The sequence below is a fragment of the Mesorhizobium sp. Ca11 genome (genome assembly GCF_020165275.1).
Classification (GTDB): Bacteria; Pseudomonadota; Alphaproteobacteria; order Rhizobiales; family Rhizobiaceae; genus Mesorhizobium.
In genome coordinates, this window is sequence record NZ_JAIUHU010000026.1 from 1 (window position 1) to 41,986 (window position 41,986).

The window sequence follows — 41,986 nt, forward strand, 5'->3', positions numbered from 1 at the left end:
GCGGGGTGGAGCAGCCCGGTAGCTCGTCAGGCTCATAACCTGAAGGTCACAGGTTCAAATCCTGTCCCCGCAACCAATTCTATCATAAATCTATAACCGTCCCGGTCTAACCGGGGCGGTTTTTTGTTCAAATGGCGCGTAAGTGCTACGGCGCAAAGGGCGTATCACTGCGCCGAGAAGTCGCGCGAAACGTAAAAGTGAGCAAGTTAGCGCGACTTGGCCCCGTGTAACGCGCAAGCCGTTGTCTCATTGTGGACGGTAACGGGTTGCTCATATTGGGCTAGGCAGGGCGGGCTAGGTAGTGCATGGGCCGACCTCGAAAATGGCAGCCTTGCGCGCCAATCTTGGTCGTTCAGCGCCCGGCGACCCACTCCCAAAAGCGGGCATGCGCAAGTAGCTAGAATAGCGCGCTTACAAAAGCCGACATTGGCCTGGCACCTTGGCCAATAGTCAGGCGCTCGCATGGTCCTAAGGTCTACCCTCAGCAAACATTCTGCGTCTCGTGGAGATCAAACATGGGACATCTTTTGCCTCTCGCCAAGCATCAGGCAATCAAGCAGTGGCGATTCTCGAACCGGCCGGAATTTCATTCAGCCTTGGCTTCGCAAGCGCGTTAATTACCGGCCGCTCCCCCGCAGCGGCGGCCGCTTGCCCGGGGTCATACCCGGAAGTCGTCATCAGGCCGAAGATGATCGGGCCACACTTCGACAGGCCGATGCTAGAATGCGCCCTGAACTACATCGATGCGATGTCGAGGTGCGTTCCAGTCCCGGGCGTTGCGCTTGCAGGACAGGACGCGCATGTGTTGGACGACCTGTCGGGAAACCAGCGGTTCTTCTTGGGTTTTGCCCAGAACTGGAGCGGGAACTATTGCGCCCGGTCCTTCAGCATGCCCTGCTGACGGATCCGCTTGCACCAGCGGTGCAGCGGACGTGGATCGTGCGCAACTTCGATGCATGGTACGAAACATTCGACGTCCAGCCACCGACGATCTATCCTCCAGAGGAGGACCGCGTGAAAGGCTGGTAGCGGAACGCGGGACATCCTTAACGCAGGGCGGCCCACGTCCGCCCTGCCATCTTACCCCGCGAGCAGCATCAACCCAGACGCTGTTCCTCTGCCTGGATGTGTGTGCTCCGGGCTTGTAGTTGGGGTAGACCGAAAAACTGCATTGACCATCAAGAACAGCCCCTTGTTTCCTGTGAGTATCCGGTCAAAGTTCGAAAGACTTGTGGCTCAGGCGAATAATGACGCGGTAGCCTGACAGAAGGAGGAGAAGTCGTTGCTACTTGCAGAGTGCCTATTCGGATCGACCTTGGGGTCGTCGCGTTGATCGAGGACTCCGAACCTGTAGTCACTGCGGTCTTGTTGGCGCGTGGGCTCTGCGAGATCTACGACCGTATCGCCCAGGAAGGCGAGATCGTTCACCAAGGGGCTTCGATGCCACCGATCGCTCGAAGGGCGCTGGCCCGTCTGTCGCGGCATTGCCTAACCGAAGGAGTCGATGACTTGGGGTCGAGCATCCACCTGGTGATGGGGGCCGCGTCGCGGGCGATGGGGTTTTGGGGCATCCCCAGCTTCGCCAGAGACTTCAAGTACAGCGACGTGGAGTTGGTGGACGACGCCTCGGGCGTTCCGACCGCCGACTGCAGGGAACTGGCGCGGCTGGGCGGAAGCGAGATCGATGCCATCGAGGACATCCATCATGAGCAGTTGAGGGTCGCGGTCCAGAGCTACCCGGCTGCTCAGCGGAATCGGGCTTACACCTCCATCAGGGAATTCGTGGTGCGGCAGCCGGTTTGCAGTCTGGACGCCCTGCACAGGTTTATCACGAACGGTCACCTGCATGGCGCGCGCGCGATCGCTTCCCTTTACCGGCCAATTCCTCAGACTGCGATGGCAAATGGCTCCGCCCGGCTGTGCGGACGTTGCGGGTCTCTGCTCTGGCCGACCAGCGATCCCGCGTTCCCCAATGGACGATGCAGAGTGCGTCGGTGCGCCATCCGTGGGGAAACGATCGTGGGCTACGGCATCGCTGATCCTTCGTTGTTTCGACTCGCCACGGGTGCCGTTCTGGCCTTCTGGGTGGGACCCGGGCTCGACGAGGTGGCGTTGCATGACCACCTCGCTGGCCAAGGCCGATCCGTTTCCCTCTACCCCATGTCCGATGCTGCGGATGTCGGGCTCGACGGGCTGGAGGTTGGTCTGGACGTGAAAAACTATGCGAGCCCGCTCGTCCTCGGCGCTCGATTGTCAAGAGGCGTTGGGCGTCTCACTATCTTTGGTCGGAAGATCATCGTCGTCCCAGACTACAAGGTGCGGCTGAACCCCCGCTACATCGACGATCTCCGAGCATCATACGTAGGTGCAGAAAACTTGGAGTTCATGACGGTTGCCTCCGTCATCGAGGAATTCTCGGCATGAGAGCGCAGCCGAAGGACTTTGTGGGAGCCCTGGGGGCGCAATGGTTGTGCGCGGCCATGGACACCATCCTTGGGGCGAAGCATCTTCGCGATGCCCCAGCATTGATGTCGGGCTTCGGCTCGGTGCTGGACAGCGCAACGCTTAAGGGCTTCGCGGAGGCGGCCACGGCCCTTCGTCTGCTCGGCGTCGTGGCTGCATCGGAGATCCAGCTGCGTCAGCTGGTCTACTCGGCGCTTAGCTGGGAGGAGGACCACCGCCACCTGCCCGATTACAGGGAGCCGCCGTACAGGATCGATGCATCAGATCCTCGGTTCCCATTTCGCAGGCGAGTCCCGGACGACGACCCAGAACTGGTCGCGATGATGGCTGCGATCAAGAACCCTTTGGCGTTTAGATCATGGTCGCTCGCTTCGGCCGATCCGACACGATCTATGATAGTCGAGGTGGGTCCCTCAGGATCGAGCGAGAGGATCTCCGTTGATCTCGAAAGCTTCCTTCCAGATGCTCCGCCGCGTTTCGATTTCACCAGGGAGCCGCGTGGTGCCATCGAAGTACCGGTATCTGAACTGATCCTCGTGGCCGAGGAACTCGACGAGATGGATCGGCGGCGGCCGGGGCGACCGCCCGGCAACTGGGCGGCCCGGATGCGCGAGGCGAATGGCGCTCTGAAGGTGGAGATGCTCTCACCCGATAGGGCCACTGGTCGCCTGGTCGCGAAGGACACCATTCGGCTAGACGGGCTGCGGCACCTGATCGGTCTCCCTGGCACCGGCAAAACCACGTTGATCGTGCTGTTGCTCATGTGGCTGAGCGCACGGGACTACCGCGTCGTCGTCCTGCTGCCATCCATTGAGACATCGTTGAACCTGCTTGGCGACCTGCGCAACTACGGCGCTGATGTCGGTTTGCTGATGGGCCAATCGCCGCAGACCCGCATAGACCACGCTCGAAAACTTGCCGATCGCATTGGCGCAACCGAGACCAAAGGGTTCGGCGCAACGGCGGAGGGCGCGGAATTGTTGGCACTGAACTGCGCTTTGGGCGGCTTCGAACAGGATGCTCAACCAGAACGCGAGTTTCCTCACCTGTCGCCCCCGTGCACGTCCGTGCTTCAGCGCTCGACCAAGGCGGATGGCTCGCTGCGACCAACTGAAACGGCCCATCTCTGTCCACTGTCGGCGCACTGCGGCCGCCTGAGAGCGCCGAGGGAACTTACCGATCACAACATCTGGTTGGGCCATGTACTGTCGATGGACACCCGGATCAGCCCGCACTTCAGCGATGATCGGATTCGACATTTCGAAGCGGTGGCCATGAATTCCGATCTGGTCATGGTTGATGAGGCGGACGGAGCGCAAGCCGTTCTCGACCGCAAGGCCGTGGCGTCGCTCGATCTGACCGGCAGCGAGTCCAGTTACGAGCACGCGCTCAATCGAGATCTCTTCGTTCCGTTGTCGACCGGGCGAACCGATGTAGCGGCAGGCAGCATCCAGCAGTACGGTCGAGCAGCGTCCGACTTCCGCAGCTTGAATCACAGCCTGGTCGGGCACCTTCAGAACCTGAGGCTCCGAAGCGGAGTGGAGACGCCGCTATCGCGGTTCGAGGATACCTTCGTCACCGGCAACAACATCCTCACGGCCATCTTCAGCCCAGAGGACATCTCCATCCTGTCGGGCCCCCAACGCGAGAGCGAAGAAAGGCGCTTCAACGCCATCCGGGCGTTCTGGGACGGCTGCATCCGCGCGGCCCTGATGCGCCGCACGGACGAGGACCAGGACGTCGACGGATACGGCTTCGATCCCGAGCGCATCGCCATCGACCTCGGCAGGAGCAAGGGCGAGGTGTCGGCGACCGCAACGGCCATAGCGGGGCTGACGCGCGACTGGATCTCGGAGCCGCTGGCTGCGCAGCGCGATCAGTACTTGGAGCAGGTGCGCAGCGAATTCTTCAAGCTCGTCGAACCTGGCGCTCATCTGGGGCGTGACGAGGTCGTCGAGCTCTTCCGTTTTCTCGTCGGCGTGACCACCGTCGTCATGCAGTTTCTTGCGCTAATCCCTGCTCAGCAGGCCATGGTGGCCGAGGGCGTTCACAAGGAGCCGCTGTTCCAGCAAGGTATTTCGGAGGACCTCGGGCGGCTGGTTCCGGAGGCGCTGATCGGTCGGCTCTCCGGAGTCCGGTTCCGCTATGAGGACGAAGGCCTCCGGTCCAAGGTTCGCCTGCAATACGTGTCGTTCCGCGGCGCTCCCAGGGTGCTGCTGTATCGTCTTGGCAGGTTGTTGAGGCATCAAGGCCGTGCAAGGGGCCCCAATGTCCTGCTTGCGAGTGCAACATCGTACTTGGCGGAGAGTCCAACTTTCCATATCCCCGTCGGGCCTGACATCGTCCTGCGTCGCACCGGGCGGGACGTGGGGTCGCGGCAGTCGAAGTACGTGTTCGCGCCGATACCAGACACATCGAACCCAAGCCGGATGCTGCGGTTCAGCGGCTCGTCGACCACCGAGCAAGACAGAGTGCTCAAGAAGATGGTCGAGCACTACTTCCTCGGCGAACACCCATTGGCGATGCAAATGGTGACCGACTTCGATCCTGGCCGCAAGGTCGGTATGGTGGTGAACAGCTATGAGCAGGTGATGAAGGTCAAGGCCCATATCAAGAGGATAAGGCCAGACCTGGCGGGCCGCGTGATCGGCGTGGCGAACAGGCCGCCCGATCAGAACGATGGGGATTGGATCAGTGCCGCACAGGTCGAGCGCCTGAGCGCTCGGGACAATTGGGACGTCCTCCTCTTCCCGATGAAGGCGCTGGCAAGAGGGGTGAACATCGTCTTCGAATCGGGGCCTAGGGTCCGCGATGCCTTGCTCGGGACCCTCGTGTTCCTAATTCGTCCGCATCCGGCATCGGAGAGCCTGGACCTCGTCGCGGGCATTGCCGGTCAGCAGTCATTGGCATTCGACATGCGGCATTTCCGCGACGAGGAAGGATACGAGGACTTGGCGACCGCTTGGCGCCACGCGCGTCGCGAGCTTTCATCAGTCACACGACGCCTGTTGCGGTTCCCACTGCAGGCCAGCCGACTAGGCGAGCTCGCGATACCCTTCACGGCGGACATAATGGTCGACGTGCTCCAGACCATCGGCAGAGCGATGCGCAATGGAGCAGCCGCACGGGCGATCTTCGTGGACGCTGCATGGGCACCTCGCTCCGCGGCAGGTGCTCAGGACAACTTCCGGAGCAGCATGTTGGTGGCGATGCGGGACATCCTGCGCAATCGTATTCACGACGATGACGCCGTCGATGCCGAAATCTACGGGGCTCTCTACTCGCCCTTCTACGATCCGCTGTGTCGCTGCGCGGGCGTAGCATTCTCGGATGGACCACTAGATGAGTGACCGACTGCCAGACATCCTGTACCGCGGCGTGAAAGGCAGTCGGTCTGGAGGAAGGGAAACCGTCGTCTCTGCGCTGCAGTTCGACGGCGAGGCCGGCGATCCCGTGGAGGCTGAACGCGTCACGTGGACAACGCGCGCTGCGGCATTGATGAGGGAGCTCGGTCAGGCGGGTGATGCTTCCGAGAAGGAAGGGGGGCACGCGTTGCCATACGCTTCCCTGCGGGCGTCGATCGCGTCGCAGGTGCCAGAAGCATTGGTCCTGGAGCGCGATCTCGGTGCGCCTTGGTCAGACCAGCCGAGAGCATTGATGGATGTGCCGAGCAGCGGCGATCTCAAGGAGAGACTGGGAAGGGCGCTCACACTCTGGGTAGGGTCGGCATTGCGCCCATGGGCTACAAGAGTCGGTGCGCCCGAGCAGCTCGTGGACGCGATCGATGTCTTGGCCTCGAACGCCTTTTCCTGGCAACGCCGCTCGGTCGTTCTTGGAGGAGCTTTGACGTCCGACAGTTTCGTGGAGGCGCGGGATGCCATCATCCACACCTTCGCGCGTGGACTCGAAGGCAAAGTGCTCTTCGAGGGCATGGGGCCGGTTCGGCGGATTGTTCGGGGCCGCAGTTCGTCCAATCAGATCGACTTCGTCACCTGGCCGAGGCGGCACGACGAAGCACTCTATTCGATGGTGGCCACGATCACGGTCGAGACCGTTCCGTTCTCCGAAAAGCCGATCGCCACAGTGCGCGCGTCCCGTCGGCGCTGGATGCAGGAGGTTCCAACCGGTCGAGTCCTCATCGGTCAGAGCAACGTGAGCCTTACGCTCATGGCCCAGAACGGTGCGAAAGTGTGCTTGGAAGTACCAGCGCCGGTGCGATCGCAGCAGGTTCAAGACCCGATCACGCCTGAATTCCTCGGGCACCTGCTCGGCATGGGCGCCGACATCGGCAGCAGCATGGCCGAGCAGGTGGAGAGGGGTGCCAGTTCTTCCCACTTCTTCGGCATCCCTTACCAGCCGCGTTTCGGTTCCCATCCCATCGGCGCGGGCGTTTCCACGAGAGATCAGACCGATCTCTTCGATGTCGTGCGGCAGATTATGGACGGCCTCGGATTCGTTGCGATACCGTTCGAGGAAACAACCACGACCAAGCAGGTGCCGAAGCGGGCCGAGGAACTCCACAAGGCATTGGAGACCGAGGCGCTGCTGTCCGACATCGCCATTGCAGTAGGGCGAAACGATCTTGCGGACGATGCATCCATCCGAGCCGCGTGGGACTCCCTGGATCTTGGCGAGAATGGTCCGATCATAAGCGCCACGGCCGCGTCCAAGGCCCGCGAGAAGCTACTGGAGGTCAGAACCGCCAACGCCCAACGGGTGTCCAGAGCTTTCGGTGAGAGGAAGCCATCGGTGGTGGCGATTGCTCGTAGCGAGAACGAGCGCCGCCTGCTCGAATCTGTCCTGCGAACCCTATTCGGGACAAGTATCGAGGTGAGCACTCGTCCGCTGCCCAGCGATGTGCACGGATCACGCGCGACCCTTCCGCTGTCCGAAGCGAAGAATGGTCAACGCTTCGAGGCTCGTGTCGCCGCATGGCGACCTCTTGCCGAGTTGCTTAACCAGATCGATGGCGGCTGTCACGCGCTGGTGCAGGCGACCGACTGGTATGATGGACGACCAGACGATCCAGTCAACAAGCCGGCCGGTCGGTACGCACTCGCCGCGGAGGCCAACGCGAACGTGCAATATCTGCGACCTAGGGCGTCGGGTCATAGAGGATTCGCGAACTACCTCCACCGGATACAAGCGGCGACGTACGATCTGATATTCGGTCATGCAGGACTGGTCTCCGATGTCGCGAACGTGGTCGCCGATGCGTTCCGGGACAGCACGGACGAGCCAACATCGTTGATCGGGATATCCGTCCTCACTCAGGCGCGCACCCGACTGGCAGGCAAGGGCGGCAAGCTCTGCATCGCGACCCGGGTCGATTGCCAGAACGGTCGGACCACGGCACGGGTGGGCTGGTACGACGGCGAGATGAAGTGGTCCGCGAGATGGGAGCCGCTGTTCAAAGCCTTGAAGCGGATCGCAAGCCCTTCGATCAAGGCGTCATTGGGGAGCGGCCTTGCGACCGAACGCGCCAGTTTCCAGGCGTTCGTGCGCGAGATCTTGGACGATTGCGTTGAAGTTGGCGACCGCCCCCTCGTCATGATCGACAGCACTGGGGCAGCCTCCCTGTGGCCCTGGCTTAAGGACGGTCAAATCTCCGGCGAGATCACTCTTGGTTCGGAACGCCTGGACGCCTCTCGTCGATGGCCCGGCGCCAGATTGGTTCGCGTGCGCTTGGGCAATGCGGCTCGGATCGCGGAGCGCAAGACCGCTGACTATGTCGCAGTTGCCACCGACACGGGAGCCGAGACCGGTGAGATGCTCCGCCGGTACTGCCCCACCATAGTCGCGAGGACGGTCAAGCTCTCGTCGTCGCGCACTGGCGCTCATTACTGGGCGACAGCGGGATATTTCCAGATGTCGCTGCCAAGAGGACTGAGCGTCTATCGGCGTCTGGTCTCACTGGTTCACGTGGCCAAGGCGTTCAAGGACGCTCCTCAACCCATGGAGAAGCTCTTTGCGCCGGTCGAGATACCGATCTTTGACGTGAGCTACCGGCTCCCGAACCCGATCGAGATCACCGTCGCCAGCACACGGGAGGGGGACGATCCCGATCGCATTGCCCACCTCGTCGCCAGCCTCAGGTACGGCTATGGGCATACCGCGTCCGCCACGTCCTTGCCCGCCCCACTATCGTTCGAGTCCAAGGCGCGAGATTACATGACGCGCTTCGCCCTTGATCTGACTCCGGAGGAGGACGACGAGGCCGCCGAAGTCGGGCAAGGACCAGCGGTCGACGACGGCACGTATGCCGACGACGGCGCGCCGGATGATGCCGGTGCTGGCGGTGGGGCATCCGACAAGCAGGCCTGGGACGGCATACTTGCTACCAAACCGGGGGTGACGGTCCTCAATGCTCCGCTATGGCCTAGGGACGCCGGCGCGCCCATCTTCAAGCACAGCGATGGGTCTGAGACCGCTGTGCACATGTTCCATCAAGCGCCGAAGGTGGATAGGGAGCGGCGAAACGACGGCGGCGATGAAGAAGCGCCTACTTGGTCGGAACTTGCGGGAGTCATCCGTCTCCCGGACTTCGTGACCGAGGAATGGCTCTCCGAGTTTGTGCAGATTCCGAATGCACAGCTCAGGGCCATTCATCAGTCTCGATCTGAACTGGCGACATTGACCGGCTTCGATGGCTGGCCGGACCTCCGGCCCGACCAGAACGATTTCGTGCCGATCCTGATAAATGGCCTGAGGTATCCACGATTCGCCGCCGCGATCTGTCAGATCGCCAAACGAAGCATGGCTTCGAACAAGGCTAAGCAGTGGAGCCCCTTCAACCCTCTCTGGCGCCAAGCGATCACGGCGGCGAAATCCACGGTCCGGTCCGATGCGTCCCTCTCCAGACCCGACACCTTCTGGAATTTCCTCGATATTCTGTTGAAGGGCAACGCGGTCCGACTCGCCAAGGCTCAAGTCGTGCTTGGCGCCTATGAGCACCCGTTCGACGCAGCGATCATCGGCACGATCAAGAACGATGGGCGGCTCGGGGACGTTCGCGAGTTCGCGACCGACGCCGCCGAGCACCTTTTTCGTTCCGACTACGAATGGTCCGGCGACATTCGGCGCTTCCCACCCAAGCCGACTGGCGAGGGTGAGGTGCAACCCGCTCAAGCCGAGTTCGCCGAACCCGAAGGGCCATCCATCAACACGGCCCGTCAAACCCAAACGGAGCATGTCCCCATGATTGGCACCAATGCAGTTGGCCATTCAGCACCTGCCCTGGACATGGGAACGGAAATTGACATGGCGTCCGACGCACCCGATGAGACGACGTCGATCGACGGTGAAGTCGCTTGGCGCAGCGCCATGGGCAGCATCCTACGATTTGCGGACCTCGACGCGGGGCCTGACGAAGGCGTCCTAACCAAGATCGAGGAGCAGCTCGAAGCCGCGCGGCAGGCGCTTGTTCGATACGATGCGTCCAAAAAGAAGGCTGTGTCCGCTCAAGCCTTGTTGGAACGGTCCCAAGCGATACTCGAACACGCCAAGGCAGTTCTAGTCGATGCCGGGGTCGAGAACGAGGATTTCGGTAGCGTTCCGACCGGATCCTTCAGCGCGACGATCGATCTCGAAGCAGCGGCCTCGATCGAAGAGACGCTTGCGTCGGCGGAGGAAATTGGGAGCTTTGCGCGGGAGAAGATCGACAAGGCGCAACGCATCCTCCGGCAGATGCTGATGACTCGACTGGACGAAGCCTCCGCTCTGAGGATACAAGCGATCGAAGCAGGTCGCAGCGTGATCGCCTCCGCGATCGAGGTGCTGCAGCGATTGGCGCCGGTCCCGCCGCCCCCCGGGGACAGGCAGTTCGAGGCTTCGGGTGATGCAGCCGAACCGCCCGCGTTGGACGAGCCGCCTTCTCTCTCAGCGGACGCGACGGAAGCCGACGAGACCTTCTCGACACCGCTGGACGATGTCGGCGAAATCTCTTCGAAGCGCGATTGGGATTCCTCCTATGAGCTGGATGAATTCCCGCCCGTCGAGGATGCCGATCTCGTCCTCGATCGGTTCGCAACCGAGCCGGACGAGGTCGAAGATGCATTGGCATCCGGTCCGGATCCGATGGTGGCGAAGCTCGAAGAGCGATTCGAGGAATTCGTCGTCACACGGAGGTTCGGGCTTGCATTCCACTTGTCCGAGGCGGCGCGTCGAGCTGGCCTGCACCAGGATTTCGCCGTTTCCCTGCCGGAATTGAAGCTTGCTGCCTTCGCGGGCCGCTTCAACCACGCTGCCCACCAGGGCAGCTCCGTGGTCCACGACCTGATGACCGAGGCCGCGCTGGTGTTCGAGAGCCTCGATGACGAGCAATCAACAACCACGGCAAGGCGGATCATGGGACTGGCTTCGCTCGCACCATTCGCGATCTTCCATGGCGAGTCCGACGCCAAGGCCGCCCTTGAATCCCTGCGTCAGGTGGGGCCGGGCCTTGGGAAAGCAGTCCATGGGCTGAGGGAGGCCTTGGCAGCTCCGCTCAGATCCGGGATCTCGCTCAGTCCTTCCCTGCTTCGGCTGGCGCGCGAGGATGCACAGGACGACGAGTACACGCGCATCCTTGCTGACAAGATCAAGCATGCCTTGGAGGAATTCGGGGCCAAGCGCTACAAGTTCCAGTTGGGGAACAAGCTTCGTGGTGCCCTTACCAATCGTGATGGCGCCTTAGGCAACCTTGGGGAGCGGGTCGAACGAGGCGGGCAGTCGGCATTGGACGCCGCCCGAAAGTTCGCTGCCCAGTACAACGACCGTAGCTCTGTCATCCACCTCCTCGAGGAGACGGAGAAGCGGGTCGCAACATACAAGCTCACAGGCATCGATGGCATCGCCAGAGAGAAGCTCGTCGGTCTCATCCAGTCGCTGGCGCAGCTCTGCGCGGAATACGTCGATTCCGCCGACGCTGCGCCAGTGATGAAAGGCATGAGGGCCAATATTCAGAAGGCGAGGTCCGGCATCACCGACGCGGTCGATACCCTGGATGGCGCGCTCGCGCAGTTTCCAGCGGCCACTGCGCTGGAGGCATCCGCCGTCAAGTTCGCACGAGAGGCCTTCGACAGCTTCAAAAAAACGCTGAACGGCGGGGAATCTACCCCTAGTCCAGTCGATCATCTGGTTGCTCTGCATGGGCAGCTCCTATGGGTATCGGCGCTCAACTTCGGCCGCGGTTGGTATCCGGCGCCGTACGCGCCAGAAACTGTCACGAGCGCGCTCGTCGGAGCGGGCTCGGACCAAATCCATGGCGCCGCCGATGGGGCTGCCTTCGATACCGCGATCCGGAAGCGACTGGCTGTCGGATCGCACATCGCAGCGTCGATGATGATCGAAATGGCGGTATCGTTCGGGGTTGCCGACTTCGATCCCGAAGGCCTGTCCGAACTTCGCCTTGCAGATGAGGAGACGAAGAGGGATTCGCTTGAGGCGGATCTTCGTGACGCAAGGTTGATGGTCGACCGCGTCCAACGAATGGGAGGTGTCGGTTCCATCGACGAAGCGCAGTCGCTTCTCTCCCTGCTGGATCGAATCGAACCCAGGGCATTGCCCGAGATCGTGCCCTTGGAGGCACGAACGGAAGCAACGGAGGAGGACGAGCAGATACTCGACTTCAGGGCGGCGTACGGGTTAGTCGCGGACGTCAGGAGCAAGGTCGACGTCCTTCTCACCCGTCCCCGCGAACAGCTGCTGGCTAGACTGGGGGTCTTGGAGTCCAGGAGGACGGCCGCTGCTGGTGATCTGGATACGGTGCGTGGATTGGTGCAACGCGACGATCTTTTGACGGCGACCGAATACGTAGAGTTCCTCGAGAACGGTCGCGGGCTGCCTGAGACCACCTCGCCCAACCCTCGATACAGAGCGTACTTCCCGAAGGTGCCCGATGCGTTGGCGGAGATGTCTCGCACCGAGCAGGATCGCATACTTTCAGTGATCGAAGAGGGCGGCGAGTTCGCCGGTCTGAACTTCGGACGGATCGCTGCGGATCGACGCGCTGATGTGGTGAACGTGCTGGAGGAGTGGAACGAGCTCAAGCGAGCGGTCGCCTCGTTGCGACAAGAAGCAGACGTCGCAGGCCGCCTCGTGCGGTTGCTCGAAGGCTTCGGACTGAATGTCGTGCTGCGGTCACCGAATCCGCGCGGCAATCGCAAGTTCTACACCATGGACATGCACGTGGACCTGTTGCCGGACAGCGCCTCGGTACTTCTTCCAGACTTCGGCAGTCTTACGGGGGGAGAGTATCGCTTCTGCATCGGCCCCAAGATGCCCACCGATAGCGAGGTTGCCGGCATCGAGGCCGATGCAGGAGCCCTCCGGCTAGTCTTCGTAGTGACCGATGTGGTTCCGTCCGAGCGCCGGCGGCAGCAGCACCTGTCCAGTCTCGAGAAATCAAGGCGGTTGCTCGCGATCGACGAGTCCATCGTCTATTTCACGCTCTCCGAACCCGAATCGCGCGGACTGACCTTGTTCGAATTGGCTCAGCCCTTCTCCTTCGCGGATCCTTACCGCGACTATGGCAATCAGGCCGTGCCGAGAGAGATGTTCTTCGGGCGCGCCGAGGAGCGCAGAAAGCTTCTTGAGCCCCATGGCAGTTGCATCGTCTACGGCGGGCGACGCCTGGGCAAGACCGCGCTCCTACGTCATCTGCAATCCCAGGGGGATGACCCCGGAGCCGGCACAGCGGTGGCGTACGTGAACATCAACGACATCGGGACCAATGCTGGCGAAGAGCAGATATGGGAATCGATGTCCCGCGAGCTGAAGCCGATCTTCTCGAAACCGGTCGAGCAGAGCGATCGGTTCAGCGAGACGATCCGGCGCTGGCTGGCGGGGGACAGCAAGCGGCGGGTGCTGGTGCTCCTGGACGAGTCCGATAGGTTTATCCAGGCCGATGCAACCAAGGATTTTGTCCAGTTCATTCGTCTGCAAAGGCTAATGGACGATACGAACCGACGGTTCAAGTTCGTGCTCGCGGGTCTGCACAACGTGACGCGGCTCGTGCACACCGAGAACCCGCCCCTCAAGCATATCGCATCCGATCCCCAGCGTATCGGGCCGCTCATGGACGACGAGCTCGGGGATGCCGAGGCATTGGTCAAGCGCCCACTGGCGGGCATGGGTTATGAGTTCGAGAACCGTGAGGACGTCTGGCGCATCCTCAGCTACTGCAACTACTACCCGGTCCTGGTGCAGAAATTCTGCGAGGGCCTGGTTCGGGAACTGGTCAAGGAAACGTTAAAGAAGCGACGGCCCATAACCGGGATCACGTCGGACCACGTTCGCCTGGCGCTGGAAAACGAGACGATAGCGAAGGAGATCGGCGAGACCTTCGATTTCACGATCAGCAAGATTGAGGACCGGTACTCCCTCATCGCGAACATCGTCGCCGAGCGAGCCCTGCGCGATGCCGCGGACGGCCGAGTGGGTGAAGGCATGACCGCAGTGGAGGTCCGCGACGCCGCCGCGTCCTGGTGGCCAGCGGCCTTCGGGGAGGCCAATCGCCTCTCGGTGGCAGAGGATCTGCTTGACGAGATGGAGGGATTGGGCGTGCTGCGTCGCGTGCAGCCTGATCGCTGGGCGCTTCGTTCGCCGACGATCCTCCGGCTCCTTGGCAACGACGACAAGATCGCGGCCAAGCTCGGCGAGTTCATGGATCGCAATGCCCCACCGGTCTTCGACCCGCGGTCGATGCGCCGAAAGCTTAAAGCAAATGCGGCCATGCGCATACAGGAGGGCGGGATCAGTCCGCTCACCTTGGGTCAGGAGCACGACATGCTGCGGGACAGGGCTCCTGCCACACTGATCTTCGGCAATGCGCTCTCCGACATCGGGATGGTCACAGGCGCCCTCTCCTCCGCCTCGAGCTCCCGGGAGGACAAGCGCGGTACCGGGCACGTCACGGCCCGGTCGTTCCAGTCGATGGATGCCATGCTCAAGGACCTCAAGGGGCCGTTGCCCGGAGAGCCCGCTGCGCTTCTCATCGTTCATGACGCCAGTCCATGGAACGCCGCGTGGGTCGAGGGGGCACTCCGCGCCAGATCGGTCCGCGAGGGGAAGGTTCGATTGATCTTCGTGGGGCAACCGGAACACGCCCTGGATTGGGTCCGCGACCCGAGCAGCAAAGCACTGTCCAAGGAGGTGAAGATCGTGCCCTTGCAGACCTGGTCCACAACTCTAGCGGACCATTTCCTGCATCAGGAGCATCTCGATCCGATGCACTTCAGGGCTTCGTTGCAGGCCGCAACCGGCGGATTCAACCGGCTGATGCAGCAATTGTTCACCACGGGAGGAACTGTGAACGCCAAATCCCTAGCGACGAGGCTCGAGAATACGGCAGTTCGACGTCGCCGCGATCCAGCGTTGCCGGGCGAACTGGGCCTCGCAGGGGCGATGTACGACATATTCAAGGCCGTAGCGGTATACACGGAGGGCGATATCACCGCCTATGAGATAGGTGAGGGACCGGTTGCGGAGCTTGGTGCCAACCTCGCGGGGCAGCAGGTCGTCGATTTCGGAGTGATGATGGGTCTGCTCGAGGCACAGGGAGCAGGGTCGGCTCGCGACGAGGACAGCCGGCCGTACCGTTTGAACGCGCTCGCCAGATCGTTGCTCGGGGCCGGAGGTTCGTAGTGACGATCGACTGGGGCAGCGTGGACTGGTGGGATCTACCAGGACCATCAGCGTTTCTAGGACGTGCCGTCGACCGGCTGGCTTCCGACGACGGCGGCTTGATCGGGCTCTCCTTCCCAACACGACGGCCAACCGGCCTGATCCTAGCCCTCGTATCCGCTTTGGAGCAGGGGCGAGGGCTTCGTGCAATCCTGGTAGACGCCCGGAACGCGAGCGGCGCCCGATCGCCTGCTCACGCCTTGGCCGCAGCTGCTGGGGCGCCACCCGGAAGCATCCGATCCACCAATGACTTCATCGAGTCGGCCGCCCTTGCTAACGCCGTATTCCTCATCGACGAGCTGGGTGTCGAGCAGTGGAACCAGTGGAGCCTCTTCTTCCGCACCTTCCGCAATGAGCGAACCCGGTCCGGAAGGATCTCGGCCCCCAGCCTGGGGGTGCTTACACCGCTGACTCTCCCTCTCGATGAGGTCGAAGCGGTTTTTGGTTCATCCGAGGTGAAATGGCGAGACGTGGTCTCCCGAGCGGATATGCACCTCTTCGTCGAGTCGCGGCTCGGACGGTCCGGTCGTCTCGCGGAGCGGGCAGCCGTAGCGACTGTCGCGGAAGTCGCATGCTGGGACCCTGGGATTGCGCTTCAACTCACTGAACGCCCTATAGGGGACCAGATCGACCCGCGTCAGCTCCTCAGCGCACTGGAACTCAAGCTTGGAACGCCCTCTTGGTCGAACGGGCTCGTCGACCTGATGGACGGAGCCCCGCACATGCACACTCTGGCGCTCCTGGGCTCCAGGGAGCTCTTGGCACGACGGGTATGGCGGGCACACGTCGCGACCATCTTCCCCGCGATTGAACAGATCCGCCAGGCGTTCGTGGAAAGGTACTTCGGCAAGCTCACCTCGATCCTGCCCGTCACCAAGACCTTCCAGAACAACACGGAGCGAACGTACCACCATCCCCTCCAGCTTGAGATCAATGACGTCTTCTATCATCTGAAGGATGAGATCCCGCCGCTCGAAGCGAACCTTCTCCGAGACCTCAAGACGCTGAGGACATCGATGGCACATATGGAGCCCGGCGACGCTTCGCTCATCGTCAGGGCATCCAGGAGCTGGCAGATGATGCTTGGGGATACCGAGGGCTTCGCCGGCGGCGTCGGTTGGGATTGGCCGCGCTGCGGTCAACGCCTCGTCCTGCTGGTCGGTCCGTCCGGGGCGGGCAAGAGCTCCTATGCCGCGGCCAACTACTCGACCGAGCTGGTGATATCCGCCGATGCGATCCGCGAAGAGCTCTATGGCAGCCACAATATGACCGGAGGCCAGGAGGCCGTGTTCAACACGGTGCGGCAACGTGCAAGACTTGCACTCGCCGCAGGGAACAGCGTGGTGATCGACGCCACCAACCTCAGACGCAACGACCGTCTACTCAACGCCACCTTGGTCCCGGCCGACATCGCCGTCGACTACGTGCTCATCGATCGTCCGATGGCGGAGAAGCTGCGCGATGGCGGTTGGCGTCTGGAAAAGAAAGGCCTCATCGAGGGCCACACCAACCTCCTGCTCGGAGAACTTGGTGACATCCTGGCGGGCGATGGCCTGCCGAATGTGACCGTTCTCGATCGACGAACCTAATTCTGTCCAGACGCGCTAAATCCGTCCAGACGCGGATGCCAGCAGTGGCGAAGAGCTCGCTGCCAATGGGCTGGATCGATAGCCAGGCTGGGTTGCTTGCCAGCCAAGAACGCCTTGCTGAGTGGCTCGAGGGCCAGCGACCCCCAGAGTTGGTATTTGCCGAGGTCGTCCGCCGCCTTCCTGGTCAAGAGTTGCAGCTCGATTGACGCACTTTCGACGGCCATGTCGCTCGAGAGTAGGGTCGATCAACGGCAGACCCAGTGGAGCATTCCAGGTTATGATCTGACGGGCAGGCGTACCCTGGAACCTTTGCGCTATTCGCAGGTCAGATGGGAACTCTCGCGAAACTTGAGGTGCTTCCGCGTACAGGAACACCAGCACAGGACGTGTGGGATCTAAAATTGCTTTTTGGTAGCTCGGTCCTTCGGGCCTCGTGGCGGAGGCCGAGTTGGGAGCATCTGAGAAACAAGTGATCCGAGCGTGATCCGGACCAACGTCGAGGGCCGCCCTGACTATGAGAGAGGGGCGCTGGTGATACCGGCATCGTAAAACTCCGCACGCTTTTGGGCCGCCATCACATAATCCTTGTTGAGCAAAACAATATGCTGGGCGCGTGGCTTCTCATTCTCCGGATCACGAAGCAAGCTAAGTCTTTTTAAGACGTAAAACAACATCGCTAAGCGAACCGACAGGCCGGCTTTGCCACCTTGCATGCCGTAGTCTTTCGCGACCACAGCCTTCTGGCTTTCGGTCAGCTGCGGATGCGGCGTGATCTCCACTGTAACGTGCTCTTGCCACAGAACGTCGTCTTGCCCACTCGCTCCGCTTGGTCCGGGGGACCGCACGTCAAGAATGCGCGGCAGCAGGAAGTCTTTGAATTTTTCATCGATATGGCAGTAGGCACGCGCGTGCCAACGAAACCCGTCATACCCGAAGGCATGGGGAGACATCCGCCGCCATACCGGATCGGTCCGGATGTCGCTCATGGATTGGTAAAGTACCTCTATCGATTTTCCCCCGCGCATGGCATCGAGCACAGCGCGCAACCCAATGGGCTCGACCTCCCGGTGCGGAGTGAGGGCTATGTCCGTATCTGGGCGGTAGCCGATCCATGATTCCGCTGGCTTCGCCAATCCCTCCGCAAGCGAGCGCAGGCGCGACAGATAACCATCCGAATCGGGTTGCAAAAACTTCGGCTTGAAATTGAGCGACGCGACATAGCGCTTGGCGCTCTTGTCGTAGTCCACATTTCCCGGCGCCCGTTCTTGATAGAGCGTCAAGTCCTTGGACGCCTGCGGCACCGACACGCCGAACATATCGATGATGTCCTTCCGGCGGACGCCGCCCTCCCAGAACAGGCGGAATTCTATGAATTCCAGCCTTTGTTCGACGCCCCACCGGATGCCGGTCACTTCATTATTCATTGCAAGCCTCGCCGATGGGGATAGAAACTATATTGACGGCCAAACACGATCCGTATAGTAACTTAACTCAAGCATACAGAATCGTCAATTAAGAGGAGTGCGTAGCATGAGTCGCGACCACGTAAGTCACGCGGACCTGGTTCGTTTTGCCGACGAACGGGTGAACCTTAAGCGCGATGATGCGGCGGATTTGCGCGCTCAGGCGAACCGGTTGCGGGACCGCCTGGAGACCTATCTGGCAGACCACCCCGACTTTGCACTGCGCAAGATGATGCTGTCCGGAAGCCTCGCCAAGGGCACGGCGCTGAAGTCGATCAGCGATATCGACGTGGGCTGCTACGTTTCTTCCGACTCGGCCCCGGACAAAATCTCAGACCTGATCGACTGGCTGGCAAAGAAGCTCGAAACGGCGTTCCCGAACTTCAGACCCGAGCAGATCAAGCGCAAGACCTATTCCGTCGGGGTCAATTTCATCACCACCGGCAACGAAGTCGACATCGTCCCCATTCTCTATGCAGGCGATCCGCAGTGGCGCGGCGACCTTGTTTCGCAGGACACGGGCGAAAAGCTGATGACGAGCGTGCCGATGCACCTCGAATTCATCCGCAAACGCAAATCCGCCAACGACAAGCATTTCGCGCAGGTCGTGCGGTTCGTGAAGTTTTGGAGCCAGCTTATCAAGCAGCAGGACGAAAATTTCCGGTTCAAGTCCTTCATGATCGAGCTGATCGTCGCCTATCTCGCCGACCGCGGCCTTGCGTTGAACGACTATCCGTCGGCGCTGGGGAAGGTCTTCGCCTTCATAGCCAACGACGACTTCGAAACGGCCATCGCCTTCTCCGATTACTACAACCCGGCAACTTGCGCGGCGACGGGCGCGCCCGTCCGAATCTGGGACCCTGTCAACAACAAGAACAACGTCAGCGCCCTCTACACCCAGCAGAACAAGGAGAAGATCGTCGAAGCCGCCCTTGATGCGGGTGACGCGATCGACTCGGCGCTGCGCGCGATCACCAAGGGCGAGACCGTGCGCTACTGGCAGAAGATTTTTGGCCCGACGTTCAATGTGTGAGGCAGTATGAGCTCCTATTCCATCACCGATACCGAAGTCTTCACGATCGCCCATGCCCGGCGGATCGCGTCGAAGGTTGCCACCGACCTGCTGCGGTTCCAGTCGCTGTATAACGGCGTGCCGTCGACGGCCTTGATCGACAACTACGAGAAGGAGATCGTCGAGTATCTCCGGCACGACGTCGTCGAGTCCGTGACATACGGCTTCAAGCGTGACGGCAAGTGGACCGAGGCCGCCGTGCGCTATCGCGCACTGGCTGGCGGCATCCTTGTCTCCGACGATGATCCGGGCAAGATCAGACCGCGCCTTGACGTCGCCGGCGCCACCTTCACGTCCTTCCTCGTCCACAACAGCAACTGGTCGAACAAGACCGCCGCCGAACGTCAGGCGATCGAGAACGCCTGCCCCTTTCAGCGGTCGTCGGGCACTGAGCCGCCCCTCGAATCGGGTTATTGGACCGACGATCTCAACTACATCGCCGGCGGCCGTGGCCTCGGCCGCAGCACAGTGAGGAAGATATGAGCGACGCCATTTCAATTGACGACCTGTTCGACCGCCGTCTCGATTTCCCCGACATGGGGGCCGCGCGGCGGCTTGCCCGGCTGGTCGGCATAGATGAAGCGAAGACACGCCTCGCCAAGGTTCTCGGCGTTCTCGTCAATCCTGCCGGGCCGCGCGAGTGGGCCGAAAAGCACCATAAGGGCGCGTCCGTCGCGCTCGACTATCTGGAGCGGCGCCCGCCGCTTGTCATTCTGGCCGGCGACGTGGGAACGGGAAAAACAGCGCTCTCTGAAACCGTCGGCGACGCGGTCGCACGACAGGAGAAGATCGGCGTCACGCTCTACCCCTTGTCCCTTGCAACGAGGGGCAGCGGCAAAGTGGGCGAAATGACGAAGCTGCTGTCGGCGGCTTTCGATGCCACGCTCCTTGCGGCGGAAAAACTCAAGCGTTCGTCCGGGAAGGCATCGGGCGGGATCATCTTTCTGGTCGATGAGGCCGATGCCGTTACGCAGAGCCGTGAAAGCGCCCAGATGCACCACGAGGATCGGGCGGGCGTTAACGCGTTTATCCGCGGCGTGGACCGGCTTGCCGAGAAGCAGTTGCCGGTGGCCGTCGTTCTTTGCACCAACCGTTTGTCGGCCATTGACCCGGCCGTGCAGCGGCGCGCTGCGGAGATTTTCGATTTCGACAGGCCCGGCGACAAGCAGCGCCGCGCCGTTATCGAAGACCCGTTGACAGAGCTGGGTTTCAACAAGGCGCAGATCGATCAGATCGTGAAGCTGACCGGCGGCGAAAAAGACACCGTTGGTTACACATTCTCCGACCTGACGCAGCGCCTGCTGCCCACACTCATACTCGATGCCTATCCCGACCGGCCTGTCCGGTTCGAGCGAGCCCTTGAGATCATGCAGGCCATGAAGGCCACGCCGCGCTTCCGCGACGGCAAGACGACGTGACCGCAGCTTTTACGGAGGACCAGCCTTGACTCAAGCTGTTATCGTCGCCCACGATGGAGCGGCCTATCAAGCCCGCCTTTTCTGGCAGAAGGCGGCGCTGCTTCTCGATCCCCACGGCCCCGTCGTAAAGGTCGGCTTCGAAAGCGGCGCGAACGGGTTTGATGACATGTGGGTCGAGTACGACCCGGCTCTTCTCGATCAGGAAGGGCACCCGCTGCGCCGGGAACATGTCCAATGCAAATGGCACGTCAGCCCCGACAGCTACGGCCATGCCAGCTTGGTTGATCCGGCATTTCTCGGTGCCGCGCGAATTTCCGTGGCCACTGCGAGAAAGAAAGCCTGATCGGCGAGCCCGGCGAGGGGCGTCCACGGGTTTACGGCGTCAAGTCATTCGAGCATGCAACCGACCGTCTGGAAGACCGCTGCTCCAAAGTGCTCAACCTTGTGCCGGGTTTTGCCGATCGCCAGATACGGCCGGACTCGGACTGGCAGGGGACGCTGTATCCGGCGCTGAAGACCTTTCTTCTTGAAGCTGCGCGCGAGAGCGAACGGATCAGGCTTGTCCTCGACGCCCATCTGACGCTTTCATTCGCGGCAGGTTCGGTCCTCAATATCAAATCGGGGCGCCTCATCGAGCTGGAGCAACGCACGACGGGCCGCGCGATCTGGGCTCCTGATGACCAGCCTCTCGATAACGCCTGGCCGGGATGGGCCTTCAGTGAGCACGACGGCAAGCCCGAGGGAGGCGGGATAATCGTCACCGTGAGTCTCACTCACGACGTAGCCGCCGCGGTGTCCAGATACGCGGCCGTGTCGCTGCCCGCAGCGCGCGCGACGCTTGACGCGCGGATCGCGACGACGCCTGGGGCCCGCGCCGTCAGCTGCGGCCGTCACGCATTCGAGCTGGCCGAGTCTCTGGTCGCCAAGATTAAGGCTCTCCGTGACACTGCGCCGGGGCAAAGCATTCATTTGTTCATGGCTGTACCGGGGGCCTTTTCATTCTTCCTGGGCCAGCGCGCGACCGCTATCGGACCGCTCACGCTTTATGAGTTTGATTTCGATGGCAACAGCGGGGGTAGCTACGAAGTGTCGCTGTCCTTGCCGGTCACGGTGACGTAGGAGACGAAGCGCCGCTCCCGCTCAAGATCGTCATCGCGCCTGCGGCAGCGCTCGCACTCCACCGGGGAGAAGCGCGGCGGTTATGGCGGATTTGATCCATTATTCTTTGTGCTGCGCGACATTGTGATCGCGTCTCTCGAGAGCCGACGACATCATGCCAGAACGAGACACCCTCAACCGATTCTCTGGCATGATCCCAGTCGTGAATATCAAACCGACCCTAAATAGACCGCAACGCCTAGCGGCCGTCCCGCCTGTCGCCGGCGACTTGGCGGCAAATCTGCTCCTGTGAAGCAACGCGGGAGGCGAACGATGGAGCTCTTTTGTGGACTGGACGTGGCGATGGATGAGAGAGCGCTATGCGTCGTCGACGATCATGGCGTGGTGCAACTGTGACGACGGCGGTGCCGGATCTCGATGCGCTGTTTGCGGTGCTGAAGCCGTTTCTGCCGAGCCTGCGCCGCGTTGGCCACGAGGCAGGATCACTGTCGCCGGTCTGCATCCGGAACTGAAGAAACTCGGCCTGCCGGCGATCTGCCTGGAGACTCAGCACGTGCGCGGTGCGATGTCGGCGCAGCGCAACAAGACTGACAGGGCTGATGGACTCGGCATCGCCCATCATGTGCACCGGCTAGTTCCGCCAAGCCTACATCGCTTTCGAGCAGACGGTTCGCCAAGCTGTGGCCGACGATCCGCTGTCGGCCAAACTGATGGACGCCATGCTGTCGGCGCGCGCGGCGATCCCGGCTGCACGATGTCGTTGTGAAATGGTGGCGCGCAGCGAGCTGTGTCGACGCTTCATGGCGATCCTCGGCGGCGGCCCGGTGACGGCATGATCACCGCCAGCTTGCGCGCCACCGCGACACAAGCCTTGCGGTGGCAGGAGCGTTTGGCGACCTCCTGGCCCCAACTCTTGACCTTGTCCCTACCCTTGAAGCGCGTCATCAAACCTGACGCCGCCTCGTAGAGCGCGCGCCGCACGTCCGCGTCATAGGCCTTGGAGATCCATCCCTGAATGTCGATCGTTGAGCTGGACTGCCAGCGCCGCGACGTCAGCCCGAAGTAGGCCGCGACGTCGCGCGAGCGGCGAAAGCGCGACGGATCGTCGATAGCCGTCATGAAGGAAAGTGCCGTGCGGTCTGAGCGACGGCACGTTCTATGTCGGCGATCCGGCTGCGGGCGAGGCCGACGCCGCGCAACGCGCCCACATCAAGGATCGGCGCCTGCTCGGAGCGCATCGATGAGCGGCGCGACGGCGGTTGAAACGCATGGCGCCCTCACGCTAACAGACGCCATCTGACACAACGAGATCCGCCCCGGCGGATGAGAACCGATGCAGACCAGGAGCGACGAAACGCACGTTATTTTCCCTGCGGCCGCGCCGACGAACAGTCGGCCGAACCGCGCCGGATTGCCTGTGACGCTGCTCCGTCACTCCGATGGAAAAGTGCGCCACGACGGTTCGAGCGCTGCAACCATGCAGCCGAACCACACCGTCGCAGAGCGCGGAAGATTGCACGGCGTATCGGAACTCGAGGGTCAAAAGCGGAATCGTAGCGCAGAGAATACATTCGCATATTATCGTAGATGTAAGGAGGGATGACGATGGTTACAAAGTATCGCAAAACACAACCGATTGAGATGGCAAGATAAAAGAGCGCACATTGCGCGCTCTGGCGGTCGTTTGTTTTCAACGCGTTATGCGGCAATTTAACAATGTTAGAATACTTGGTGCACATTGCGGCGATGAGGAATCCCGAGTGGTTTGGCGATCTAACGCAATGTGCCGTGCTTCAGGTAAGATCGGTCAAGGCCTGGAGCCGGGGAGGATTTTTGAAGCGCCGTCGCCTGACTCGACAAGCAAGCAGCTTGCCTGAAGCTGTTCGAAGGTGGGCTTCGGTCGCGAGATCAGAGAGATAGAACTCATTGTCGGAGCCGTTCAGCCCTGACTGCTCGAAGCTGGACATGCTGGGGCCATCACGCGGACGACGGAGTCTTCTTGCGACGGTGTCGTTTGAGGCTGACCGTCGGCGGTCAATTGGCCTCAAATGGTCGCCCGGCCGGTCGTCGCATTTCGAAGGCCATGGTGCGAACATCGTCCCGGTAGCCACCAGACCGACTCCGAGGGTCGGGCACAAGTCCACAGCGCGAGATAGTTTTAGGAACCTTGGCAAGCGACGATGTAAAGCCGAGGAAGTGCGGCTCGGCCATATCGTTGCCGGAGTCGGTCTCGGCAAAGCCTGAACCGCGCCAGAGCCGAGCTCAACGGTTCACGAGAACGTGGAGGGCTCCGAGGGCATTTAGCGGCCGAGCAGACATCGAAGCTGGCCGATTTCATATCGAGGCGTCAACGGCGATCCCGACACGTCATCCGATCGCATACTCGTCGTCAGGAACCGCCGCGGCGCGCTGCCATTGTCGAGCGCGTCATGCTGACCACTGGAAAAATCCCCGAGACATCGCCGAACGCGGTGCGGCCTACGACACGACGCCGGCAAAGCCCCGGCAGTGATTTTTCAGTGCGTGCGCTTTCCTCCCCCCGACCTTGATGGGCAGGTTACAAATGATGGCGCGTCTTGGCTGGACCGAGAACTGTCCTCACCAGATCGGACGCCGCACGCATCGTGAAGCTTCGGGCAGGAGATCGCCGCATACCTCGACTTGCGCGGGGCAAAGCCTCAATCGACACGGGCTAAGCCACCGGTTTAGGATCGCGGGGTCCGGGAGTTGCGAGACCTACTTCAGCCCTTTGAACAGACTGCGATCGCCCACGTCGGCCGTAGGGTGGCGGCCGAGCGTGGGCTCAGCATCATCCAGCGCCAGCCCTAGCGACTTTGTCACTGGCCGCCTTGCCGGTGCCGCCAACCTGGCCTCTGGCCGCCTTGCAACGATCGGCGGCGGACTGGCTTCTAGTTGGTAACCTTAGCAGCTACTATTCGCTAGGTGCATCGGATAGTACCTCAAAGGGCTCGCTCGTGGCCGACGCGCATCGACTGGAGCCTCGGCAGATGCCGCGGGTTGGAAGTTTGCGACCTTGTGCGACCGCCGTATCTGGTTGCCGAAAAATCTGCTCACTTCCTCAACCTGCGGCGGTAGTCCGCATCGGCTTAGAAATGGTGGCTGACGTGCGCTATGCTCGGTTGAACTCGCCACCTGACCGCATCACAACAATGTGAAGTGCCGATTCAAGCTCTCTCGGCTGGACGGGAAGTATGAAGGTATGTATCGATATTTCTACTGGGCGTTGTGACAAGTTCACAAAAATATGGGGAGGGTGATGCCGTCTCGGTTGCGTGAAAAGCGAGTCGAAAGACCCGGTTGATATAAGACGGCAAAGTTGATTTTGTTCCAAAGAGGCGCTTATCGAGGAACAGTTGAGACGTGTTCCTAGCCGCGCATAGGATACGGACTGCGGAGACGGACGTCACTGAGTCACGACAGCTTGGATTCACTCTGGCTAACTGACGACGAATCTTTTGATCTACCTGTTCATGAAGACTAAGCGCTGCGAGTGCATTCGCCGTCCCGGGATTGGCAGAAAGAGGATGCCACCAAAGATGAGTCCGTCGTCTACAAAGAGAGTTGCATGCTGACTTTGGATGAGATCCTTAAAAGGGACCCAAAGTCGGTTCCTCTCGAAGAATATGAGAGGGCTTTCAAGTTCCTTAAGGTATCCAGGCTCCCTGACGCTGCAGAGGACAGGAAGCACCGATATCTGACGATATACAGGTTTCGCGTATTCGTGAGATCCTCAATTATTCCTGTCGTGTCTACGGTCATTGCTGTTGCTATCTATTATTTCCTCTGCTATGTCGTGCAACTTAGCAATTTTATTGTTAACTCTAAGTATATTTCCATCTTTTGGCCGCCGGCGCTCTACAGTATCTCTGCATCCAAGGTCACGCCTTTGGTCTCATCCATGCCATTGGGATCAAGTCCAGACGATATCTTGTTTTACGCCAATTCGTGCGGTCTTGCTAGTATAGTGTGGTTATCTTGGCTGCTTTGGCGCATCTACCGAGATGTCACTGACATCGGAAATTACGCACCGAGTGATAATGAAAGTGGTGTTACTAATTTAACTGCAAAGGTTATGGGCCTGTCGACATTCTATCTGATTGTTGCACTGTGTCTATTTTATGTATCTTCGATGGGATTTGCGACTGAAAGGTCTCTTTATTTAGCTTCTATCTATGATGGGGTTTTGGCATATACAACAAAGAAGATTTTTTTGATATCTTCAGGCTACTGGTTGCTCGGTTTCTTCTCGATTCTATTGTCGATTACTGTTCGTGGATCACGCCGCAGGCCGGCAAACGGGGGGCTAGATGAGTGAAAATGAGGACGCCAGAAACGAAGTAGCTAGTCACCTGATGGCGGCGGCATTGGCATTTGACGATGCTGTGGCAGGGGCCTCGGCGGCGGTCGCGCCGAATTTGGAAACCGCGGCTGCTGCGTTCGAGACGGCCGCAAGATTCACTGGCCCCATTGGCATCGGCGTTTCGGCAATGCTTGGCGCGATTACGGAAGGGCCGAAAGGCGCACTGAAGGAATTCGCCGCTGCGTATGCAGGCGTTAAGGTGACTGAGGTTACCTACAGTTTGAGTCGGGTAGCTCTTGCTGCTTATTTTGGTGATGCGGTCGAAGTTGGGGTCGCCGCAGCCGCGGCAGCGTCGTTGGCCGGATTTCTGGCGGCCATCGCCGTCGGCAGTATAGCTGGTGTGGCAATAGCGGCTATAGCTAATACTGACCCAACCTACCGTGATGATCCCGCATCCCCGCTTTCGGGCTTTGAGCCAGACGGGATGGGTGGATTCGACCTAAATGATCCCGTCTATCATCTTCCGAATTATACCGGGGCTGGTACGGGCCTCGACTCTCCTAGCGAACACACTCCGGCCGGCCGCGGTGGTAGCGAATTCGGGGGCACGTCACAGCTTGGTGGCGGCGCGCCAAGCGGAGATTCTCGCGGCGAAAACCCTGATGATTCCGGTGTCAACGGCACCGCCGGGGAGCCTGGTCCATCGCGGGGTTCAAGGCGAGGCGGCACGCAATTGGATGGAGCGCAGGCGCCAGTACCCGGTGACGACACTGGCCTTTTCGATCCGAATCACAGTCAGGGCCATCCACCTGGCGGTTTAATCAACGATGGGACCTATTCGGTCCCGAGTCCCCTCGACCCTGTCTATGGTGTGCCTCCGGATCTTCAGGACAAACCAGTCCAGATTGACACGTACACCACGTCATCGATCCATGGGTTTTCGGACAATCGCGGCGGTGGCAGCGACGGTGCAGGCGGCGGCTACGCCCAGGGCGGAAATGGCGGCCTAATCTCAACGCCAGTGGGTGATCATGCAGGCCATCCCAACGGTGTTTCCGGGAACCGAGACAATGGTTGGAATGGGCACCCCGTCCTTCTCGACCTCTCTGGCAGCGGCCTGTCAATCGATCCATTATCGTCATCCACGCAGTTTCTCGATTTGAACGGCGATGGTTATGAACACCGCACGGCTTGGGCGGGCAAAGGCAACGGAGTTCTGGTTCTGGATCTCTATGGCGATGGCAAGATACATCAGAAGAACCAACTTGCCTTCACACAATGGGATCCCTCTGCGGCAAGCGATCTTCAGGCGCTCAAAGACGTTTTTGATACCAACCATGACGGAAAGCTGGATGCCGGTGATGCCGATTGGTCCATGTTCAAGGTCATGGTCAATGGCCAGATGGTGTCGCTGGCCTCGCTTGGCATCACCTCGATTGATCTCACGCCGACTGGGAGTGGCCGGACGTTCAATGATGGTTCGGCAATAACCGGCACGACAACTTATACCAAGTCGGACGGCACGACCGGTCAGGTCGGCGATGCGATCTTGGCGAGCGACAGCAATGGCTACCTGATCAATCAGGCCCAGACTACGAATGCCGACGGCTCGGTGACCAAGGACATTCTGGGCTATAACACCGACGGGTCGAAAGCCTTCGAGAACGTGGTTACGGTCAGCGCCAACGGCCAGAACAAGACCACCAGATACGACGACAACGGCGACGGCGTGTTCGATCGGAACCAGACCGACATTATAGTCCTCAATGCCGACGGCTCTTCGACGGAGACGATCACCGATCTTAACGCTGACGGCTCCAAAGCGGATGCAACTGCGACTACGACCAGCGCTGACACCAAGACGATTACGACTATCGTCGACCAGAACGGCGATAGTATTTGGGACCAGTCCGAGACATTCGTCACCAACGCAGACGGCTCGACCAGCACGACGACGAAGCAGCTTGCCGCGAATGGGACCACGATTAACCAGATTGCGGTCACCACAAGCGCCGACGGCCAGACCAAGACCACCAAGACCGATCACACCGGCTCAGGCAGCTTCGATTTCATCACGACAGATGCCACGGTTGTGAATGCCGATGGCAGCCGTGTTGAGACCGTGACGGATACCGGCAACAATGGGACTCTGCTCGACAAGACGGTGACGACCACCAGCGCCGACTCGCATAGCAAGACCGTCCACATCGACCATGCCGGCTCCGGCACATTCGACACTGACGAGACGACTTCAATTGTCATCAATTCCGACAACTCGGTGACGACTACCGTCTCGACCTACAACGGCGCCGGTACCACTCAGATCTCCAAGACCGTCACTACCACCAGTGCCGACGGCCTGACGAAGACGGTTTCTCGTTACCTTGACGGTGGCACCTCGCCGGTTGACCAGGTCACAGACATCGTGACCGTCGCAGCGGACGGCTCGCGGACAGAGGCGGTTTCGGATTATGCGCTGGGTGGCACACCACTGAGCAAGACCGTCACGGCAACCAGCGGCGACAAGAAAAGCATCACCACCACCATAGATTCCAACGGTGACGGCGCGACCGACCAGGCCAAGACCATTGTCATCAATGCCGACGGTTCGACCACCACGACGTTGTCGAACTTCGCCAGCAACGGCACGCTGATCAATCGCACGCTGACAACAGCTTCCGCCGGCGGTCTGTCGACGACGATCAAGACCGACATCAATGGCGAGGGCACCTACGATCTCGTCGAGACAGACGCCATCGTCGCCAATGCGGATGGCTCACGCACCGAGACGGTGACGGACACCAGCGCCAACGGCACGTCGATCGGCAAGACCATCACCGCCACCACCGCCAACGGCCTGACGCAGACCAAGCAGGAGGATCTCAATGGCGATGGCATCATCGACCGGACGGTAACGGACGCGATCGTGCTCAACGCCGACGGCAGCCGCACGCAGACGCTCTCGACGACCAGCAACACGGGCGTCCTGCTTTCCAAGACCGTGACGACCGACAGTGCCGACCGCAAGACCTCCACGGTGACAATCGACCGCAATGGCGACGGCCATGCCGACCAGACCCGCGTCAGCGTGCTCAATGTCGACGGCTCGACCACGCAGACGGTAACGGATACCAGCGCCAGCGGCGTGCAGATCGATCAGATGGTGACTGCGACCAGTGCCAATGGGCTATCAACCACGGTTTCGCGCAATATCGACGGAGCGATCGACGACACAGTTTCGAACGTAACGGTGCTGAATGCGGACGGCTCGAAGACGGAGACCATCAGCGACACTAGCCGTAATGGTACCTTGCTCAGCAAGCGCATCGTCACCGCGAGCGGCAACGGCTTGTCGGTGACGATGCTGAACGATGCCAATGGCGACGGTGTGCTGGACAGCGACATTGCCGACGTGACGGTGTTCAACGCCGATGGTTCGAAGACCGAAACGGTATCGACTTACAATGGCGCCGGCACCACCTTGATTAGCAAGACTGTCACCACCAGCAGTGGCGATGGCCTAACGAAGTCGGTGGCTCATTATCTCGATGGCAGCAGCACGCCCGTGGACACCGCCTCGGTCGTGGTGTCCTACGGCACGGCTGGCTCCGTGACCGAAACGGTCTCCGACTACAGCGGCAACAATACGCTGCTGAGCAAGACCGTCACAGTTTCCAGTGGCGATAAGAAGACGGTTACGGTCACTACCGATATCGACGGCAATGGCGTCAACGACGTTTCTACCACAGCCGTCACCAACGCCGATGGTTCGGTGACCACAGTCACTTCTGCCTATAGCGCGACTGGCATCCTGGTTTCGAAGTCAACCAAAACCGTCAGTGCCACCGGCATGTCAACAACGATTGCGACCGACCTCAACGGCGATGGCGTAGTCGATCAATCAAAGACTGATATCATTGTGCTCAACGCCGATGGCTCCCGGAGCGAGACGATCTCCGATCTCAATGCGAGCGGCGGGCTGAAAGACAAGACTGTCATCACGACAAGCGCCAACGGCTTGTCCATCACGACACAGATGGATGGAACGGGAGCGGGCACCTTCAGCCGCACCACGAACGACGTCGAAACTCTGAATGCCGACGGATCGATAACTGAGGTCTCATCAGATCTTAACCCCAACGGCAGCCTTCACGACAAGACCACGACCACTACGAGCGCCAGCCGGATGACGATCACGACCGCCCGTGATGTCAATGGCGACGGCACCGTCGATCAGACAGTACTTAAGCAGGTCAACACCGATGGTTCGGTCACAACTTACAACATGGACGGGACGGTAAACCAGAATGTTTACGGCCTAATTTGGGGGGGGACGAACGGGCGTTACGAGACGGATAGCGCGAATGGGTTGTCGAAGACCGTGCAATATGACGCCAATGGCGACACCCGTTTCGAAAACCAAACGACCGACGTCACGGTTCTGAATGCGGATGGATCCAAAGTTGACACGATCACAGACTCAGCCCTGACGGTGACTGGTCGAGTCTGGGAAAACAACGGCTGGTGGAACGCCTATAGTGCAACCACCAAGGACAAGGAAGTTATCTCCACCAGCAAGGATGGCCTGACCGTTACCAAGCAATTTGATTTGACGGGCTCAGGCACCTTCGGCAAGACCAGCACCGATCAAACCGTGCTGAATGCCGATGGCTCCAAGACGGAAACGATTGCCGAAGCCCAGGCCGGTGCTCAAATGGGCAAGTACGCTCAGACCACCAGCGCCGACGGCCTCAGCAGAACCAAGCAATGGTACTTTGGCGGTTCTTCCACCCCGAGCGAAACCTCGACGGACGTCAAAGTCATCAATGCAACTGGGTCGAGCACCGAGACGGTCACCAATACCGGGAGCAACGGAGCCCTGCTCTCGAAGTCGGTAAGCACGACCAGTGCCAATGGTCTCAATGTGTGGATTCAGCGCGACACGACCGGTTCAGGAAGCTTCAACCAGAGCGAAGCCGATGGCTCTTATACCTTGGCCGACGGCTCGATCGTCACGATGGTCGGCCATTATAATGGCAGTTGGGTTTTGAAGGACCAGACCGTCACAACGAGAAGTGCAGACGGGCGCATCACCAGCGTCAGTCGCGACGCCAACGGCGATGGAATTGTTGATCAGACGGAGGCGATCACGAAACTGGTCGACGGCAGCTCTCAAACCAGCATTTGGGACCTGCTGCCTACCGGAGCTGTGGCGGACTGGATGAGCTCGACTACGAGCTTCGACGGTCTGACAACCAATACAAGCTGGGACTTCAACAATGATGGTACGGTCGATCGTTCCCGTTCCGATACTCGCGTATACAATGCGAATGGCTCCTATAGCGAGACCGTTAAGGACTATCAGACGAGCACCAAAATCAGCACGGGCTGGGGATCTTCCAAAACGCCTGTCTTGCTGAAGACCACGTCGGTGACTGTAAGCGCTGACGGCAAAACCAAAATGACCAATGTCACGTTGAACAACGACAGCAGCGTCGATGAGACGTCGACGACGGTCACGGCTATCGATGGCTCGACGGTGACGACTGCGACCAACGACGCCGCCGCCAAGGCCGTCGCGCCGCTTCCGGGCAAGGTGCTCTGGAGTTCGGCGATCTCAACCAGCAACAAAACAGTAGCTTCAAAGGTAATTACGTCCGTCAGCGCCGACGGCCTCTCGAAGATCGTCCAGGCGGACTACGATGGCAACGGGACCTACGAACACACCGAGACGTGGCAGACTCAGATCGACGGCTCGCAGATCGGCACCATCCAGGATGTGAATTCCTCTGGCACTGTGGTTGCCAAAGGCACCGAGAACATCAGTGCAGACGGATTGACCACAACCCTGAACGAGGACACTGACAACAACGGCACCACGGATCACGTAGACGCGGCAACCACCCATATTGACGGCACCATCACCGAGACCGTCACCAACTTCAACACCAATGGCACCCTCAAGCAGACCATCGTCACCAATGTCAGTGCCGACGGACAATCGACGTCGGTAATCACGACAACCCCGCCAGCCTCTTCCGGCGCACTTGCCACATCGACCACTGCCGTGAATGGCGTAGGCATGACGACGACCGAGTCGAACTCCACTGACACGGCTACGGTCAATGGCAACAACAATATCCTGACCGTGACCTCGGGTCAGGAGACGGCGACGGTGACCGGAACGGGTAATATCGTAAACGTTAATGGCACCGCCGCCGCGAGCGTGACGGGCGGAACAGGGACGGTGGTCAATTTCAACAGTTCTGGCAGTTCGCTGACTGCTACATCTGAGACGATCAATCTGGCCGCAGGAAGCAATGTGACGATCGGCGGTACCAGCGACACGATTGTCATGAACCAGAACGAAACCGTAACACTGGCTTCTGTGAGCAGTCCTCCCTGGTCATATACAGGCCACTCGGATACGTTTGTCTTTCAACCAAATTTTGGGCATGAGACCATCTCGGGTTTCATCGGCTCGGGAAACGTCGGTACGTTCGGCTTCGGTGGGACGTCCCCTGATCAGATCGACATTAATCACGCCGTATTCGCGGATTGGGCGCATCTCTTGGCGGCATCGTCGCAGTCGGGGAGCGACGTCATCATAACCGCGGATGCCAACGACACGATCACCTTGAAGAACACCACATTGGCCCAGTTGCAAGGGGATCAAAGCCAGTTCCATTTCACCTGAAATCCGAAGACGGTCGATGATAGCGCCCTCGGATACGTCGGTCGCGATGCCCGCATAACACCTTGAGACGTGATGATGCCAAGGAACTTCATCTTTGCTCTGGTGGCGATGATCGATTGGCTGCTCTGTGCAAGCGCCATGGCTGATGACGCGGATTTCACCGAAACCCGCCAATTTCTTCATGTGGTGATTGGAGGGAAACTCTATCATCTCGACAGCCTCGTCGTGAAGGCAGTGGGAACGAAAGGGCCACTGCCGGTCGCATTGATCACAGGTGGAACCGGGCACTCGGGGGCTGAGATGAAAGGCGAACGCGCCGAAAACTATGCTCCGCAGGCCCGCGATCTTGCCCTTCGCGGCTGGCCCACCGTGGTTTTCAGTATGACGGAAGAGCCGGCATGGCCGCCGATCGCGGTGTGGAAATGTCCCGATGCGATAAGGCAGGAAACGCCGATTGCCGCCTCGTCATGGAAAACAATCGCTGGGTGGGGTCGCTGACACAATGAGAGGGCGCCGGCGTGGATAGCCCCGAGATGATCCCCGCGCGGGCACAGCCGCTCGACTCCGGCCTCCGGGCGGTCTGCGGCATAGCCGCCTTCTACCGGATCGCGGCCGATCCACTGCACCTCGCCAACCAGTTGGCGCTGACCGGGCGCCTTGCAAACGAGCGCGATCTCGTCCGCGCAGCCGCGTCGATCGGCCTCAAGGCGCGCATCGTCGGCAGCTTGACCCCAAAGCGCATCGAGACCCTTCCGGTACCGGCGATCGTGCGTGTCGCCGACGGCTCCTTTCAGGTCTTCGGTGGCAAAAATCCGAGCGGCCGGTTCCGCCTCGTCGATCCCATCACGCGCATCGATAAGGAACTCACGATCGATACTCTGCTGCCGGAAATCGGCGGCGAGATCGTCCTGATCGGCAGGCGCCTTGGAGGGCAGGGGTCCGACCCACGCACTTTTGGGCTCGGCTGGTTCCTGCCCTCGATCTGGCGTTACCGCAAACCGCTTGCCCATGTGCTGCTTGCATCGCTTTTCGTGCAGATCTTCGCGTTGGTAACGCCCTTGTTCTTCCAGGTGGTGGTCGACAAAGTACTGACTCACAAGGGTTATTCCACCTTGTTCGTGCTTGTGGCGGGCATGGCTATCATCGGCTTGTTCGACGTCATACTGCAGTATCTGCGCAGCTACGCGCTCTCGCACACCACCAACCGCATCGATGTCGAGCTGGGGCAAAAGCTGTTCCAGCACCTGCTGCGTCTGCCGCTGGGTTATTTCGAGACGCGGTCGGCCGGCCAGACAGTGGCGCGGGTGCGCGAGCTTGAGACTATCCGCAACTTTCTGACGGGACAGGGGCTTTTTTCGGCAATCGACCTCGTATTCACGATCGTCTTCATCGCGGTGCTTTATGCGTACTCGTGGAAGCTGACCATGATCGTCGTCGGATCAATCCCGCTTTACGTCCTGATTGCGGTCTTGGTGCGGCCCTCGCTACGGGCGATGATCAAGGAGAAGTTCAACCGGGGCGCGGTGAGCCAGCAGTTTCTGGTCGAGGCCATCGTCGGCATCCAGACGGTCAAGGCCGGCGCCGTCGAGCCGGTGATGCAAGCGCAATGGGCCGAACGCCTCGCCGCCTATGTTCGCACGTCATTCGATGCCACGATGCTGAGCGCCGGCGGCCAGAATGCCATACAGTATGTTTCCAAGCTCTCGACGGCGTTGCTGCTTCTCTTCGGAGCAAAGGCCGTTATCGACGGCGAGCTTTCTGTTGGGGCGCTCGTGGCCTTCAACATGATCGCCAACCAGACGGTACAGCCAATCCTGCGGTTGTCACAACTCTGGCAGGACTTCCAGCAGGTGCAGATCTCTGTCGACCGGCTCGGCGATATCCTCAACACGCCCATGGAGCGGATGCCGCAAACAAGCTTGGTCCTGCCGCCTCCGAAAGGCGCGATCGAGCTGCGCAACATCAGCTTCCGCTATCGGCCGGGCTCACCTGAGGTGCTCAAGTCCATATCGCTCGCGATTCAACCGGGCGAAGTCATTGGCATTGTCGGCGCGTCAGGATCGGGCAAATCCACCCTGACTAAATTGATCCAGCGTCTCTACACCCCTGAAGAAGGGCAGGTGCTACTCGATGGAGCGGACTTGTCCCAGGTCGACCCAGCGTGGTTGCGCAGTCAGATCGGAGTGGTGCTGCAGGAGAACCTGCTGTTTAACCGCACCATTCACGACAACATTGCCTTCGCTAACCCGGCATTGCCACGCGCCAATGTCATCGCGATCGCCAGATTGGCCGGAGCCGATGAGTTCATCGCCAGGCTGCCGGCAGGTTATGATACGGTCATTGAGGAGCGCGGGGCCAATCTCTCGGGCGGCCAGCGCCAGCGCATCGCAATCGCCAGGGCGCTTGCTACCAACCCACCGATCCTGATCTTCGACGAGGCAACCTCAGCGCTCGACTACGAAAGCGAGCGCGTGATCCAGGCTAATATGCGCCAGATCGTGCAAGGGCGTACCGTGATTATCATTGCCCATCGGCTGGCGGCGGTGCGGCCATGTCACCGCATCATCGGCATGGCCGACGGCCGTGTTGTCGAGATCGGCAGCCACGCTGAACTTATAGCTCAACCGAATGGCGTCTATGCCAGGCTCTGGGCGCTGCAGAACGATCAGGTGTTCGCCTGATGAACGCCATTCCTCAGCCTCCGCCTGCCGCTGGCCAACCAGTACCTCAACGGCCGTTCCGCCGGCTGAGACCAAGACGCTCGGATCAAGAATTCTTAGCGCCGGCGCTGGAAATTCTGGAAACGCCACCATCGCCGGTGCGCTTGGCCTTTATCGTGATCGTCTGCGCGTTCGTCGCAGTCGCGCTCATCTGGGCTTATTTCGGGCGCATCGACATCATCGCCTCGGCGCAGGGGAAATTCGAGCCGACAGGAAAGGTCAAGATCATCCAGCCGCTGGAGACCGGCCGGGTGAAGGCTCTTCCGCCTCCAGATGGCACCCATGTTCGCCAGGGTGACGTCCTGCTTGAACTCGATGCCGCCGAGGAACTCGCCGATGAGGCTGGCTTCAGACGCGCTCTCGCGTCCTACCTCGCCGAGGCTACGCGCCGACGCGCTGCCATCGGCGCGGCGCGCCAAAGGAGTTTCTCGCCGGCGCCTTCTATCGCTTGGGAAGACGATGTTCCCGATCTGCTGCGCATTCGCGAGCAGAATATACTGAACAGCGATCTCGGCCAACTCACATCAAACCTGGATTCACTCGGCGCTCAACGCCAACAGAAGCTGACAGAGGAACAGCAATTTGCGCAAACAATCGAGACGCAAAAATCATTGATCTCGACTTTGCAGGATCGCGTGACCATGCGCTCCACCGCCGCGGCCGCCGACGCCGATACGAAGTCAAATGTCATCGACGCCACGGAAACGCTTAAATACCAGGTCACACAGCTGGCCATCCAGAAAGGCCAAATGGCCGATGCCGAGGCGGGTGCCGAAGTGGTGGAACGCGAGATCGCCAAGACGATCGAGGAATTCATCACCGACAACACCCAGAAGCTGGGAGACGCCGAAAGGCAGATCGATGACCTCACTCAGAAGCTTGCCAAAGCCACCGCCGAGCGCGAGCGCAAGACGATAGTTAGCCCGATCTCCGGAACGGTGGAAGAATCCGTAATTACCAACATCGGCCAGGTCGTCACGGTGGGCCAGGAGGTCATGCGAATTGTTCCCGACGATTCCAAGTTGGAATTGCGGGTTTATGTCCTCAACACCGACATCGGCTTCGTGAAAGTAGGACAGCAGGCGGTAGTCAAGGTCCAGTCTTTTCCGTTTACTCGCTACGGCACCATCAACGCGACGGTGACCAATGTGGCGACTGACGCCATTCCCGAACCGGATGCAGCCCAGCTAGAAGGCAATCCGGCAGCTCAGATATCCAATGCAACTTTTGCCGGCGCTGAGCGAACCCAGAACCTGGTGTTTCCCGTCACTCTGACGCCGGACAAGACTGTTGTGAGCGCCGACGGCCACGACGTGCAACTGACGCCGGGCATGGCTGCAACTGTGGAAATAAGAACCGATAGCCGGCGAATTCTGGAATACGTGTTCTCGCCAATGGTTGAAGTAACGTCAGAGGCGTTCAAGGAGAGATGATGCAGCGACGACTCACACCGAAGATTGATGACGTGTTCTTTCTAAGTAGTTAGACGTCTCTGTCATCGAGGTGCCTGTTATAAGGCGGCTGCGGCTCAGGAATAAGAGTGATCACCGTGGGGTTTGCCGACGGCGCTTGAAGCCGCTCAGATACTGCTGAGCGTGTTCAACGTCTTCCTGCATCAGGTCTGTCTCTCGCCCGAATACGCGCCAAATTTTTTCCAACCGGCTGACGCTTGTCCATACGTCGGGCAATCGAGGTTTACGCACCCTAAGTTATCAAGTTCTCTATTCGTCAAGCTCAGACTTCGATCTCTGAGGACCATCTGAGGGTCGTTTCAGCAATTCTGCGATATCCACATCCAGCACTTCAGCCAGCCGGTCAACGACATCGATGCTTGCGTTGTATACGTTACGTTCCAACGCGCTGATATAAGTGCGATCGATCCCAGCCCGGTGCGCAAGCTCTTCCTGTGACAGGCCTCTAGCCCGCCGCAGGGCTCGTAGGTTTTGCGCGAACGCTTCTCGGATTTCCATGAATCCGACACCAGCGCCTTGCAGAGTATTTCACCACGGAGTATTCTCTACAATTCACATTCGGAGAACTGGGCCTCCTGGAGTGGTTTTGGATCCACTCAGCGGGAAACTTGCCCCACGGAAGGAGACTGTGCTGTGGCAGCGAAAAAGCCGACTCTTCTCGCAACAAGCCGCAACGGCACGGAATTGCAATCTGCAGCCATAGGCGATCCTGCGCTTCTGCTAATGAGTGATTGGCAAATGGCTCGATACATCTCCCTGCTATTATGCCGCGTGCAGCAGCGGTTGGAGAGTCAAATGATGGTCAATCCCGGAATTCAGGGATTGACCGCAGATTCACCGACGCGAGTTCAAGACCAACGATCGCGCACTCTTGGTGGCCCATGGGCGTATGCGGTTGCGCGTGAGGCCGAGGTCTTTGCGATGACCGAAGCTCTTAAGCTTCAAGATTCTCTCCCCGAAGTCGCGGCTACGTCGCTCGTCGGCGTCATTGCCAAGTTAGAAATGATCGTCGGCGCCGACCGGGATATTGGTGACCCTACGGACTTCCCGTGGCCGCACATAGCTTCGGTGCTAAGTGACTTAAGGGCGATCGCGGGAACTTTGCCGGTTGGTCGCCCGAGCCGGGAAAGGACGCGGAGCGATGTTGCCAAGCATTGGGAGTCCGCAGTCAAGCTGATCGCTGCGCTCGAAGCGGAAGGCGCGGCGGAGTACTGTGGCGATGTAGCGGTCTTCCGACACGCCCCTCCCTGAAATGTATCTTCAAATGTGCAACTCGCAGGCGATATCGAAGGTCAACAACCCGGGACTGTCGAGTGGCGGCAGACTGATTGCCACGGTTCGCGCCCCACTAATGGTTTGGCTGGATGTCAGCATCAGAACGTTCCCATTTGTCGCCCGTAGCCCGACCTTGACAATTGAGAGAAACCGCACGGCGCAAGTCATTGCACGCTGTGGCCCTACGACATGAACTTCGTGCTTTTCCTGGCCGTCCGGACACCTCTGATGGCAGGTCGATCCACCATTGGGAGAGCGACCGGCATGTCAGAGGAAACCAGGAATGGGCCGCAGGCGTTGGTTCCGGCGAACGACAACGGCGACCTCGCCAGCCCCGAGGGCCCTGAAAACATGGCGGCCAAGCTGGACCTGGTAGTGCTGGATATCGCCGGGTTGATCGGCCGGCAGTTGGCGCGGCAGGCATTCGAGGCGGGGCTGGCGGCCAACGACAATCGGCCGGGCCACCAAGAAGAAGAGGGCAGGGGACAGGATGGCAAACCCCTTCAGAACAAGAGAGAGGATCCGTCGCCGTGACTCGTGTCGCACTCTATGCCCGCTATTCTTCCGACAGCCAGCGGGATGCCTCCATCGAGGACCAGTTGAGGCTGTGCCGCGAGCAGGCGGAGCGTGAGGGCTGGAGTGTAGCGGGAACCTACGAGGATGCGGCGATCTCTGGCGCCAGCACCGTGCTCCGGCCCGGTATCCAGCATTTGGTACGTGATGCCCAGCGCTGCCGCTTCGAAGTGGTGCTGGCCGAAGCACTCGATCGCATCAGCCGCGACCAGGCAGATGTCGCCACGCTCTTCAAGCATCTCAAATTCGCCGGCGTTGCCATCGTCACTTTAGCCGAGGGCGAGATCAGCGAACTGCATGTCGGCCTCAAAGGCACGATGAATGCCCTGTTCCTCAAGGACCTTGCTCTCAAGACCCATCGTGGCATGCGGGGGAGGGTGGAGAAGGGTAAGGCCGGTGGTGGGCTGTGCTACGGCTATCGGGTGGTGAGGAAGCTGGATGGAGCAGGTGAGCCCATCCGGGGCGACCGCGCGATCGTGCCGGAGGAAGCCACCGTCGTGCGCCGCATCTTCCGCGAGTTCGCCGCCGGCAAGAGCCCTAAGGCGATCGCCGTCGACCTCAACAAGGAGGGCGTTCCTGGTCCGCTCGGCCGACACTGGGGCGACACCAGTGTGCGCGGGCATGTCATCCGGGGAACCGGCGTCATCAACAATGAGCTCTATACCGGCGTGCTGGTTTGGAATCGCCTGCGTTACGTCAAGGATCCTGCCTCCGGCAAGCGCGTGTCGCGGGCCAATCCGCCAGCCAAATGGATCCGCACCGAGGTGCCGCATCTCAGGATCGTCGAGGACGATTTGTGGCAAGCCGTGAAGGAGAGACAGAAATGCATCGCCAGCCAGTTCGAGGCGGTGGCGATCGCCACGCGCAAGGCTAGGGCGAGGAAGCTTCACACAATGAAGCGGCCTGTCTCCCTCCTTTCCGGCCTGCTCACCTGCGGCTGCTGCGGTGGGCGGTACGGCCTGTTCACACGCGAGCGCTATGCCTGCCTCAATCACCAGCGCCGGGGCATCTGCGACAATGGCCGCACCATCACGCGCGAGAAGATCGAGCAGCGCGTTCTCGCAGGCCTGAAGGAAAGGTTGGTCTCGGCCGATGCCGTCGCCGAGGCGATCAGAGCCTATGTCCAGGAAACCAACCGCCTTAACCAGGAGCGTCGCGCGCAAGGCGAACAGGACCGCAAGGCGCTCGACAAGGTCGAGCGCGCCATCGCCGGCATCATGGCCGCGATCGAGGACGGCCTTTACCAGCCTTCGATGAAAGCGAGAATGGAAGACCTAGAGAGGCAGAAGGCGGAGATCACCGCGCGTCTGGCTCTGGCGCCCACTGACCTGCCCGACCTGCATCCCAACATCGCCACTCTCTACCGCAAGCGGGTCGAGCAGCTCACGCAAGCACTTGCCGACCACGAGGACGGACGTCCCGCCGCCGAGGCGTTGCGCTCGTTGATCGGAGAGATCGTGCTCACGCCCGGCGACAAGCGCGGCGAGGTGCATGCCGAGCTACGCGGCGAGCTGTTCGGCATCCTTGAATTCGCCAAACCCGACCAAAATCAAAGGTCCGAGGATGTTATGACAAAAGGGGTTGCGGGTCCCCGCAACCAAACAAAAAACGGCCCGCTCCTCGCGGGTCGTTTGCGTTTGTGTTCGCAGGACGGACACGAAGGTCAGGGCTCTCACCAGACCGAATCATTCAACCAACATCGACCCGCATCGGCGCGCTCGTCATGGCACTGCTCGCTAGCTGGAATCATGAACCGCGGGCGACGAGGACGTCAAAGTGAGCGTGGCAGCGCACTCAGGGATCGGCGTGCAACCGGGCACGAAATAATATTAGCCGGTTGAGTTTTAAACTCAGCCGGCTTCCGCGTCTCAGCTGCCTCGAAATGGCGCAGAGGTCGTGGAATCGGCCGCCAAGCGATCCTCGATCGGCGCCGGCGTATCGACCCGAAATTTTGATCTTTGCCGATTCGGGTACTGTTGGGCCTTCACCGAATCGCGACGGGTGAATTGGAATCGCATCAACCCACGCCAATTGTTGCTATCTATTGATATCCCCGCCACCCGCCCCCCACATTTCCGGAGGACGCCTCCATGCCCAACTACGCTTTGAACGAGCACTATGAGCGCTTCATCAGAAAGCAGCTCGAATCGGGCCGGTACAACAATGCCAGCGAGGTTGTCCGCGCCGGGCTGCGCATGCTCGAAGATTTTGAGGCGGAGCGTGAGAAGTGGCTGCGTGAGGAAATCCCGTCGCGCGTGGCCGAGTTCCGGCAGGATCCGGCAAAAGCTATTCCCGCCGAAACGGTGTTTTCCCGGTTGGATCTCCGTCGTCGCGCACGGCAGGCGAAAGCCAAGTAGGAAATGGAGTACCGGATTGTCTTCCATCCGAAAGCGGAAGCCGAACTCGAGCAACTCTATGACGATATAGCCGAGCGTGCGTCGCCGGCGATTGCCTGGGATTTTGTTGTGGGCATCCGCGATCTCTGCCTTGGCCTGTCGACATTTCCACAGCACGGCCGAGCGGGTGGAGATCATGCCGGGGGGCTGCGGATCGTCGCGCGGTCAGTATCGTTTTCGCTGTCGACGGCGAGTTCGTGCTGATCTGGGCATCTTCTACGCGAGCCGGAATATCACGCCCGAGTCGCTGGAAGAAAGGCTCCGAACCGCGGGCCAAAGGGCCGCGACGATCGACATTCGGCTAAGTGCTGGTGGCTGCTTTAGGGCGACCGCATTCACCCGGCGAAGCGGTTGTGACGGGTATCGCCGCAACGGAAGCGCGGCCAAAATTCAACCAAGCCAGCTCACAAATTTTGCCTTCTTGGATATCTCCACGAGAAATCGAAAAAAGAGCGATCTAGGCTGTTGACAGTTCGGTCAGGTGGCGACTATATACGGCCCACGAACGAGGGCGGTGCGCCGCTGGCGACGAAGAAGTTTGCTTCTAGGTCTGCCCTCTGCTGAAATTCAAGAGAGCCGCGTGAGCGACACTCGATTGGCCCCGAAGCCGAAAAGCGAGACGGGCTGCGACATTGCGTGAAGCGATGTCTGTTCTTTGACAATTGAATATTGAAGAAAGAGAAACGTGGGCGGCAGAGTCCTGCTGAGCCTCTTACTCCGCCAGGGGTAATTGGTTCGAACGAGA

21 protein-coding genes and 2 pseudogenes are annotated in these 41,986 nt (G+C 60.2%); 20 read left to right on the plus strand and 3 right to left on the minus strand.

Annotation, left to right across the window (positions count from 1 at the left end):
* The first annotated feature begins 1,329 nt into the window (after positions 1–1,329).
* From LB538_RS27955 to LB538_RS29305, 4 genes are read left to right on the plus strand one after another with little or no spacing between them, the layout of a single operon-like run.
* On the plus strand, positions 1,330–2,424 hold the full coding sequence (locus tag LB538_RS27955; RefSeq protein ID WP_224532488.1) for a hypothetical protein: 1,095 nt from the start codon (positions 1,330–1,332) through the stop codon (positions 2,422–2,424).
* Positions 2,421–5,813, plus strand: a complete 3,393-nt coding sequence (locus LB538_RS27960; protein WP_224532487.1) for an ATP-binding protein — start codon at positions 2,421–2,423, stop codon at positions 5,811–5,813. Before LB538_RS27955 ends, LB538_RS27960 begins: the two co-directional genes overlap by 4 nt.
* Positions 5,806–15,087, plus strand: coding sequence for an RNaseH domain-containing protein (locus tag LB538_RS27965; protein WP_224532486.1), 9,282 nt, complete (start codon positions 5,806–5,808; stop codon positions 15,085–15,087). Before LB538_RS27960 ends, LB538_RS27965 begins: the two co-directional genes overlap by 8 nt.
* Positions 15,087–16,715, plus strand: coding sequence for an AAA family ATPase (locus LB538_RS29305; RefSeq protein ID WP_224532485.1), 1,629 nt, complete (start codon positions 15,087–15,089; stop codon positions 16,713–16,715). The genes LB538_RS27965 and LB538_RS29305 overlap by 1 nt, the downstream gene beginning before the upstream one ends.
* Before the next feature lie 512 nt (positions 16,716–17,227).
* Here LB538_RS29305 and LB538_RS27975 read toward each other — a convergent pair.
* Positions 17,228–18,139 (minus strand): WYL domain-containing protein, encoded by a 912-nt coding sequence (locus LB538_RS27975; protein ID WP_224532484.1) that lies wholly within the window; start codon positions 18,137–18,139, stop codon positions 17,228–17,230.
* 106 nt (positions 18,140–18,245) lie between these two features.
* Between LB538_RS27975 and LB538_RS27980 the strand changes: the two genes are divergently transcribed.
* From LB538_RS27980 to LB538_RS28005, 6 genes and pseudogenes are all read left to right on the plus strand, one after another.
* The gene (locus LB538_RS27980; RefSeq protein ID WP_224532483.1) at positions 18,246–19,211 is read left to right on the plus strand and encodes a CBASS oligonucleotide cyclase; all 966 of its coding nucleotides are present in this window, start codon (positions 18,246–18,248) and stop codon (positions 19,209–19,211) included.
* A 6-nt stretch (positions 19,212–19,217) separates the two neighbouring features.
* Complete coding sequence (locus LB538_RS27985) at positions 19,218–19,733, plus strand: hypothetical protein (protein WP_224532482.1); 516 nt, start codon at positions 19,218–19,220, stop codon at positions 19,731–19,733.
* Entirely contained in the window at positions 19,730–20,668 is a 939-nt protein-coding gene (locus tag LB538_RS27990) for an AAA family ATPase (protein ID WP_023806713.1), read from the plus strand. The genes LB538_RS27985 and LB538_RS27990 overlap by 4 nt, the downstream gene beginning before the upstream one ends.
* A gap of 25 nt (positions 20,669–20,693) precedes the next feature.
* Positions 20,694–21,011: a hypothetical protein gene (locus LB538_RS27995; RefSeq protein WP_224685887.1), complete on the plus strand. Its 318-nt coding sequence runs from the start codon at positions 20,694–20,696 to the stop codon at positions 21,009–21,011.
* Positions 21,011–21,787 carry an SAVED domain-containing protein gene (locus LB538_RS28000; protein ID WP_224685891.1) on the plus strand — a complete coding sequence of 259 codons (777 nt, stop codon included), beginning with the start codon at positions 21,011–21,013 and terminating at the stop codon, positions 21,785–21,787. The genes LB538_RS27995 and LB538_RS28000 overlap by 1 nt, the downstream gene beginning before the upstream one ends.
* Before the next feature lie 312 nt (positions 21,788–22,099).
* Positions 22,100–22,620, plus strand: a pseudogene (locus LB538_RS28005) (IS110 family transposase); the annotation flags it as partial.
* On the opposite strand, the pseudogene LB538_RS28010 reads toward LB538_RS28005, so the two are convergent.
* Positions 22,619–22,921 (minus strand): annotated as a pseudogene (locus LB538_RS28010) (transposase); the annotation flags it as partial. The pseudogenes LB538_RS28005 and LB538_RS28010 overlap by 2 nt on opposite strands.
* A gap of 2,452 nt (positions 22,922–25,373) precedes the next feature.
* Between LB538_RS28010 and LB538_RS28015 the strand changes: the two are divergent.
* From LB538_RS28015 to LB538_RS28035, 5 genes are all read left to right on the plus strand, one after another.
* On the plus strand, positions 25,374–26,123 hold the full coding sequence (locus LB538_RS28015) for a hypothetical protein (RefSeq protein WP_224532480.1): 750 nt from the start codon (positions 25,374–25,376) through the stop codon (positions 26,121–26,123).
* On the plus strand, positions 26,116–32,805 hold the full coding sequence (locus tag LB538_RS28020) for a beta strand repeat-containing protein (RefSeq protein ID WP_224532479.1): 6,690 nt from the start codon (positions 26,116–26,118) through the stop codon (positions 32,803–32,805). The genes LB538_RS28015 and LB538_RS28020 overlap by 8 nt, the downstream gene beginning before the upstream one ends.
* Before the next feature lie 75 nt (positions 32,806–32,880).
* A complete protein-coding gene (locus LB538_RS28025) occupies positions 32,881–33,303 on the plus strand; it encodes a hypothetical protein (RefSeq protein ID WP_224685889.1) in 423 nt (140 codons plus the stop codon).
* A gap of 35 nt (positions 33,304–33,338) precedes the next feature.
* Positions 33,339–35,486, plus strand: a complete 2,148-nt coding sequence (locus LB538_RS28030; RefSeq protein WP_224532477.1) for a type I secretion system permease/ATPase — start codon at positions 33,339–33,341, stop codon at positions 35,484–35,486.
* Complete coding sequence (locus LB538_RS28035) at positions 35,486–36,958, plus strand: HlyD family type I secretion periplasmic adaptor subunit (RefSeq protein ID WP_224532476.1); 1,473 nt, start codon at positions 35,486–35,488, stop codon at positions 36,956–36,958. The genes LB538_RS28030 and LB538_RS28035 overlap by 1 nt, the downstream gene beginning before the upstream one ends.
* Before the next feature lie 288 nt (positions 36,959–37,246).
* On the opposite strand, the gene LB538_RS28040 is transcribed toward LB538_RS28035, so the two are convergent.
* Positions 37,247–37,495: a helix-turn-helix domain-containing protein gene (locus LB538_RS28040; RefSeq protein ID WP_224532475.1), complete on the minus strand. Its 249-nt coding sequence runs from the start codon at positions 37,493–37,495 to the stop codon at positions 37,247–37,249.
* Between the two features lie 135 nt (positions 37,496–37,630).
* On the opposite strand from LB538_RS28040, the gene LB538_RS28045 reads away from it, so the two are divergent.
* The 5 genes from LB538_RS28045 (at position 37,631) to LB538_RS28065 (ending at position 41,445) form a co-directional block, all read left to right on the plus strand.
* The gene (locus LB538_RS28045; RefSeq protein ID WP_224532474.1) at positions 37,631–38,248 is read left to right on the plus strand and encodes a hypothetical protein; all 618 of its coding nucleotides are present in this window, start codon (positions 37,631–37,633) and stop codon (positions 38,246–38,248) included.
* A gap of 288 nt (positions 38,249–38,536) precedes the next feature.
* On the plus strand, positions 38,537–38,806 hold the full coding sequence (locus LB538_RS28050; protein WP_224532473.1) for a hypothetical protein: 270 nt from the start codon (positions 38,537–38,539) through the stop codon (positions 38,804–38,806).
* Positions 38,803–40,686 carry a recombinase family protein gene (locus LB538_RS29310; protein WP_224532472.1) on the plus strand — a complete coding sequence of 628 codons (1,884 nt, stop codon included), beginning with the start codon at positions 38,803–38,805 and terminating at the stop codon, positions 40,684–40,686. The genes LB538_RS28050 and LB538_RS29310 overlap by 4 nt, the downstream gene beginning before the upstream one ends.
* 249 nt (positions 40,687–40,935) lie before the next feature.
* Positions 40,936–41,202 carry a type II toxin-antitoxin system ParD family antitoxin gene (locus tag LB538_RS28060; RefSeq protein WP_224532471.1) on the plus strand — a complete coding sequence of 89 codons (267 nt, stop codon included), beginning with the start codon at positions 40,936–40,938 and terminating at the stop codon, positions 41,200–41,202.
* Positions 41,203–41,205: 3 nt separating this feature from the next.
* The gene (locus LB538_RS28065) at positions 41,206–41,445 is read left to right on the plus strand and encodes a type II toxin-antitoxin system RelE/ParE family toxin (protein ID WP_224532470.1); all 240 of its coding nucleotides are present in this window, start codon (positions 41,206–41,208) and stop codon (positions 41,443–41,445) included.
* Positions 41,446–41,986 lie beyond the last annotated feature (541 nt).

What these genes read in the sequence shown, in the direction of transcription:
- LB538_RS28035 (WP_224532476.1), top strand. Translation starts at nt 35,486, where the DNA reads ATGAACGCCATTCCTCAGCCTCCGCCTGCCGCTGGCCAACCAGTACCT.
- LB538_RS27980 (WP_224532483.1), top strand. Translation starts at nt 18,246, where the DNA reads ATGAGTCGCGACCACGTAAGTCACGCGGACCTGGTTCGTTTTGCCGAC.
- LB538_RS28025 (WP_224685889.1), top strand. Translation starts at nt 32,881, where the DNA reads ATGCCAAGGAACTTCATCTTTGCTCTGGTGGCGATGATCGATTGGCTG.
- LB538_RS28015 (WP_224532480.1), top strand. Translation starts at nt 25,374, where the DNA reads ATGCTGACTTTGGATGAGATCCTTAAAAGGGACCCAAAGTCGGTTCCT.
- LB538_RS27960 (WP_224532487.1), top strand. Translation starts at nt 2,421, where the DNA reads ATGAGAGCGCAGCCGAAGGACTTTGTGGGAGCCCTGGGGGCGCAATGG.
- LB538_RS28040 (WP_224532475.1), bottom strand. Translation starts at nt 37,495, where the DNA reads ATGGAAATCCGAGAAGCGTTCGCGCAAAACCTACGAGCCCTGCGGCGG.
- LB538_RS27985 (WP_224532482.1), top strand. Translation starts at nt 19,218, where the DNA reads ATGAGCTCCTATTCCATCACCGATACCGAAGTCTTCACGATCGCCCAT.
- LB538_RS28060 (WP_224532471.1), top strand. Translation starts at nt 40,936, where the DNA reads ATGCCCAACTACGCTTTGAACGAGCACTATGAGCGCTTCATCAGAAAG.
- LB538_RS28020 (WP_224532479.1), top strand. Translation starts at nt 26,116, where the DNA reads ATGAGTGAAAATGAGGACGCCAGAAACGAAGTAGCTAGTCACCTGATG.
- LB538_RS28065 (WP_224532470.1), top strand. Translation starts at nt 41,206, where the DNA reads ATGGAGTACCGGATTGTCTTCCATCCGAAAGCGGAAGCCGAACTCGAG.
- LB538_RS28030 (WP_224532477.1), top strand. Translation starts at nt 33,339, where the DNA reads ATGATCCCCGCGCGGGCACAGCCGCTCGACTCCGGCCTCCGGGCGGTC.
- LB538_RS27990 (WP_023806713.1), top strand. Translation starts at nt 19,730, where the DNA reads ATGAGCGACGCCATTTCAATTGACGACCTGTTCGACCGCCGTCTCGAT.
- LB538_RS28050 (WP_224532473.1), top strand. Translation starts at nt 38,537, where the DNA reads ATGTCAGAGGAAACCAGGAATGGGCCGCAGGCGTTGGTTCCGGCGAAC.
- LB538_RS27965 (WP_224532486.1), top strand. Translation starts at nt 5,806, where the DNA reads ATGAGTGACCGACTGCCAGACATCCTGTACCGCGGCGTGAAAGGCAGT.
- LB538_RS27975 (WP_224532484.1), bottom strand. Translation starts at nt 18,139, where the DNA reads ATGAATAATGAAGTGACCGGCATCCGGTGGGGCGTCGAACAAAGGCTG.